Below are 57,671 nucleotides of genomic sequence, written 5' to 3'. Positions count from 1 at the left end.
AAGATGTAGTAGATGTAGATTATTTTATTCCCGGTTGTCCACCTCAATCATTTCAAGTAACAGCTGTGATTCTTGCAGTTATTGATATATTAAAAACTGGAAAGGAATTACCTCCTAAAGGGACGGTGCTTGGTACTGATAATAAAACCTGTTGCGATGAATGTCCACGTACAAGAAAAGAAAAGAAGATTAAAGAATTTTATAGACCTCATGAAATAATACCAGATGAAAATGAATGTCTGCTCGATCAGGGAATATTATGTATGGGACCAGCAACGCGAAGTGGTTGTGGTGCTTTATGTGTTAAAGCAAATGTTCCCTGTAGAGGATGTTATGGTCCTCCACCAAATGTGAGAGATCAAGGTGCTAAAATGATATCTGCTCTAAGTTCTGTTATCGATGCAACTTCAACTGATGAAATAAGAAAAATATTTGAAAAACTGGTTGATCCCATTGGTACATTGTATAGATTTTCATTAGCTGGCTCAACTCTGAAAAGAAAACATTTTGATTACAATCATTAATTAGAGAGACAAATATGAAACATATAAAAATTGATCCGATTACACGACTCGAAGGTCACGGAAGAATTGATATTTTTCTTAATGATGATGGTGAAGTTGAAAATTGTTATTTCATAGTTCCCGAGTTAAGAGGATTCGAAAAATTTGTTCAGGGTAGACCAGTTGAAGAAATGCCAAGAATTACAACGAGGATTTGTGGTGTATGTCCCGAAGCTCATCATATGGCATCTGCTAAAGCATGCGATGCAGTTTATAAAGTTGAAATTCCATCAGCTGCTAAGAAATTAAGAGAGCTACTTTATTCTGTATTCTTTTGTGCAGATCATACTGTTCATTTCTATGCTTTAGGAGGACCAGATTTTGTAGTTGGTCCAGAGGCTGAAAAATCCGAAAGAAATATTTTAGGTGTTATTAATAAAGTTGGAATTGAAGCAGGAAAAAAAGTAATTAAACTTCGTTCTATTGCACAAAATATTATTCAAACACTGGGAGGCAAAAAAATTCATCAGGTTACTGCTATTCCAGGTGGCATAACTCGAGGTCTGAGCGAAGAAGAACGAGAAATGTTTGCTAAAGATTTAGAATACTTTATTGAGTTTGCAAAATTTACTTTTAAGGTCTTCGATGATTATGTCTTAAAAAATTCAAAATATATTGATCTGATTCTATCTGATAATTATACTCAAAAAACTTACTACATGGGTTTGGTTGATGAAAATAATAAAGTCAATTTTTATGATGGAAAAGTTCGAGTTGTTGATCCTGATGGTAATGAATTTTGTAAATATGAACCCAATGAATATCTAAATCATGTTGCAGAGCATATAGAAAGTTGGAGTTATCTTAAATTTCCATATCTCAAAAAAATAGGCTGGAAAGGATTTGTAGATGGTAAAGAAAGTGGAGTTTACATTGCAACTCCACTATCAAGATTAAATGTTTCTGATGGAATGGCAACTCCATTAGCACAGGAAGAGTATGAAAAATTTTATGAAACATTTACGGGAGATCATACAGGTAAAATCCCAGTTCATCATACACTGGCTACACACTGGGCAAGGATTATTGAACTTATGTATGCTGCCGAAAGAGCAAATCAATTAATTAATGATCCAGAAATTACATCTAAAGAAATCAGAAAAATACCTACTGAAATTCCATCCGAAGGAATTGGTATTGTTGAAGCACCACGTGGTACATTAACACATCATTATATTACTGATGAAAGAGGAATTATTCAGAAAGCAAATTTAATTGTAGGAACAACCAATAATCACGCTGCAATTTCAATGTCGATAAAAAGAGCAGCAAAAGGATTAATTAAAAAAGGAACAGAAATTACCGATTCTGTTTTAAATATGATTGAAATGGCATTCCGTGCATACGATCCATGTTTTGGTTGTGCAACTCATTCATTACCAGGTCAAATGCCACTTGAACTTTGTATTTATGATTCAAATGGAAATTTAATTAATTATAAAAGAAGATATTAGTAACTATTAAAATACAATTACTTTATCTGAATCTTCTGTCCATTTTGCTAATTCTGACATGTTACTTATCTGACATCCATCAATTAAATTAAGATTTCTTATTCCACGAGCATCTGCACATGTTCCACAAATTTTTACTTCACCACCTTTTGTTATTATTGACTTAAGCATTCTTTCAATATTATAATAACCATTTGGAGTTGTTTGACTTGGTAACGCACAGGTTACAGCATCAGCCATTAAAAATATTCTTATTACTGTGTTTTCAAAGTCTTTTTGTAATTGCATAGCAAGGCGAAGTGCATTATAAGCTTTTTCTGTTCCGTAAGGTGCATCGTTTATAATAAATAAATATTTCATAATGAACCTCTATATAAGAAAGTATTTTTTAATGTACTCAAAAATAATGTATTAAAGGTAATTAAAATAATGGGTGATTAAGATTAATTGGAAATATAACTTCTTATTTGTGGTTGATTATCAGATAGAAGAATCAACTTCAAAAATAATTTCTAACTACAAAAATACTTTTATCAAATCATAATTATTCTTCTTAAATTAAAAATTCTCTGATGAATCAACCATGTCCATTAAATGTATTAATAATTGTTTTTCAATTTTAGAAGAATCATAATTGGTAATTATAGAGATTCAACATTAATTGATTTAATGTTGATGATGCCTGTGCCAGAGAATTTAATTCCTGCACTACCTGGCTGAGGAACACTTCCATGTCCGTGTATATACAATTTATTATTTATATAGCCTCTGAAATGAGTTCCTTCACTTACAACTTTTATTTCAAGCAATCCATCAATTTGTTTACTTTGCAAGCTTTTTTTCTCAAAGATTTTTGTTTCTCCATTAGTTTTTCTTGCAAGATAAATTTCATCCTTTTTTAAGCCGAGTAAGTCGTAATTATTTTTATCTACAAAATTATGAATCAATTCCAGTTCACCATTAAAATTATCGAGATTAATTTTTACTGTAGTTTGAACACTCTTGATTTTATTATCATAAATAAATCCAGCTATAATTGGATTTTCTTCGCCAAGATGAAACATTAATATAGATTCGGAGGATTCGTACATTGGATTGAGTTCTTGTAGAGAACCTTCGATCCACTTAAATTTTTGAGATAGAACTTTAATAACATTTTCATCTGCGATTAATCTCCATGAGCCATCTTTTCTTACAGAGAAAGTTGAATCAGAAACAAATTTACTTTCTGCAGTTTGTAATGTTTTTTCCGATTTTAAAATATTACCGGTTCCCAATCCATATCCATAAACTAACTTTGCACCATGATCACCAGTATTGTATAAAAAGTAGATGCCAATAAATCCACTAAGTACAACAGGAATTATAATAATTTTTGCAAATGGTATATATTTAAATCCAAATGCAAAGATTAAACGAACTATTGTATAAATGATGAAAAACCATAAAGTAATTTCTGCCCAATCAGCATGTTCATTCACAGCAGAAAAAGCATTAGACGGAATATTTATACTATCCGATGCTCCATTGCCAGTAATAAAAGCAATCACTGCTGCTATTGTTCCTAAAAAGTATAATAATAATGCAGACTTTTTAATCCATTCGAATTTTGTTAATACCAAACCTGTAAAGTCAAATAACACTGCAAAGATCAAAAGGACAAGTGGAAAGTGAACTATCATTGGATGAATATTTGGTGCCCAATCTGGTAATAATTGCATAATAATTCCTTTCATTTTTTATTAAAGGTTCCATTCCAGACCACTAGAAAAAGAAAAATTAGAAGTTATTTTACTTAATCCTGCGGCTCCAATCAAAGAAAGGGTGAGGCTGGAATTAATTTTGTAATTAAATCCAAGTGATAATAATTGAGGGGCAGGATAACCATCAATTATTTTTGTATATGCCTGATAATAAAGCAAAAGAGAATAATTACCTTCATCAAAAAACTTTCCTAAACCTAGTCCAATACTTAGCGGATTATTATATTTAATATTAGGTGGATCTCCAATTTCAATATAACCAAGGTCTAGAAAACCAATGTAGCTATCCAGCATTTTTCTAATTGTTGCTGAAATTCCCAAATCAAATTTTCCTGTACCTAAACCAAGGCTGTAACTTGCAGTAGGAATTTTAAAAAATGAATTTAAACTCAGCGAAAACAGTGAAGCATTATCTTCAAAAATATTATATGAACCATAGAGAGAAATATCTCCAAGACCAAAATGGTTGAATGAGGACATTGAATGATTGTTCATAAAGTTACTATTATTTTCATTACCAGTCATCATGTTATAATGATTATCTTCATCATTATTTCCATTTGGAAGCATCATGCCTCCTACCTGACCAACACCACCTGCATTCTGAGCAACAACAGGTACAGAAACATTGAAGCTCCAGTTATTTTTTTGATAACTGGCTTCGCCGTAAAAATAAAATATTTTACTTGAATTGTTGTAAGAATAATTTCCTCCTGAAAATTGAAGGCTGGCTTTTAAAGACCAGCCTTCCTGGGCGTAGTTCTTGAGGCTTGAAGAGGTGAGTGTTATAACAATATAGAGGGCAAAGGGCAATAGTTTATTTTTATGTCTCATGACTTTATCTACTTTGTTCTTTTGATTGCATCTTTTCCATCTTATTAAGCATGTCTTCGTATTCATTAATCATGTTTTTCATAGTTTTCATCATATCTTCCATGTGTGTTTTTATTTCATCATTCTTCATCATTTCAGAATCATGAATAACTTTGTTCATGTCTTCAATTATGTTTTTCATACTGCCAGACATTTCACTCATATTTTGCATTAAAGTTGTCATGGATTTTGCATGCATATTCAATGAATGCATATCATTCTGATTTTGATTAATGCTTGACTTCATAACAAGAAGCATTTTGTTGCTCTTTTCAGCAAGCTGATTCATTTGATTCATCATTGTTTGCATGTTTTCCATCATTGTATTCATGTTGTGCTGCATTTGAATTTGTTGATTGCCACTCATGTTTCCATGTTGATGCTGGGCATAAAATGAGCTTGTATATGCTATAAGATATAATGTTATTACAAAGCACATTTGCATTACTTTGTTAGTGATATTTAAATTATGTTTTTTCATTCTATAACTCCCTGATTGTTTAGATTAATCTGTTTATAAATTCCATCTCAATCCTCCTGAAAACGAATTTCCAGAATAACTTTTACTTACTTCTAAAGTGTCAATAAGATAAATGATTACATCTCTATAAATTTTGTAGTTAACACCAATAGAAATGAGGGTGGGTGGTTTGTAATCTTCAACGATTGCTGAATAACTGTGATAAAATACCCAAGATGTTAGTAACTTTTCATAAAAATATTTCCCTATTCCAAAACCATAACTCAACGGATTTCGATGATTGTTATGTAAAGGATTAGATATAACGATATACCCCAGATTAGCAAATCCAAAAAAAACTTTATTTAATTTCCTGAGAGTTACCGAGAAACCATAATTATATTCACCTTTCTTTTTAGAATATGGTATCATAGGAAGTTTAACATAAGTGTTTATATTAAATGCTGGCGGGAAAAAAATGTCGTTAATAATATTGCCAGTATATGTTTCTTTAATAAAAGGGAATATAAGGGAATCAGCACGCTGTGGTGTAATTTCATAAGTCTTTAATGGAGCCAATAAACTAATAGCCCAATTTCCCAGGCCACTATAATAATAGATAATTTTATTTTTATTGAAATTATTTTTGTCAAAAGTATAACTACCACCTACAAGTTGTAGATTAATTGCAATGGACCATCCATTTTGTGCATTTATCACATCAAGCATTAACACAGGAAAAATTATCATTACCATCCTTATCAAAAATTTCGAATTCATATTAATGTTATTAATTTATTTTTATCAAACACTAACAGGGTGAGTAACCTCAGAAAGTGAGATATAATTTTCTTTAATTATTTTACCATCTGATAGTTCAATAACTCTTGTTGCATATTTTGTATATTCTTTATTATGTGTTACCATTACAACAGTTTTACCTTCTGAGACAAGAGAAAGAAAAATATTGATGATCTCTTTACTTGTCTTAGAATCAAGATTACCGGTTGGCTCATCTGCAAGAATAATCAAAGGATCATTTACCAGTGCTCTTGCTATTGCAACTCGCTGTTGTTCACCGCCACTAAGTTCATTTATCAATCTTTTCGATTTATCTTTAATATGAACTTTTTCAAGTATTGAATAAACAATTTCTTTTTTCTGCTTTTTTCTCAGATCACTTATTGCAAGTGGTAGCATTACATTTTCTTCAACTGTTAAATACGGAATAAGTTGAAATGTTTGAAAGACAAAGCCCAGATATTCCTTTCTAAAATCTGCCAGACTATTCTGGTTAAGAGAATAAATATCCAGACCATCTACAATCACTTTTCCCGATGTCGGTTTGCATAAACCTCCCATAATTGTAAGTAGTGTAGTTTTACCAGAGCCAGATTCTCCCATAATGGTAATTAATTCATTGTTCGATATAGTAAATGAAACATTATTAACTGCTGTAATTTTTACTCCACCAGTTTCGTACACTTTTGATATTTGATTTATTTCAACTAAACTCATTTGTCGTCCTTAAATTTTAGATGTACCTGAATGCAACAGTTGGGTCGAGTTTTGCTGCTTTAAGTGCTGGATAAATACAGGCTAATAGACTTACAATAAGTGAGAGCAAAACTGTTTCCCAAAGTAATATTGGTCTAATAATTAATTCATTGGCAGCAAACATACTTAAATGTGGTAGTAGAAATTTTGCTGAATTTGTACCAATGAAATATCCTGCCAATCCAGATATTAGACTTATTATAAAAATCTCAAATAGAATTATTTTTAAGATATGTATTTGTCTAAAGCCAACCGATTTAAATATTCCGATTTCCTTTGTTCTTTCGTTTACAGAAGCATTTACATTTATAAAAACAATTAAGAAACTAATAACAAGAATTATCATCGATATCCCAATTGAAAAATGTTCAAAACTATGAACAGCTGACATTCTTGCTTCTATGGTTTGCTTAATTGGTGTAACTTTTGCTGCAGGGATTGCTTTAGAAGTCTGAGCTACAATTTCTTCAATTGGACAGTCGTAACACAAAGCAGAAATTTCAATGAGTGAAATAGTTCCGGGTTTATTAAATAATTTTTGTGCAGAAGAAAGATTCATAAAGATAAAATCATCATCTTGCGAACCGGTGTTATCAAGAATTCCACTTACTACAAAAATCTCATTTTTAATTTTTATGGTATCGTTAATATTAATTTGTCTATGTGTTGAAACATTATTTCCTATTAATATTTGATTTTTAGATTCGGGTATATTTCCTTTTATATGCCACCATTTTTTCAATCGAAGTTCGTTCTCGAATATAATACCTGCGATAATAGTTTTCTTACCATTTACATCTGCTATTTCCAGCAACTTTGGTGAAATGGTTGAAATATTTTTGCTGTTTTTAATCGAGCGGATGCGGGCTATATCTGTTTCTTTTAATTGCGAATTATTATATGATATATCTCCAATCATCATTCCGCCATAATTGATTAGCAATTGTTCACTTTTAGGTGTAACAATAATATTAGCTCCAAATTCATCCAATTTCTGCGAAACACTTGCATTAATACTTTCACTTAATGTTATCAACATTATAACTAATGCTATTGAGAGAACGAGTCCAAACAAAAGAAATGCTGTTCTTGATTTTCTTCTTCTTAAGCTTTGAATCGATATAGTATATAGTTTCATTTTTTATACTCGTCTTTTCCAGTTCAAGACAAGAGATTCATCAATTTGAATTTCATTACCCACAACCTTACTTGGTATTGGATCTGGTGGATATTTACCACACGCTCCGCTTATAGCTTCAAGGTTGTTCAGATTCCATGTAGTTCCACACGAATTGCAGATGAGATTGCTACCTCGAATATGGAAATCTTTTGAGTCGCATGGCTCGCACATACTGATTGCGGTAATTATTTTTCCTTCTTCAGATAAATATGCAAGAATTGGTATAGATGTATTTTGGATGAAATAATCAAATTTCACCATCTTCTTTTCTTTAACTTCATCAAGAGGAAGGATAATTTTGCCACCTTTTGAAAAAGCAATCGAATAACTTGCATCATAACGCGATAAAGGATATGAAACAGAACTTACAACTTGCTGTTGTTCTTTTATAATTTTATACTCTTTAGTTGGCTGTGATAAGTAGTAAATAATTACAAATAATATTACAGCAGTCCCTGCAGCCCACCAATAAATATTTTTATTTTTAGCAGAAGTATTCTTTAATACACGTTCTTTCTTATTATTGGTGACTCTGTTAGTTTTATGTGATTGCTCATATAACTTTGAACCGCATTCGGGACAAAAATTTCCTTCCTCTTGAATTTTTATACCGCAATGTGGACAGAAATTTATTTTTGACATTTTTACCCCATCATTAATTTATTTGATAATACCTTTTGAATTTGAAAAAGAATTTGAAGCATCACTTTGCCATATTTTAGAAGCATCTACTTTATAATCTTTAGCATATTCCGATTTCAGATAACCGTATCTATTTGCTAAAGCAACTACAATATTTTTCTGTTGCCCATTCTTTTCAACATAATCTCGAATAAACTGTCGCTCTTCAACTGCACGTGGACATGTACATTTTTCAAGAGATTCTTCATTACATGAACCACACGAGCAAACAAACTTTGATGCAATTTCATAAACAATTGCTTCGACAGCAGGATTTGTACTTTTAATTTCTGTGGTAGGGACTATAGTATTTGTATTTTCCCGGTTGTTGATTAATGTAACTGTGATATAAGAAACAATTATAACAACTGCAGTAATCAAAAAAGGTCTTAGTTCAATCTTTTTTGCTTGTGGATAATTTTTGTTTTGAGCAGTAGATAGGTTATTACTTCTCTTTTTATTCTTCTTTCTATTATCATGATATTGCCTTTGTAAATTTAGTTTAGTAACATTTGAACTCACAGTTGATCTAAGACGCTCTCCACACAAAATACAATAATTATTTTCTGGTTTGTTTTTTGCACCACATGATTCACAAATAATTTCCTGTGGGTTATTTTCATGAATTAATTCATTCCCGCAATTCGTACAAAATTTATTTGCATCATTATTCTCAGCTCCGCATCGATTACATTTCATAAATTACCTCATATTTATGTTATCTATGCTGCCAGCTTTTTCAGGACATATCTTCTCTAAACATTGTATTCATAATTAGAAAACAATTCTTCTTAAAAAGATAGCAGCATTTATTAATTAAAGGCGGTGACCCAAATAATTTTTCTGGAATCACCGCCAGATTTATTACTTAACCTTAAATCCATGTTCGAGCAAATTTTCTTTTGCTTTTTCAAGAGTAACCTCTTTTAATTTCATACCGCATACCGGGCATTCGCCAGGTTTATCAGAGATAACATTAAAATCCATTTGATCCTGAAAAACTTTACCATCCTTGTTTTCATCAATAGCTTCTAAGTCAATTTCTCCTTCTCTTATAAGAGGTGATTTCTTTTTGTCCATCATTTCTTTTTTGTTCTTCATCTTTTGATGAGTTGAATCTTTCATCATCTTCATATCGTGCATTTTATGTTGCTTAGATGAATCTCTCATTATATCATGTTTCATCATTTTGTGGTCTTCTTTAGTTGAATCTTTTTTTTCTTGAGCCAGTACCACACTAGTTAGAAACATTACAACCAAGAACATATTTGTGAAAATTTTTATTGCTTTCATCTTTAACTCCTTTTTTAGTTTGGTTTTATTTTTTTAGAACATTCCCTTTTAAAGTTAATCTTATAACACTATTATCAGGATCGTTTGTATAAACAGATATAATTTTATTTTGCTTACCCAATCTCCCTTTTGAATCAAATGTAACTTTAATTTCGGTTGAGATGGAAGGAGCAAGTTCTTTTTTTCCAATAACTGCTGCAGTACATCCGCAGGATACTTTGATATCGTGGATTTTAAGTGTATCGTTGCCTTCGTTTGTAATAACAAATATTTTTTCGACTACAGAATCCTGCACAATATTACCGAAATCGTAACTCATAGGTTTAAAAACTGCTTTAGGTTGTGCATAAATATTACCCAATAAAACTGGAATTGCTAATAAGAATAATAGTTTAGATTTCATTTTATTCTCCAGAATTTAATGGCAAGATTTATTTTTATTTATCATGCTTTTTATCTTCAGTACAACTAAAAACAATGCTATTAAAAAGATTCCCAACATTACAATTTTCATTTTCATTCCTTATTTAAGATTCTAATGCAATTCCTTTTTTCTTGGCTTCTCTCTTCATTTCCCATGATCTCCACAGGTAATAAATCACCGGATAAACAGCCAATTCCATTAATACAGAAGTAACAACACCACCAAGCATAGGAGCTGCGATACGTTTCATTACATCTGCCCCTGTTCCATGACTCCACATAATTGGAATAAGTCCTGCAATTATAACTGAAGCAGTCATAATTTTTGGTCTAACACGTTTTACAGCACCATGATGAATGGCTTCTTTTAATCCTTTTAATCCCGTAAGTAATCCTTTTTCTTTCCATTCTTTCAATGCAATGTCAAGATAAAGTAACATTACTACTCCAGTTTCTGCGTCTAAACCTGCAAGAGCTATTATACCAACCCAGACGGCAATACTTAAATTGTAACCCAGTAAATAAAGCAACCAGAATGTTCCAACCAGTGAGAAAGGAACAGCAAGGAAAACAATTGCTACTTTTGTGAGTGAGCGTGTATTTAGATAGATAATTACGAAAATGATAAATAAAGTCATAGGTATAACAATCATCAATTTCTGTTGAGCTCTTAACATATATTCATATTCACCGCTCCAGGTAATATTATAACCAGCAGGCAGTTTAATTTTTTCTGACACAATCTTCTGAGCATTTTGTACATAAGTACCAATATCAATATCTTTTATATCAACATAGACCCAGGCATTTGGACGTGTATCTTCGCTTCTAATTACCATCGGTGCTTTACGAGTTATAAAAGTTGCAAGATGTCCAAACGGAACCTGTTCACCTGTTGGAGTTGGTATAAGAACTCTTTTTAATGCTTCGATATTATCTCTTAATTCTCTACTGTAACGAAGATTTACTGTATACCTTTCTAAACCTTCAATAGTATTTGTTATAGCCATTCCACCCATTGCAGTTTGAATTACTTTTTGAACATCATCAATAGTTAATCCATATCGTGCAGCTTCTTTTCTATTGATTTCAATATCAAGATAATTTCCACCCACAGCTCTCTCAGCAAAAGCACTCAAGGTTCCGGGCACAGTGCGCATAACAGCTTCTACTTCTCTTCCAATTTCTTGCAAGGTATCTAAATTGGGTCCTGAGATTTTAATTCCAACTGGAGTTTTTATTCCAGTACTTAGCATGTCAACTCTTGTCTTAATTGGCATTGTCCATGCATTTGTAACCCCAGGAAATTGAATTGCGCGATCCATTTCATCAATCAGTTTTTTAGGAGTCATTCCAGGTCGCCATTCACTTTCGGGTTTTAACATTATTGTAGTTTCAACCATATCCAAACCAGCAGGATCGGTTGCAGTTTCGGCTCTTCCAATTTTTCCAAATACGTGATGTACTTCTGGAAATTGTTTAATTATTTTATCTGTTTGTTGAAGTAATTCTCTCGCTTTGGTTATTGACATACCTGGCATAGTAGTAGGCATATAAAGTAAGTCGCCTTCGTAGAGTGGAGGCATAAATTCAGAACCAATTTTTTTAAATGGAATTATTGTTAATGCAAGTATTATTATAACTGCAGCTATAACGAATTTGTTATATTTTATAACAAAATCTACAACCGGGTGATAAATTTTAATTAAAAATCTGTTGATGGGATTTTTTTCTTCTGGCATTATTTTTCCACGTATCCAGTAACCCATTAATATTGGAACAATGGTTATAGATAAAATTGCGGCAGCTGCCATTGAATAAGTTTTTGTAAATGCAAGTGGTTTAAATAATCTTCCTTCTTGAGCTTCGAGTGTAAATACCGGGATGAATGATACAGTAATTACGAGTAATGAATAAAATAATGAAGGACCAACTTCTTTTGATGCATCAATTATTAACTGCCATCTATTTCTTCTTTGTTCTGGTGGTTTTAAGGCTTCGTGTTCAATGTGTTTGTGAGCATTTTCAATCATAATTATTGCTGCATCCACCATAGCACCAATGGCTATTGCAATTCCACCCAGTGACATTATGTTTGCATTTATTCCCTGCCAGCGCATTATTATAAACGACATTAAAATAGCTGTAGGTAGTGTAAAGATTGCTACAAAAGCACTTCTTGCATGCAATAAAAATATTATGCATACAAGTGCAACGATTAATATTTCTTCTATTAATTTTTCTTTTAAAGTATCAATAGCTCTTTCAATTAATCCAGAACGATCATATACAGGTTCTATTTTAACATCAGGTGGAAGTCCTGCTTTTAACTCCTCAATCTTTTTCTTCACATTTTCAATTACTTTGAGTGCATTATCTCCATATCTCATAACAATTATACCACCGACTACCTCACCTTCGCCGTTTGATTCTGCCAGACCTCTTCTCATTAAAGGTCCAAGTGTTATATCAGCAACATCTTTTAAATAAACTGGAGTGTTTGTTTTTTTGTCAACCATTAATGGAATATTTTCTAAATCTTCAATTGATTTTATGTAACCGAGACCTCGTACCATAAATTCCATTTCGCCCATTTCAATTACTTCGCCACCAACGTCATTGTTCGATTTCATTATTGCCATTTCTATCATATCAATTGGAATGTTATATGCCAGTAACTTTGCAGGGTCAACAGTCACCTGATATTGTTTAACATAACCACCAATGCTTGCAACTTCGGCTACACCTTCAACAGAAGTTAATGCATATTTAAGATACCAATCTTGAATTGAACGTAATTCTTGAAGAGATCTAGTCTTTGATGTAAGCTTATATTCATAAACCCATCCAACACCAGTTGCATCAGGACCTAATGTTGGAACAACATTTTTAGGAAGTCTTTTCTGTGCATAATTTAAATACTCAAGTACTCTGCTTCTTGCCCAGTAAATATCTGTACCATCTTCAAAAATTATATATACCAATGAAAAGCCAAAGAATGAATAACCTCTTACTACTTTAGAACCAGGGACAGAAACCATTGCAGTTGTTAAAGGATATGTTACCTGATCTTCTACTATTCTTGGTGATTGACCTGGATATTCTGTATAAATTATTACCTGAACATCACTCAAATCTGGTATTGCGTCAATTGGTGTATTCAATAAAGAATATATACCATATCCAATCAAAAATATTGTTGAAAGGATTACAAGGAATTTATTTCTTATCGAAAACTCTATAATTTTTTCTAACATTTTTACTCTCCAGAACTATTAATATTTGCTCATTTTACTTTAAATCCATGTTTTATCAAATTTGCTTTTGCTTCTTCCAGAGTAGACTCTTTTAATGTCATTCCACAAATTGGGCATTTGCCTGGTTTATCAGAAATTACATTCCAATCCATTTGATCCTGAAAAACTTTTCCATCTTTATTCTTATCAATTGATTTAAGGTCAATTACACCTTTTCTGATTATGGATGAAGTTTCACTTTTTTCTTTCTTACTCTTCGTTTGTTCATGATTCATTTTGTTATGATCCATTCCTTCATGATTCATTTTACTATGATCCATTTCTTCTGCTTTTGATTTCTTAGATTCATTCATAGGTTTGCTCATATCCATTCCTGCATGTCCACTCATCTGCTGAATTGCTGCTTTGAGATTACTTTCTGAATCAATTAAGAACTGAGAAGAAACTACAATATTTTCGCCTTCACGTATGCCTTCAAGCACCTGAACCAAGCCTTCGGATTCTACTCCTAATTTAACTTCTCTTGGTTCAAAGTAACCACCGCCTAATGAAATAACAGCAATATTTCTTTCTCCAGATCTAATAATTGCTTGCGAAGGAACAACAATGGCATTAATTGAAACAGGCGAAACAAATTTCACAGTGGCAAACATTCCTGGTTTAAAATCATAGTTAGATGTATTTCTTACTTCTGTTCTTACCTTTACAGTTTTGGTTTCATCATTCAAGAATGGATATATGTACGTAACTTTGCCCTGATATTTTTTGCCAGGTAAATATGATAATTCAAGTTCAACATTTTGACCTAATTTAATCCAGGGTAAATCCATTTGATAAATATCGGCTATTGCCCATACGACTGATAAATCTGCAATTTTATACAAATCCATTCCAGCCATCACCTGTTGACCTTGATAAACCATTTTTTCTACAACAATGCCATTAACAGGTGAGTAAATTGTTAGAGTTTTTTTAGGTGAATTATATTTTTCAATTTCATTTATATCTTTTTCTGAAATGTCCCAGTAAAGTAATCTTCTTTTTGCACTGTTGACTAATTCCTGTGCACCTTCTATTACTTCTTTAGAGCCTTGTGCAGAAACTTTCTTTAAATAGCGAATTGCTTGAAGATATTCTTCTTGTGTACTTACAAGTTCTGGACTGTAAATTTCAAAAAGTGGTTGACCTTTAGAGACATATTTGCCAGTATAATCAACATAAAGTTTTTCTATCCAGCCCATTATTTTTGTTGTTACAGCAGTAACTCTTCTTTCATCATAATCTATTTTAGCTGTGGTTCTAATAATTTTTTGAAGTTTTTGTTTTTTAACAGTTTCAACACGTACGCCAATATTCTGTACAACAACAGGATCTATCTTAATTCCCTTGACATCGCTTTCACCTTCGTAAACTGGAACTAATTCCATTCCGCAATCTGGTGCAATACCAGGTTTATCCGATGTATACCAGGGATGCATTGGATCTTTGTAATAAGCAATTTTTCTTTCTCCACTTTTAGTCTCTTCATCTGCATAGACAGGAACGTAGTCCATTCCATCTGGTGCTTTCTTAGGAGTAGGTGAAGTTTGAGTCGGATCCATTGGATTTCTGTAGTAAAGTATTTTTCTTTCACTTTTCTTTTCAGTAGTTGTTCTGGAATTAAAAATAAACCATCCAATACCTAATCCTATAATGAGAAAAATAATTGCTGTTATAATATTCTTTTTCATCAAGGTTTCTCCCTTATTTACTATTCTAAACTTTCTTTAATTTTATTTAGTGGTAAACCAACAGCCTGTTCAAGCTGTGATACCGCCTGCATTAGATTCATTTCACTCATATATAAATCTAATTTTGCCATAAAAAGCATTCTATAAGCATCTATTAACATTAAAAATTCTGTTTTCCCAGTTTTATATGCTGCTAATGTAGATTGAAGTGTTTGTTCAGCCTGTGGTACAACTGTGTTTTTATTTAATTCATATAAATTTCTGTTTGTTTCTAATTTTACAACTGCATTTTGTACTTCGTATGAAATCATGTTTTTCATTGAATTATATTGTTCTTCTGCTGTTTTAATATTCAACTCATTTTCTTCAACTTTACCACCATATTTATCTTTCGACCAGAATGCTATGGGAATATTTACACCAACCATTGCAGACCAGAAATCATTTTTTGTATCTATCATATTTTTATACATTACTCTTGCCATTATATCTGGATAGAATTCAAGTTTGGATGCTTTTAATTCGCTTTTATACATTTCGATGTTATAATTCATTTCCTGTAATTCGGGTCTGGTTGATAATGCAAGTGAAAGTAATTGCTGGTAATTATATTCAGGAATTTCTTCATATATTTTTTCTATTTTATTAAATGGTTGATAAGGGGGACGATTTAAAATTGTGTTAAGCATTGTTTCAACATCTCTTTTTTCTTTGTAAAGATTTATTTCATCATTTATTAAAGATGAAAGCTCAGTTTGTGCTCGTATAATATCTGGCTGTTTTCCCATTCCAACTTCATATTGTTTTTTTGCTATCTCGATAAATTGTTTTAATAGTTCTTGATTTTCTTTATTTATTTCAATTTTTCGTTGAACAAAATAAAGTTCATAAAATGTACTTTTTAAATCTCTAATAATTTTGTTCTTTAATGCATTAAATTGTTCTTCTCTCATCTTTGCATTATTTGCAGCTGATAATCCCATCGCTTTTAATTTTCCAGGAAATGGAATCATTTGCTGAATGTAATAATCCATTTCCATATTATTTTTTAGTGGATTGGGGAATGAAGTAGTTGGAATCTGGAAAAATTCTATTCCAATTTGTGGAGCTTCCCAGGAAGTTACCTGTTTGATTTTTTTCTCTTCACTTAAATACTTAAATCTTGCCGCTTTTAATTGTGGATTATTTAATAATGCTTCTGATATAAGCGAATCGAGATATGTATTTGTGGTTTGAGCATGAAGAGAATGAAAAGCTATTAAAATTAGAATTGTTATTACAGCATTTTTCATAAATCTACCTTTATTTCAACTTTGATTTTTTTGTTATTCGTATTAGTATAAAAATTATACCAGTTACGATAAGTAAATAAATTATAAGACAAGCACTATATAATAATTCGTTTCTCATGATAGGAGTATTTGCAAGTAATATGCCATGAGAAATTACTATTTTTTAATTGAAAAAGAACTCTTGTTGAAGAATATTTTTAAGATTTTTTAAGATATTTTTAAAAATCTTAAAACCTTGTGTACAGTATTGGAATTCAGAAAAATGAGTTTTTGAATTAAATTATTTTTCTCTGGAAAGATTGTAGTGTTCAATTTTAGCATAAAGTGTAGGAAGAGAAATACCAAGTATTTTTGCTGCTTCTGGTTTATTCCAGTTTGTATGTTCAAGTACCAATTTAATATGTTTTTTTTCAACTTCCTGAAGAGATAGTAAATGTTCTTCTTTTTTATTAACAGGATATTTTAATAAAATATTTTCTGGATGGAGTACATTATCTGTTGAAAGAACTACTGCCTGTGTTAATACGTTTTCAAGTTCACGAACATTACCAATCCAATCATAATCGATTAACATTTTCATTACTTCGTCTGGAACTTTTGTTACATTTTTGTGAAGTTCTTTGTTAATTCTATTTAAGAAGTAATTAACAAGCAAAGGGATGTCTTCTTTTCTTTCTCTTAATGGTGGTAGTTTTATTGTAACAACGTTTAATCTAAAAAATAAATCTTCTCTAAATTTACCTTCATTAATAAGCAGTTCGATATTTTTGTTAGTAGCAGTAATAATTCGTGCCTTCATTGGAATGCTATATTCTCCACCTACTCGTTCAAATTCTCTTTCTTGAAGAACACGGAGAAGTTTGGCTTGTAAGTCGGGCGACATTTCAGAAATTTCATCAAGAAAAATAGTTCCTTCGCCAGCAAGTTCGAATTTGCCTTTTTTTAGTCTATCGGCTCCAGTAAAAGCTCCTTTTTCGTGACCAAAGAGTTCGCTTTCAAGTAATGTTTCTGAAATAGCAGAACAATTTACTGCAACGAAAGGATGATTTTTTGTTATTCCACTGTAATGAATTGTTTTTGCAACAAGTTCTTTTCCAGTTCCACTTTCACCTACGATGAATACTGTAACACGATTATTAGAAACGTGTCCAATTTTTTTATAAACTTCTTTCATTAATGGTGATTTTCCAATAATCTTTTTTTCAATTTGATACTCTTCTGCTTCTTCGGTTACAAAAGATTCTATCCTTTCGCTCAAAGATTTTGATTCGAGAGCACGTTGTACAACAATTTTTAGTTTTTCTACATCGAGTGGTTTTTCAAAATAATCATAAGCTCCATTCTGTATCGATTCAATTGTTGTTTGAATATCATCGTGTGCTGTAATTAAAATTACTTTTGAGTTTATATCAACTTCTTTTATTTTCTTTAAAAGTTCTAAACCTGAAAGTCCAGGCATTCTGATATCTGAAATGATGAGATCGGGCGAATATTTTTTGAGCATTTCAAAACCAGCATTACCATTCTCAGCAGTAATGACGGAATAGTTAAGTCTCTTTAAAAAGTTTGTTAAAGTCTGACGTATAGATTCATCATCATCTATTACTAATATTTTTTCTTTCATAATTAATCCTGTGAATCGTTTAGTGGTAAATTAATCTCAAATATGGTTTCCCCTTTTCTTGATGAAATTAATTTTAATGAACCTTTGTGCTGTTCAATTATTCTTTGCGATACAGATAAGCCAAGTCCAGTGCCAGAACTTTTTGTAGTGAAAAATGGATCAAAAATTTTTTCTGGTTCACTTATTCCAGTTCCGTCATCTTTAAAATAGATAGAAACTGATGATTCATTTTGCATTGAGCTTATTTCAATTTTTCCGTGTGTTTCAATTGCATCAATAGAGTTTTGGATTAAATTTAATAAAACTTGCTTGAATTTATCTGGATCTACTCTCAAGTATATATCATCAGTTTTATTGGTAAAAGTAATTTGTTTATTGGAAACATTGGCTCTGGCAAGTTGAAATACTTCGTCTATAAAATGATGAAGTTTAATTTTTGAAAGCATTAGATCCGATGTTCGTGAAAATTGCAATACTTCTTTTACAAGATTGGTTAATCTGTTCGTTTCTTTTTTAATTATCTCAAAAGACTCTTTATCGTATTGATTTAATTGTAAAGATTGTGCGAGCATATCAACATTCATTTTTATGGATGTGAGTGGAGTTTTAATTTCGTGTGCAAGAATAGCAGACATTTTTCCGAGTACAGAAAGCTTTTCAGCTCTCGAAATTTCTGCTTCCATTTTCTTTTTTTCTGTTATATCTATTTCAACAAATAAATAACCTTTTGAGTTATTATTAGATAGAATTTTTGTAATGGAAAGCAATAAATCAATTTTATTTCCTTCTTTATTTGTTACTTTCAATTCACCTGAATAAAAGCCTTTATTATTTACTTCGTTTATAATTCGATCAAATAGTTCCTGATTATTATGAAATTGAAGCTCATTAATTTTCTGGCTATGATTTATATTTTTTTGTGTTCCAGTTAAATCAAAAAATTTTGCATTTGCTTCTATTAGCTGAAAATTGTTATCAACGATTGCAATTGCAGCAGGAGATTTTTCGAAAGCATTCAAAAGTACTAAGATTCTTTCTTCCCGCTGGATTAATTCATTTCGATGTTTATTTAGTGTATTTGCCATTTTGTTGAAAGCATTTGCTAATTCTCCAATTTCATCTGCAGAGTTTATTTCAACCTTTACATCATAATTACCACTTTCAATCTGTAATACTTTTTCTTTTAACAATGAGATTGGATGTGTTATTATTCTTGAAACAATAAACGATAAAATTAAACTTACTGCCAGACCTATAAAAATGCTGTTCACAAAAAAATTTATGAGACTATGATAAGTATCAATCCTGAAAAATACTCTGCTTAAGGGAATTAATATTAATAAAATTATAATTGGGATAAGAACAAGAGCTGCAAACAATATTTTTTTGTTTAAACTAAGAGCATTAACTTTTTGTGCAGTTGCCGGGAGTAAATTGTATTTGCCAATTGCAATTGATGTAAAAAATATAAAACCAATTAAAAATGCAAGAGGACTTATTTCTACGAGATAGTAAAAGCCAAGAATCCAGGGAAGTAAAATACCAAAGACAAAAGTAGTAGTATTTGTTATTATTAATCCAAACAAATAAAGAAGTAATTGTTTTTTAATTTCTGTATCGTTGTATTTTTTATATTTTATTATAAGCAAAATGATATTTATGATGATGAGTAATAAGTACCAGATTACATAGAAAATATAAAGAGATGTAAAATGTGCAGTAAAATGTTCTTTGTGTGCATAAGATACATAAATTAAATTCTCGCTCCATAAGAGAATTATTATGATAATAGAAGGAATGATAATCGACAAACCACTGATTATACCAATTTTTTGTGGATAAGGAAAACTGAAGGTTAAGAAAGTTATTAATAAAAGTATCATTAAAAGAAAAGAATGACATGATTTATCAAATAAAGTTACATCATGAGAAGGCATCAAAACAAAATGAACTGTATGAGAAATTAAATAACCTATTACCAGTGTTAAAGTAACAATAAATAATTTGGAAGTAATATTATGTGTTGATCGTGAATATATAATAAAAATAAGACCGAGTGCAGAAACAGCCGTTGCAGCAATAAATATATAATTCCAGAAGTTTATCATTGTAAAATTCATAACAATAAATATTTTTAATTATCTTTTACAAACTTATTTCATTGATTTATGATAAAATTACGATTATTTATAATCACAATCATTATAATAATCTTTACTGGATGTTCGTCTGTACCACGATTTACATCAAACAATTACAAAAACGAAGAACTAAAAAATTCCGAAGATTTTTCAGCTTATGAAAATTATTCATCTCTCGAGACTGTTTATGGGATAGCATCTTTTTATGCAGATAAATATCATGGTAGAATTACTTATGGTGGAGAAATTTATGATATGAACAAAATTTCTGCAGCACATCCTGTTTATCCAATGAATACTATTGTTCGTGTTACAAATCTTTCAAATAATAAAAAAGTGATTTTAAGAATAAATGATAGAATGCCTAAATATGATGATAGAATTATCGATCTTTCACTTGCAGCTGCAAAAGCATTGGATTTTGTAGAGGCTGGTTTAGCAAAGGTAAAAATTGAGGTACTTGAATGGGGAAAAGGCAAAAAGTAAAAATTTATTTGAACCCTTTTTGATATTATTTCATCATATAGTTTGAAAATTTAATTAAGAGGTAAAAATGTACATAGATGAACAATTGAAAGCTGAACTTAAAAAAGTGCTTTCGGTATTAACTAAAAATGTAAAGCTTGTATACTTTACTCAAGAACTTGAATGCCAGTATTGCAGAGAAACAAAAGCAATTCTTTCTGAACTTGTAGAAATTTCAGATAAACTTTCGCTCGATGTAAAAAATTTTGTAATTGATAAAGAAGAAGCAGCTAAATATGGTGTTGATAAAATTCCAGCTACAGTTTTACTCGATGAAAATGATAAAGACTATGGAATTAAATTTTATGGAATTCCAAGCGGTTATGAATTTGCTTCTCTTCTTGAAGATATAAAATTAATTGGAACTGGCAACACAGGATTTTCAAAAGATTTTGAAGAAGAAGTTAAAAAAATTAATGCCGATGTTCATATGCAGGTATTTGTAACTCCAACCTGTCCATATTGTCCACAGGCTGTAATAACTGCTCATAAATTTGCTTATTTGAATGATAAAATTAAAAGTGATATGATTGAAGCAACAGAATTTCCACATCTTTCATATAAGTATAATGTTCGTGGTGTTCCAAGAACTGTTATTAACGAAAACACATTTATCGAAGGAGCAGCTCCAGAATATATGGTTCTTGATAAAGTTAAAGAAGCATTAAATATTGTCAGTGTATAATGAATAAAAAAACAATTATAAAAAAATCTTTGCCAGTATTAATTGGTGCTCTGCTTGGTTATGCTTATTATTATTTTATTGGATGTTATAATGGTGCATGCCCAATAAGTGGAAATCCATATATATCAACTTTATATGGAGCATTAATTGGATTAATCTGGATATTACCAAACAAAAAGAAAGACAATGAACAATCAAAAAATAACTAAAGAAATTTATATCGAAGATTTAGTAGAACTTTTTCCAGCATCTGTAACTTATTTAATGGAAAAAGGTATAAGATGCCTGCAATGTGGCGAACCAATATGGGGAACTCTGGAAACCGCTGCAAAAGAAAAAGGATTTTCTGATGAGGAGATAAATATCTTTGTTGAAGAATTGAATAATATGTTCTTATCTTTGCTGGAAAAGAAATAGTAATATATAATGAATTTTTAACTGAGCGTTGCTTAAATTTATATAATTAGAATAAAACAGGGTGAAAAATGAAACAGCAAAAAATAAACGCACCAAAAGGTTTAACTAAAAAACAACGTAGCTGGATTTACACTGGATTTTTTATTGGTTTGATACTTGTACTGTTTGTTGTAAATAATAGTGGTAACGAACCCGAGAGAGGACCGTATCCACCAAACTATGTTCCTGCTGCTCAAAGAAATAGTGTACTGGCTCCCGATTTTGCTTTACCAACTACCGATGGCAAAGTTTTAAGATTATCCGATTACAGAGGTAAAGTTGTAATAATAGATTTCTGGGCTACCTGGTGTCCACCATGTAGAAAAGGAATTCCTGATTTAATTGATATAAAGAAAAAGTATGGCTCAAAAGGAGTTGAAATAATCGGAGTTTCTGTAGATACTGATACAAAACCAGAAGTTATTCCGTTTATTAAAGAGAAAGGTATTAATTACCCTGTTGTTTATGGGAATCAAAATGTTTATATGCAATATGGTGGAATTAGAGCAATACCAACGACTTTTGTAATTGATAAAGAAGGAAAAATTGTTGCAAGCTACGAAGGTTTAGTTCCAAAAGTTACGTATGAAAATCACATAAAGAAAATTTTAGGTTTATAATTAATTATCAGCCTGAGTTTGTTACTCAGGCTTTTTATTTTCTAATGATGATGTTCAAGATCTTGATGTAGATTGTCTCTAACCTCAAGGTATTCTCCATACTTTAGAAGTAAATCCCACGAATAAATTCCATAATTATGGCCATCTTTCCATGTAATTTGAATTGCATAATTACCAACAAGTTCAATTTTTTCGATTTCGTATTTTCCGGGTCTATCTGGTTCTCGAGATGGAGGTGGATAATGTTTCCATAAAATTGTTTCTCCTTTATTACCGGCATCTGGTGATTCATCACGTAAAAATTTTAATGGATATTTATAGATCTTACCGTTATTCCATTCTATTTCAAGATAATCTTGTTGATGTAATTTTATTTTTACTGGTGTTATCATTTTATTCCAGCACTTTTAATTATTAACTCAAAATCTTTTTAATAAGTTTAATTTTTGGGAAATTGTTATTTGATAATTTGAGTGAAGATAAAATTTTTGTTTTTGCATCTTCTATATTTTCTTTTCTATCTGTAAATATTTCTGCAATTAATTCTCCTTTTTTGATTTTACTTCCAATTTTGGGATAAAAAATAATTCCAGCTTTTGGATCGATTTTATCTTCTTTAGTAATTCTCCCTGCACCAAGTTCAGAAGAAATAATTCCTAATTGATAAGTATCTATACTTTGTACATAACCAGATTTTTCAGAATAAATTTTCTCATGATATTTTGCTTTCGGATATTTTTCAGGATGTTTTAAATAAAATACATCTCCACCTTGAAGTTTAACAATTTCTAAAAATTTATTAAATGCTTTGCCACTCGAAATCATTTCCAGAGCTATCTCTTTTCCTTCGTTTAATGAAGAAGCTCTGTTTCCTAAATAAATCATAGCACCAGAAAGATTTAAGCTAAGTTCGAGTAAATCATCTATTTTTTCACCCTGCAAAATTTTTATTGATTCATAAACTTCAAGCCAGTTTCCTATATAATTTCCTAAAGGTTGATTCATATCAGTTACAAATGCAATTACTTTTTTATTAAATGATTTTGCAGTTTCTATAAGCGAATTGGCTAATCTTAAAGCATCATTATATTTTTTCATAAAAGCTCCAGAGCCAGTTTTGACATCGAGAACTAAACCATCAATACCTTCTGCTAATTTTTTACTCATTATACTTGCTGTAATTAATGGAATGGATTCAACTGTAGCAGTAACATCTCGCAGAGCATAAATTAATTTATCTGCTGGAGCTATATCTCTGGTTTGGCCAATCATTACTGCATTACATTTTTTAATTATGTTTTTATATTGATTTATGTTGAGGTTGGTTTTAAAACCCGGTATCGATTCAAGTTTATCAAGAGTACCACCTGTGTGTCCAAGTCCCCTTCCACTGATCATCGGTACGTTTATTCCTGCAGCAGCTACAATAGGTGTAATTATTAATGATGTTTTGTCGCCAACTCCACCTGTAGAATGTTTATCAATTTTTTTTCCATTAATAGAAGATAAATCAATAACTTTGCCACTGTTTAACATCGAAAGTGTAAGATATGAAGTTTCTTTTTTATTCAATCCTTTCAGAAAAGCAGCCATTAAAAAAGCAGAGAATTGATAATCTGGGATTTTTCCTTTTGTAAAGTTTGTTACAAGATATTCAATTTCTTCTTTCGATAATTGCTTGCCATCTCTTTTTTTTCGTATAAGTTCAACTGTGTTCATTATAATTTCTATTTATATTTTAGTGAAAATAAAGTATATACAAAATTACATTTTCAAATAACCGTTTACAATTAATTTTAGAGTTAAACATGTTACTTACCAGCAGTAACCATGAATATTATTAAAACAAAAAATTAATTGAAAAGCATCTGAATTTTCTATTAACTTTCATTTACAAATAAAATCATTATAGAGGTAAATATGTTTGATAACAATTATAAGTTTACAGTATTGGATCGGTTTCTTAAATATGTAAAAATAGAAACAACATCTGATGAAGATTCCAAAACATTTCCAAGTGATCCCAAACAATTAGAATTATCGAGATTACTTGTAGAAGAACTAAAACAAATTGGTATGCAGGAAGTTGAAATGGATGAATATGGATATGTAACTGCTACACTTCCATCAAATACAGAAAAAGATGTTCCGGTAATTGGATTTATTGCTCATGTAGATACTTCTCCAGCAGTAAGTGGAAAAAATGTTAATCCAGTTATTCATAAAAACTATCAGGGTGGAAATATTGTATTGCCTGGAGATAATACAAAAGTTATAGATGTAGAAAGTAATCCTGTTCTTAAAGAAATGATAGGATATGATATAGTTACAAGTGATGGTACAACTCTCTTAGGAGCTGATGATAAAGCAGGTATTGCAGAGATTATTGATGCTATGAATTATCTTATAACTCATCCTGAGATAAAACATGGTAAAATACGTGTATGTTTTACACCGGATGAAGAAGTTGGAAGAGGCACAGAAAAATTTGATGTAAAAAAATTTGGTGCTAAGTATGCTTATACAATTGATGGAGGTACGCGAGGAGAAGTTGAAACGGAAACTTTTAGTGCTGATGCTGTTGTAATAAAATTTAATGGAAAAAATGTTCATCCAGGATATGCTAAAGGAAAGATGATTAATTCGATTAAAGTTGCAGCAAAGTTTCTGGAATTACTTCCTAAAGATACACTTTCTCCCGAGACAACAGAAAAAAGAGAAGGTTATGTACATCCAACTTCGATTAATGGGAATGAAACACAAACAACAATAAAATTTATAATAAGAGATTTTGATGCACAAAAATTGAAAGAGTATGAGGAATTACTCAAAAATTTATGCAATAAAGCTATAGAGTATTTTCCAAATTCTTCATTTAATTTCGAAGTTATTGAGCAATATAGAAATATGAAATATATTCTTGATCAACATCCACATGTTGAAGCTTATGCTGTCGAAGCTCTCGAGCGACTTGGAATAAAACCAATTAAATCATCAATTCGAGGCGGAACAGATGGTTCGCGATTATGTTACATGGGTCTTCCAACTCCAAATTTATTTGCAGGTGGCCATAATTTTCATGCATATACAGAATTTGTTGCTGTTCAGGATATGGAAGCTGCTGTTAAAATGATAGTTACACTTGCTCAAATCTGGGAAGAAAAATCGTAATTATAAATAATATTTTTATAAAATTGTTATGGCACAGAAATTAAAACAAGCTACAGACATTGCTCTTGGAATTAATATTTTTCTTTTTATAATCAAAGCTATTGTTGGAGTAATATCAAATTCTATTGCAGTTATTTCTGAAGCACTTAATTCTTTTACAGATATTCTTGTTTCAATCGGTATAAAAATAGCTGTAAAAATATCACGAGATAAACCTGATCAAAAACATCAATTTGGTCATAATGCTGCTCAACCTATTGCAGCGTTTATACTTTCTGTTTTTGCTTTTGTTGTTGGAATTAATATTGTTGAAGAATCTATAAAGAGATTAATAGAACCTCAGAATATACATGCTATTCCAGAAATCTATGTAGTTTTAAGTATAACAATTATTACGAAAATTATTCTTAGCCGATATCAGGTTAAAATTGGCAAGCAATATAATAGTCCAGCAATAAAAGCTGCATCAGTAGATAGCATTAATGATGTACTTGCATCTTCAATTGCATTGATTGGTGTGTTTGGGGCAAGTTATAAATTAAATTATTTTGATAGCATAGCTGGAATAATGGTAGCGTTGTTTATATTCAAATCTGGTTACGAAGTTGGGCGAGAAAATTTAGATTATTTAATGGGTCGTTCCGCAACTAAAGAATTCGATGATAAAATAAAAGAAATGACATTGAATATCGAAGGAGTTAAAGGAATTAATGACTTACGTTCACATTATGTTGGTAATAAATTTCATATTGAAATTCATATTGAAGTGGATAAAAATATTCCTACAGAAGTTTCTCATAACATTGGCAATCGTGTTCGTTATGCTTTAGAAGAAATAGAGGAAGTACAAAAAGTTTTTGTGCATGTTGATCCGGTATAATATTTTAAGAAATAATCTTACTTAATTAATGCATTGTGAATTGACTTTTTGAATTATAACTTTGTAAAAAAAGAAATATAAATTGAAAGATTTAAAAAAATTTACATTACTTCATTTACTTAATAATAGCGTAGAAGAGTTTGCTGATAGAAATTTAGTTTCGTTTATAGATTCACAGCCGATAACGTACCGTGATTTTAAAAGAAAAGTTGATTCTGTCTCTTCATTTCTTAAAAGCGAAGGTATAATAGCTGGCGATAAAGTTGCAATCTTAAGCGAAAACCAGCCAAATTGGGCAATTGCTTATTTTGCTATTACAACGATGGGAGCTATTGCAGTTCCTATTATGACAGAATTTAGCGTTGCCGAAGTTCATCATGTCTTACGTCATTCAGAAAGTAAAGCAATTTTTGTTTCTGCTAAACAATTTAGTAAAATAGAAGATTTCTCTAATAATAATTTGTATCTCCAGATATTGCTGGATGATTTCTCAATAATTCCTTTGAAAACCAAAAATGATTTTCTTAAAGAAATAATATCATCTGGCAAAAAAGAGTTTTCAAAAATTAAAGAAGCAGCATTAAAATTTGCTGGTATAATTCCAGAAGAAGTTGAAGAAGAGACTCCTGCATTAATTTTATATACCTCGGGAACTACTGGGCATTCTAAAGGTGTTGTGTTAACTCATAAAAATGTTGTTTCAAATGCACTCGATACATTAAAAATTGTAGATGTTAAACCTGAAGATAGACTTTTATCAATTTTACCTTTATTTCATACTATTGAATCAACACTTGGATTGGTGACCCCATTACTTGCTGGTGCTTCTATAACATATCTAAATAAACCTCCAACAGCTGGTGTACTTCTGCCGGCTTTATTAAAAGTAAAACCTACCATTATTCTTGCTGTTCCATTGATAATAGAAAAAATTTACAAACTAAAAGTTTTACCCGAGATAAATAAAAAACTACTATTACGTAGTGCTTATAAAATTCCCTTCTTAAGAAAAAAGATTAATAAAATTGCAGGCAGAAAACTTCTGAAAACTTTTGGTGGAGAATTAAAAATGTTATGTCTTGGTGGAGCACCACTTTCTGCAGAAGTTGAACAGTTTTTAAGAGAATCAGAATTCCCTTATGCAGTTGGTTATGGTTTAACAGAAACTTCTCCACTTGTTACAGGTAGTAAACCTGAAGAAGCAAAATTTCGTTCGGCTGGAAAGCCTCTCCCTTCTGTAAAGATAAAAATAGATAATCCAGATGAAATAACAGGAGAAGGGGAAATATTGATTAAAGGCCCAAATGTAATGAAAGGATATTACAAAGATCCAGAAAAAACAAAAGCTGTATTTACAGAAGATGGCTGGTTTAAGAGTGGAGATTTAGGCTTTATTGATAATGATGGTTATCTATTTATTAAAGGACGTTCTAAAAATGTAATCATTGGATCAAATGGAAAAAATATTTATCCAGAAGAAATTGAATCTATAATCAATGAATCGAAATATGTTCTTGAATCGTTAGTTCACGAAAACAATGGAAAACTTGTAGCTCGCGTTTACTTAAATTATGATGAAATTGATAATGAATTTAAAATACATAAACTAAATGAATCTTCGGCAAGGAACATAGTGGATAAAATATTATCAGAACTGTTGAAGGATGTTAATTCTAAAGTAAATACTTTTTCTCGACTGGCAAATATTATCGAACAGAGAGAACCATTCGAAAAAACACCAACTCAGAAAATCAAAAGATATCTTTATACTTAGTACTGGTTTATTTTATAATTAAAAATTTGTAATAAGATAAAAATATTGAAACAAAACTATTATCTTAGTGTATGATAATTCAAATTTTAGAATGGGATTTAAATGAAAAAAACACTCACTACTATATTATTACTTATTCTATTTGAGATTAGTTATTCTCAAAATGTATTAGAAGTACTTAAAAAAGACCATACTTTAGATTCGTCAAAAGTAATTTTACCTGATGAAACTTATAAAAGAATTGATCAGGTTATTGTTCAAATTCTTTCTAATTACCATTATAAAAAATTAAAACCGAATGATTCTTTATCTTCTATTATTTTCGATGAGTATATTAAGAATCTTGATAATGCAAAAATGTATTTCTTGAAGTCTGATATAGAATCTTTTGAAAAATATAGATATCAATTTGATGATTTTCTCGTCACAGGTGAATTAACAATACCATTTGAAATATTTAATACTTATAAAAAAAGATTGTCAGAAAGAATAAAATATGTAAATAAATGCTTGCAAAAAGAATTTGATTTTTCAATTGATGAATCATTTTCGCCAGACCGTGAAAAAGCTGAATGGGCAAAAACTCCTGAAGAACTCGATGAGCTCTGGAGATTGAGATTGAAAAACGATGCACTGAATTTAATTTTATCCGGTAAAGACTGGAAAGGAGCTTCCGAAGTTTTGTTAAAACGATATCAAAATTATCATAAAATTATTCTTCAGTACGAAGCCGAAGATGTTTTTTCTTTGTTTATGAATTCTGTAACTCAAGTTTATGATCCTCATTCTGATTACCTATCCCCCTCTGCATCTGAGAATTTTAATATCAGTATGAAACTTTCTCTTGAAGGTATAGGTGCTACATTAAGACAGGATAATGATTATACTGTTGTTGCCGGTATTGTACCTGGTGGCCCAGCGGCAAAAAGTGGTTTGCTTCAAGAGGAAGATAAAATTGTTGGAGTCGCTCAAGGCGACGATGGAGAAATGGTAGATGTTATAGGCTGGAGACTGGATGATGTTATTCAATTAATTAGAGGTAAAAAAGGAACTGTTGTTCGTCTTTTAATTCTAAAAGCAAGTGATGGACCAAATGCTATACCAAAAGAAATTAAACTTGTACGCGACGAAGTTAAACTCGAAGAACAAGCAGCTAAAAGTGAAATTATGAATATTCAACACGAAGGATATAATTTTAAGATTGGCGTTATTAAACTTCCTTCTTTTTATACCGACTTCGAAGCACAACAAAAAGGAAAAACCGATTATAAGAGCACAACCAGAGATGTAAAAGAAATTCTTAAAAAGTTTAAAGAAGAAAAAGTTGATGGTGTTATAATCGATTTAAGAAATAATGGTGGTGGTTCACTTCAAGAAGCTATTCAATTAACTGGTTTATTTATTAAAGATGGTCCTGTTGTACAAGTAAAAAATATGATGAATATTATAGAAGTAGATAGAGACCCTGATCCTGGAATTTATTATGAAGGACCTCTTGCAGTTCTTGTAAATAGATTTAGTGCTTCGGCATCTGAAATTTTTTCAGGTGCAATTCAAGATTATGGACGTGGTATTATTATTGGTGAAAATACTTATGGAAAAGGAACTGTTCAAAATCTTCTTGATCTAAATAGACATATTCCAATAGCTGGAAAAAAACTTGGTCAACTTAAACTTACTATAGCTAAGTTTTATAGAATAACTGGTAGTAGCACACAGCATAAAGGTGTACAACCTGATATTATTTTCCCATCTCCATATAGTGCAGATGAATTTGGTGAAAGTTCTCAACCAAGTGCTTTACCATGGGATCAAATTCAACCTGCTCAATATGAAAAGTATGGTGATATTTCAAAATTCATCCCTTTGTTAATTCAAAAACATCAAGAACGAACAAAGAAAGATCCTGAATATCAATTACTGCTTGATGATATAGAAGAAATAAAAGAAAATAGAGAGAAAAAAGTTTTTTCTTTAAATGAAAAGATTAGACGAGAAGAAAAAAATAAAGCTGAAGAAAGAAAGAAAAAGAAAGATGAAGAACGTGCAAGAATAAATAAGCTGGATATAAAAGATAAAAAAGAAGTTGATGCCCAAACTTCTAAAGCAAGCGATTATGAATTAAAAGAAAGTACAAGAATTCTGGCAGACCTAATTATTGCAAAAGTAGGTTAAGTATGTGCTGAGTAATCTTTGTTTTATTTTGCTATGAATTTGTAGTATAGAATGCAATATAAAAGAAAAGAAATTAATAAAGATTCTAAATTAGATAGTCATTCAAAATCACAGAGCGACTATTCAAGAAAACCACCTTTCTATTTTTATCTCATCTTATTTTTAATTCCTGTTTTATTTGTCATCATTCTTGAATTAAGTCTACGCATTTTTAATTATGGATATGATTTAAGTATGTGGGTAGAAGTATCCAGTGGTAAATTAATGTTAAATCCTGATGTTGCCAGAAGATATTTTACTAATGTAAAGAAACCACCATCTTCTATTGAAGATGCTTTTGATAAAATCAAAGATAAAAATGCCTTTCGTGTGTTTGTTTTAGGAGAAAGTAGTGCAGCAGGTTATCCATATATGCCAATGGGTTCATTTTCCAGATATATACGTAGACGACTTGAATTAAACTATCCTCACAAAAAAATTGAAGTTGTAAATTTAAGTCTAACAGCAACTAATAGTTATACAATTCGAGATTTTATACCAGAAATAATTAAACAAAAACCTGATTTGGTTTTAATTTATGCTGGGCATAATGAATATTATGGTGCATTAGGTGCTGGTTCTTTTGAATCAGCAACAGGTACGAGAGAAATGATTAATGCAATGTTATTTCTAAATAGATTTAAAACAACTCAATTAATAAAAAATATTCTGAAGTGGTTAACATCACTAATAACAAAGTCCGAAAATCCTTACTCATCTGGAACTTTGATGTCTAAGATGGCAAAAGAAAGACATATAGCATATAATTCAGAAATTTATAAAGCTGGCTTAATACAATTTGAAAAGAATATTTATGATGCAATTAAAATGCTTAAATCTTCGGGAGTACCAGTAATAATCTCTACTGTTGTGAGTAACTTAAAAGATCAACCACCATTTGTTTCGGTTAGTAATAATAATTATCCATCAGCACAATCTGTTTATGAAGAAGCATTAAGTTTATATTCAAAAGGAAATTTTAAAAAAGCAGATTCACTATTTAGATATGCAAAAGATTTAGATGGATTAAGATTTCGTGCTCCTGAAAAAATAAATTCAATAATCAGGAAAATCTCAAAAAATTATAATATCCCTCTTGTTGATGTAGATTCTTTTTTTGCATCGATTAGTCCAGGCAATATTGTTGGAAATAATTTAATGACAGACCATCTTCATCCAACTCTTAAGGGATATCAATTAATTGGAAGATTATTTTATGAAAAGATGTCGGAATTAAACTTTTTACCAAAAGACTCAAAACCAAAATATAAACATGAAATTCAGGATAGTATTACAATTTCGAATTTCATTTTTTCTAAATTAGATTCTACTATAGCCGATTACAGAATAAAAGTTTTAAAGAATGACTGGCCATTTATAGATCCAAATCAGAAAAAAAGTTTTGATGAAATATGTAAGCCAAAAAATTTTATAGATTCAGTAGCACTCAGCTATATCAAAAACAAAATAATATGGATGCAAGCACATGAAAAGGTAGCAAACATATGTATGAAAAATGGTAATCTTGATGGTTTTCTTAATCATGTAACAGCAATTATCTATCAATATCCATTTATAAAAGAAAATTTATATCAATTAGAAGCGCTGGCAATAAACTATCTTAAAAAACAAGATTATAAAAATGCAACTAAAATTTTAGAAGCAGAATATAAAATTAAGCCCAATGCTTTTTCATCAAAGTGGCTTGGACAAATAGAATTAAGTTCAGGTAATATTATTCCTGCAATAAAATTTCTGGAAGAATCCATTTCTTATGATAGTACAGATACACAGGTTATGTACAACTTAGCAGGTGCATATGCATTGAACAAAGAATATATTAAAGCATATAATACTGTAGAAAAATTAATCAAGTTGAATTCACAGTATCCAGGTGCAAGAGCTTTGTATAACGATCTTGTAAATATTATCAATAAATAATTTTTAATATACTACATGTGAGTATTCATTTTCTGAAGGAAATCTTTCATAAAGCATAATCAGTTTGGAAATTTTGTTTTTAATATCATCATTAATTTGATCCCACGTAAATCTCCATGTCCAGTTACCATCTGGTTTCCCTGGAAAATTCATTCTTGCATAGGAATCAAGATTTAATATATCCTGCATCGGGATAATGACAATATCTGCAACCGATGAATATGCAAGTCTAATTAATTGATAACACATATCATCACCATAGTAATTCATATAGAATTGTGCATGCTTAAATACATCCGAGTTCATTTCTTTTTCTTTTTTGAAGAAACCTGAAGTTGTATCATTATCGTGAGATCCAGTGTAAACGACGCAATGTTTTTCGTGATTGTGTGGTAAAAATCTTTTTTCTCCAGTTTTTCCAAAAGCAAATTGTAAAATTTTCATTCCTGGAAAATTAAATTTCATTCTAAGTTCATTTACTTCTTTGGTTATAACTCCAAGATCTTCGGCAAGTATAGGAATATCTCCTAATTTTTTAATTATAGTATTAAATAACTTTTCACCTGGAGCTTTAACCCATTCACCTGTTTCGGCTGTTGGTGCTGTTCCAGGTATTTTATAATAAGCTTCGAATCCTCTGAAGTGATCGATTCTAATTATATCAACAAGTTCCAGCATTTTAGAAAATCTTTTAATCCACCAATCAAATTTGTTTTTTTCCATTATATCCCATTTGTAAAGTGGATTTCCCCAGAGCTGTCCAGTTTTACTGAAATAATCCGGTGGAACACCAGCAACAAATTCTAAATTTCCTTCCTCATCAACTGTAAATAAATGTCTATTTGCCCATAAGTCAGCACTATCATAAGCAATATAAATTGGTACATCACCAATTATTTTAATCCCTTTACTATTTGCATAATCTTTAATTTCTTTCCATTGTTTGAAGAATATATATTGAACAAATTCATGGAATAAAATTTCATCGTATAATTTTTCTTTCCATTTTTTTATTGCATCTTTTTTTCTGAATGCAATTTCTTTATCCCACTTTGACCATACAATTCCATTATGATAATTTTTTAATGCCATAAAAAATGCAAAATCTTCTAACCAGTAATTATTATCTTCTCTGAATTTCTGAAAATCATGTGAGCTTGTTCTATCTTTGAAATTTTCATAAGCTTTTCTTAGAAGTGTGTTTTTATAATTTATTATTTGTCCATAATCAACATACGAAGGATTTGTTTCTGGTAAATTATTTAGATCATCATCATGAAGTAAATTTTCTTCTTTAAGTTTATCGGGACTTATTAATAATGGATTTCCAGCGAAAGCAGAAAAACATTGATAAGGTGAATTACCATAACCTGTTGGACCAAGTGGAAGTATTTGCCATAATGATTGTTTAATTTCTACCAGAAAATCTATAAACTTAAAAGCATCGTAACCAAAATCACCAATTCCATATTTTGATGGAAGCGAAGTTGGATGTAAAAGAATTCCAGCAGAACGACTATAGTTCATAATTTCCTCTTAATTAATTTTTATTTGCAAATATAATATTAATTGAATTAGCATTAATTAATTTGTTCACAAAAAAAATTTGCTGTAGTTTTTCGTTTGATAAAAAGGAGATTTTATGTTAACTAATTACAAAAATCTATTTCAAAAAACTCTTATTCTCATCTTACTGATTCAATTACTTTTTGTTAATGTTTTTTCTCAGGATAAAATATCAAAAGACAAGAAATTATTCTCTGCACCTGAGTGGACAAAAAATGTAGTGATTTATGAAGTAAACGTAAGGCAATATACTCCCGAAGGAACATTCAAAGCATTTGAAAAACACCTGCCAAGATTAAAGCAAATGGGAATTGATGTTCTGTGGTTTATGCCAATTCATCCAATTGGTGAACAAAATAGAAAAGGTACACTGGGAAGTTATTATTCGATTAAAGATTACAAAGCAATAAATCCTGAATTTGGGACTGAAAAAGATTTTAAAGATCTAATTAAAAAAATTCATGAATTGGGAATGTATGTTATGCTGGATTGGGTAGGTAATCATACTTCGTGGGATAATGTGTGGACAAAAACAAATCCAGAATTTTTTAGTAAAAATGAAAAAGGTGAATTTTATCCACCAGTAGCTGATTGGAGTGATGTAATTGATCTTAATTATGACAATCAGGAACTGCGTAAAGCAATGATTGATGCGATGAAATACTGGGTTAAAGAATTTGATGTTGATGGTTTTAGATGCGACTTTGCTGTGGGAGTTCCATTAGATTTCTGGATTGAAGCACGAAAAGAACTTGAAAAAATTAAACCATTGTTTATGCTTGCAGAAGCAAGTGAACCTTATTTGCACGAAGCATTTGATGCAACTTACAACTGGCAACTTAAAGACGTAATGAATAATATTCCTAAAGGTAAAATGAATGCTAAAGATTTAGCTAATCATATTCTTAATGAAATTAAAAATTATCCAGTTGATGGATATAGATTAAATTTTACAACAAATCATGATGAAAATTCCTGGAGTGGAACAGAGTTCGAAAGACTTGGTAATGCTGTTGATGCTTTTAATGTTTTTATATTTACTACAAAAGGAATTCCATTAATTTATAGTGGACAGGAAACTGGCTTGAATAAACGACTTCGCTTTTTCGATAAAGATACAATCTTCTGGAATGATTTGAAGTACGAAGAATTCTTCTCTTCTTTAATAAAATTAAAAAAAGAAAATAAAGCTTTGTGGAATGGGAAATATGGTGGAGATATTAAATTGTTAAAAAATAATAATGATGAAAGTATAATTTCGTTTTTAAGATATACTGAGAATAACAAAGTAATTTCTATTTTTAATTTTTCACCAGAAAATAAATCTGTGAATATTGATTGTGAAGATATTAAGGGAACATATAAAAATTATTTTACGGGAGAGTCAATTAATCTAACTGAAGATTACACATTTAATTTGAAACCATGGGATTATATAATTTTAGTTAAAAAAAGCAGGTAGAGAAAATGGAGAAACCACGTTTATCTTTCTGGCAGATCTGGAATATGAGTTTTGGATTTCTGGGAATTCAATTCGGATTTGCACTTCAAAATGCTAATGTAAGTAGAATATTTGAAACACTTGGAGCTAAAATAGATGACATACCAATCTTATGGATTGCTGCTCCTGTTACGGGTTTAATTGTTCAACCTATAATTGGTCATATGAGTGATAATACATGGAATCGACTCGGAAGAAGAAAACCATATTTTTTAACAGGAGCAATACTTGCTTCGATTGCTTTAATGATTATGCCTAACTCTCCAGCTTTATGGGTAGCAGCTGGAATGTTATGGATAATGGATGCATCAATAAATATTTCGATGGAACCATTTAGAGCTTTTGTTGGTGATATGCTTCCTTCTTCGCAAAGAACACTTGGTTTTTCAATGCAAAGTTTTTTTATTGGAACAGGTGCAGTTATTGCATCGGCACTCCCTTATCTAATGACAAATTATTTTGGTATTATGAATACTGCTCCTGCTGGACAAATTCCTGATAGTGTTAAATTCTCTTTTTATATAGGTGGAATTGTTTTTTTTCTTGCTGTATTGTGGACTGTTCTTAAATCCAGGGAATATCCCCCAGAAGAACTGGAAAAATTTTCATCTTCTGTTAGTAATATTAATGAAAATGAACCCGCAGATAAAATTATTGAGTATAGTAAATTTTTTAAGAATGGAATTCTATGGAGTTCTGTTGGATTATTACTTTTTCTGATTTTCAAATTCTGGATATATATGGATTATGGTCTGGCAGTTTTCTTTTTAGGAATTTTTGCTTTTGGTTTATTGCAATTGCTTGTGAGTCTTTTTGTAAAATTGAAAAAATCGAATGGACTTGTTGTAATTATTAATGATTTATATAAAATGCCAAGAACGATGATACAATTAGCTTTTGTACAATTTTATTCTTGGTTTGCATTGTTTGCAATGTGGATTTATACAACTCCTGCTGTTACTCATCATATTTATGGAGCAACTGATACAAGTTCAACAATTTATAACGAAGGAGCTAATTGGGTAGGTGTTCTTATGTCTGTTTATAATGGCTTTGCTGCTGTAATGGCTTTTGTATTAATAGCACTGGCAAAAAAGACAAGCAGAAAAATTGTTCACTCAGTAAGTTTAATTTGTGGGGGACTTGGATTATTATCTTTTTTTATAATTAAAGATCCTAAAATTCTATTGTTGTCTGAACTCGGGATTGGTCTTGCATGGGCATCAATATTAGCCATGCCATATGCAATTTTGACTGGTTCACTTCCTCCTAAAAAAATGGGCGTGTATATGGGAATTTTTAATTTCTTTATTGTAATTCCTCAAATTACAGCAGCAGCTATACTTGGTTTTTTTGTGAGAACTTTATTTAAAGGCGAAGCTATTTATGCTCTGGTTCTCGGAGGATTTTCGATGATTATAGCTGCAATACTTGTGATGTTTGTTAATGATGTTGATGCAGATAAATAATTTTAATGTGTTTTAAAATTTATCCCCTCTTTTTTAGAGGGGATTTAATCTAAAAGATAGCATATATAAATGGTGCTAATGCAGAACCCTGTGTAAGTATTATCAGTCCACCAAGTATCACAAGAAAAATTACTATTGGCAAAAGCCACCATTTTTTTCTTTCTTTCAAAAACATCCATAGTTCTTTTAATATTGATAATTTACTCATATATAGCCTCATTAATATTGTTTTTCTGAATTCTCTTTTATGTATTCTCCTGCTTCTCTTCGATTCCAGTAACTTTCTTTTTCTTTATCAAATTTTAAGTTGAGTAAATCTTTACCACTAATTTTAATTACGAAGCCAATTGGTGTTATTATTAAATAAAAGAATAATGTTAAGATAATATTTGTAGTAATCAAACCTAAAATTAAAGCAATAATCATCCATATTTTATAGATGGGCTTTAAAATTTTTTGTGAATAGATAGTGCTTATAAAAAATAGAATGCAGATTATTAAGAAGTAGTAATAAGATTCTGTTTTATTTAAATAAAGTATTATTCCAAGCAATAAAAAAATTATACTGAAGGTAAAACCAAATTTCTTTAATGCTTTTTTGCTATAATCAATTTTTTTTATTTCTTCAATTAACATAATTAATCCAGTTCAAATTGTTTTTTCCAATCGATATCATCACTGAGAGGTTTTTGTTCTTTTTTATTGAGTAGATAATTACTCATAATTAAATAATCCATATCGGTTCTCATAAAACAAATATAAGCTTCTTCTGGTTTGCAAACTATTGGTTCGCCTCTTACATTAAATGATGTATTCACAATTACACTGTAGCCAGTAAGTTTTTCAAATTCTTTCAAAAGATTATAATAAAGTGGATGGTCATCTTTATTAACTGTTTGAATTCTTGCTGAATAATCGATGTGAGTTACAGCAGGAATATCTGATCGAACAACATTTAATTTATCGATACCAAAAAGTTTTTTCTGTTCTTCTGTCATTATTTTTCTTCTTTCTTCTTTAACATTTGCAACAAGAAGCATGTAGGGACTTGGTCTATCTAATTCAAAATATTCACTTACTTTTTCTTCTATTACAGAAGGAGCGAAAGGTCTAAAACTTTCTCTAAATTTTATTTTTAAATTCATCTTTTTTTGCATATCTGGAAGTCTTGCATCTCCTAAAATTGAACGAGCCCCTAAAGCTCTTGGACCAAATTCCATTCTCCCCTGAAACCAGCCGATTACATTTCCTTGTGCTAATAAATTTGCAGCGATTTCGGGGATTTCATCATCATTTAATTTTTTGTAAGGAATTTTATTTTTATTTAGAAATTCTTCGATGTATCCATTTTCAAATTGTGGACCTAAGTATGAACCTTTTTGTTTATCTTTATTATCAACAACTCTTGTATTATCAAGATATTGATACCATGTAAACAATGCAGCGCCAAGTGCGCCTCCAGCATCACCTGCAGCAGGTTGAATCCAGATATCATCAAAAATTTTTTCTTTTAGAATCTTCCCATTCGCCACACAATTAAGTGCAACACCTCCAGCAAGACATAAATATTTCATGCTGGTTTCTTTTTTAATATGACGGGCAATTCTTAAAATAATTTCTTCTGTAACCACCTGTATTGATGCAGCTAAATCCATTTCCCTTTGTGTTAGTTTTGATTCTGGCTTGCGTGGTTTACCACCAAAGAGTTTATGAAATTTGTCATTTGTCATTGTCAATCCAGTACAGTAATCAAAATAATCCATGTTTAATTTAAATGAACCATCTTCTTTCAAATCAATAAGATGATCAAAAATTAATTTTACATATTTAGGTTCTCCATATGGTGCCAGTCCCATTACTTTATATTCGCCAGAATTAACTTTGAATCCAGTATAATATGTAAATGCTGAATAAAGTAAACCAAGTGAATGAGGAAATTTTATATCTGCTAATATTTTAATTTTATTGTTAATCCCAATACCATAACTTGTAGTTGTCCATTCGCCAACGCCATCGAGAGTTAGAATTGCTGCTTCTTTGAATGGAGATGGAAAAAATGCAGAGGCAGCATGTGATTCGTGATGCTCTGGAAAAATTATTTTTCCATCATAACCGAGTTCTTTTTTTATTAATTCTTTTATCCAGAGTTTTTCTTTTATCCAGAGTGGCATTGCTTTCAGAAAAGATTTCAAACCTTTAGGGGCAAATTTTAAATATGTTTCTAGAAGCCTTTCAAATTTCAGGAATGGTTTATCATAAAATGCAACGTAAGATAATTCATTAACTTTAATTCCTGCATAAGAAATACAAAAATTAATTGCATTAATTGGAAAACGATGATCATGTTTTTTACGAGTAAATCTTTCTTCCTGTGCAGCTGCAATAATTTCTCCATCTTTTATAATACAGGCTGCACTATCGTGATAATATGCAGAAATTCCAAGTATATACATTTGTTAATCTCAACCAATTTGCTTCTATAAAATAATGATTTTAATTATGTAAAAGGATAGGAATCGTATTTGTAAAAAAATTTTATTATTCTCAAGTAATAAAGTGTCACGATGCCGATTATTAATATACTCAGACCATTTTGAAAAAATTACTCTTTTTTCACTCCGAAATAGACGAAGCGTTTCTTTCAAAACAAATTTGAAATATTTCGCTTTGTTTAATATAGCAATAATCAATTATTTAAAATTCTCAGTTGTAATTGTTACTGGTTTTATGAAAGGAAGAAGAGGAGTGTTTTTAATAGATATAAAGATTTTGAGCGGAGAGGGAGGGATTCGAACCCCCGGTCCGCGTTACACGGACAACGGTTTTCAAGACCGCCGCATTCAACCACTCTGCCACCTCTCCAGATTAAAAGAACTGTTTATGGAAGAGTTTTCAAGATCGCCAAATTTTCACCAAAGGCGGACAGGCAACAACTTTACCGCCTTTATTTATGAAAAACTTTAAAAGTGCGGTTACAAGAATACAAAAAATTTTTCAATTCTTCATTTGGTATGTTTTAAAAATAATTTATGCTGAATAAAATTGTATGGAATAATTTATACATTGAAATTCTTTTACTAAATTTTAGTAGTTTAATAAAATTTTTAAATGACTAACAAAAAAATAGCTCTGAATCTTATAAATCAACTTAAATCTCAACTCGAGAAATACTATTTAACTTCAGATATTATAGAAAAAAATTACAATTTCGAATTCTCATTAAATATCAACAGAAACATTTATAAAGTACTGGTCTACTTTGGTAAAAAAGGTGTCAAAACAATTTTGCAGGGTAATACTGAATTACCAGAATATATTACTTTAAGAAAATTAATTTTTGGTCAACTTGAACTTGATTATAATGATGAAAATTTGTCCGAACCAGATGAATATATTGGAACAGATGAAAGCGGCAAGGGAGATTATTTTGGTCCTTTAGTTGTTGCTGCTGTCTATGTAGATTTAGATACCCAGAAAAAATTAAAACAGATTGGAGTAAGAGATAGTAAAGATTTATCAGAGAATCAGATTTCAGATTTATCAAAGGAGATTTTAAAAATTGTAAAAGAAAACTATAGTATTGTAACAATATCGCCTCAAAAATATAATCAATTGTATGATAAATTTAAGAATCTTAATCACCTTTTAAATTGGGCTCACTCAAAAGCAATTGAAAACCTTCTAAAAAAAACTAAGTGTGATACAGTTATAACAGATAAGTTCAGTAAAAGAGAACTCAATATTTCTTTTAATAAAAATCATTCATCTATTAAATTTATACAGGAAACAAAAGCAGAAAAGTTTGTTGGTGTAGCTGCTGCTTCAATATTAGCACGAAATAAATTCAATGAATGGTTTATTAAAAATTCTAATGATGAAATTGAGTTAATAAAAGGGACTTCCAAAAAAGTTGAAAAAGCTGCAGCCGAATTAGTAAAAAAATACGGGAAAGAATCATTAAATAAATTTGTGAAACTTCATTTTAAAACAACAAATAACATTTTAAATAAATAGAATAAAAAAATGACAGCTAAAAAAGTAAAAAGAATAGGAATACTAACAGGCGGCGGTGATTGTCCAGGATTAAATGCAGTAATTAGGGGCGTCACCAAACCAGCATTAGACAATGGCTTAACAGTTTTAGGTATATTAGATGGATTTGAAGGACTGGTTGAAGGGAAAGCAATTGAATTATATAACAAAGATGTATCGGGTATTTTAGCAACTGGTGGTACCATACTTGGTTCTTCAAATAAAGGAGATCCATTTCACTGGCCAGAAGAAGTTGATGGTAAGATTAAGATTATCGATCGATCTAAAGATGCTTTAAAAAATTATGAAGCGTGGAATCTCGATGCAGTAATTGCAATCGGTGGCGATGGAACAATGCACATCTCAAAAAAATTAATTGATATGGGAATGAATATAGTTGGTGTGCCTAAAACAATTGATAATGATTTAGAAGCTACCGATTTAACATTTGGTCATGACTCAGCAGTCTATGTTGTTACTGAAGCACTGGATCGATTACACACAACTGCATCATCGCATCATAGAGTAATGGTGATTGAAGTTATGGGAAGATATGCAGGCTGGATAGCCTTAAATGGTGGACTTGCAGGTGGGGCAGATGTAATTTTGATCCCAGAAATTCCATTTGAATGGGAAAGAGTTTATGATAAAGTTTTAATGAGAAATATGATGGGAAAAAAATTTAGTATTGTATGTGTTGCCGAAGGTGCAAGACCAAAAGGTGAAGATATAATTACTAAAGGAAAAGATTTAAAACGGACAGATCCCATTCAACTTGGAGGAATTGGTGAATATGTTGCAAAAAAAATTAGTGAGAATACAGGTTTAGAAACTCGTTATACAGTTCTTGGTCATTTACAAAGAGGAGGAAGTCCAACTCCATTTGATCGAATTCTTTCTACAAAATTTGGAACATTTGCGATTCAATTAGCAATAAAAAAACAATTTGGGAAAATGGTTGCACTTAAAGGGAATGAGATAAAAAGTGTATGGATAGAAGATGCAATTTCGAGACAGAAATTAGTTAAGCCAAATGACCAGGCTGTTTTAGCAGCAAGTGCAGTTGGAGTAAGTTTTGGAACCGAAAAATTATAGTGTTTCTTGTTTGGATAGTATATAATTACTATTTTTGTGTGCAATTAATTAGAAATTAGTTCTTAGTAAAAAGGGGTCGTAGTTCAGTTGGTTAGAACGCCTGCCTGTCACGCAGGAGGTCGCGAGTTCGAGTCTCGTCGGCCCCGCGATAAAAGCTCGGAATTGTCTGAGCTTTTTTGTTTTTGTATTGAAAATAATTTTTTAGAATCACGCAGGAGGTCGTCCCGAATGAAATTCGGGAAGTCTCGTCGGCCCCGCAAAATTGTAAAGCCTGAAAAAAATCAGGCTTTTTTATTTATGAAAATACGCAACTTAAATTACTCCCCTATAATTTCTGCATTCTTGTAATTTGTTTTAAATAAATTTTTCAATATTACTTATATAACGTTTCATACAATTTATTTAAAATGATTTTTTAATCCAATAATATTAAATTAAAATGTTAACATTATTTTTATAAAGATGTAGGGATTAATTCTTTTACAAAGTAAAATAGAAAATATATTTTTTTAATCAATAAATAATCTATACTTCAATTAAAAAGAAATTGAGAAATGACTAAAGAACAAAAATTTTATCAAGTATTACAAGATGTATTTATTGGTGCAAAAGTTGAAGGCACTGGTGGATTTGTTAACTTGATGAAGATAAAATCAAATTATTACAAAAAGATTGAAGAATTTTTAAAAGCCGATGTAGAAAAAGCATTAGAAAAATATCCTTCATTTCGAGACGAACTTTTTGATAAACTCTACTCATTTTTCAGTCGCTATTTTACAGAATCGGGAAGTATCTATTTTAATTCAACACCTTTTCACAATAATGCTTATGAAAAAGTTTATACAAATGAAAAAGATGTTGTTCTTTTCTGGAAAACACAGATGCTTTATTATGTAAAAACTGATAGGATTTTTAGAAGTTTAGAAATTGAAGTAGATAATTATAAATTTTTCTTTGATGTAAGTAATCTTGAACATAAGAAAGCTAATGAGAAAAGAAATTTGATTTATGAATTAAAAGAAATTAAAGAAGATAAAACCATACATTTAAATGTCTATTATTCAGAGAGAGGACGAGTTACAAAAACAGATGATATAATTAAAAACTTAAAAAAGAATGGAATCAATATCCAAGAAGATTTATTGGAACGAGCTTTTCGAATTTTTGAAAGACAAAGCGAAGTTGATTTTTTCATAAACAAAAATGCAAAGGCATTTTTACAGGAGCAGTTTAAACTTTGGAGTTATCAATATTTCTGGGATGGAGCAAAAGAATGGACAGTAGACAGAGTAAATGAATTACAGATCTTAAAAGATATTGCCTTCAAGATTATAGATTTTATCTCACAATTTGAAGATGAACTTGTAAAAATATGGAATAAACCTAAGTTTGTGAAAAATTCAAATTATGTTATCACACTGGACAAACTATTCCCCTCTCATAGAGGGGATGAAGGGGTGTTTTATTCCCCTTCTGTGAAGGGGTGGCAGACAAAGTCTGACGGGGTAGTTAAATGGTATGAATTACCATACAATCCCAACTTAAAAGAAAGAGCTCGTGAATTAAGAAAAGCTGGAAACTTATCGGAAGTATTGCTCTGGCAAAGAGTTAAGGGCAAGCAATTTCTTGGATTAGATTTTGACCGTCAAAAAATAATTGGTAATTATATTGTAGATTTTTTTGTAAAAGATATTGGAGTTGTTATTGAAATAGATGGTGGGAGTCATAATGATAAAATTGAATATGATAGAGAAAGAGATGAATATCTGCAAAGTTTAGGATTAAAAGTTATTCATATACTTGATGAAGATGTAAAGACTAATTTAGATGGTGTGATGGAATATTTGAGAGAGGAGTTAACACCCCTAACCCCTCTGCAAGAGGGGAATGAAACACCCCTAACCCCTCTAAAAGAGGGGAATGATACACAACTAACCCCTATGCGAGAGGGGAAGATACAAGAGGGGAATTTGGTGCAGAGGATTTTGAAGCATCCTAATATTCATCTACAAATAAAAGAATGGCAAGAACTTGGAATTGTAGATGAAAATTTTAAAGTAGATGATATTTTTGAAACTGATTTAATAGGCAAACATTTATCTAAAAAATATGAACATTTACCGATTGATACAAAGTACTTCAAAGATCTAGAACTTGAGATTTTATCTTTGTTTGACGATTTAGATAAATCATTAGATGGTTGGCTGATAAAAAGCGAAAACTATCAGGCACTGAATACAATTTTGCCAAAGTTCAAAGAAAAAGTTCAGACAATTTATATTGATCCGCCGTTTAATCTGGATTCATCCGATCAATTCATGTATCGCACAAACTACAAAGATGCAAGCTGGGCAACATTGCTTGAAAACCGTTTGCGAATTGCCAAAGAATGGCTAAATGAGAAAGGAAGCATTTTTGTAAGATGCGATTACAATGGGAATTGGATTGTAAGGTGTTTAATGGATGAGATTTTTGAAAGAGATAATTTTAGGAATGAGATTGAAATTAATAGAACAAAGAAAATTTTTACAGGGGTCAAAGGATATAACGTAGCTATAGATAGTTTGTTTTTCTATACAAAAGGGGACAAATTCAAATTTTACCCTCAATATAAGCAACGGGGAGAAGAACAGAAATGGTTAAATATGCATTCACCTGGAGAAAGGCGACCCCCTGAAAGAGTTATCTTAGGTAGATTGCTTTATCCTCCAAAAGGAAGACATTGGACATTTATACAAGAAACTATTGATAGGATGATTCAGGAAGGGAGAATAAGAATAAAAGAAGATTCGGAATATGTGGATTTAAAAGGAAATATAGTCAAAGGAATGCCACAATATTTAACTGGTGAAGAAGAACTGTTAGATTCTAACTGGACAGATATACCAGGCTATTCCCAAACTCAAGGTTTCCCCACTGAAAATTCCGAAATACTTCTAAAGCGTGTTATAAAATCTACATCAAACGAATCCGATTTAGTTATGGACTTCTTCCTCGGTTCAGGCACAACCACAGCCGTAGCTCACAAACTTGGCAGAAAATGGATAGGTATTGAGATGGGAGAGCATTTTTATAGTGTAGTTTTACCAAGAATGAAAAAGGTTTTGGCTTATGATAAGTCTGGAATTTCTAAAGAATTAAAAACACCCCGTCAGACTTCGTCTGACACCCCTCTAAAAGAGGGGAATGAAACACCCATAGCCCCTCTAAAAGAGGGGAATTATTATAATGGTGGTGGATTTTTTAAATACTATGAACTTGAGCAATACGAAGAAGCACTTGCAAATGTAGTTTATGAAGATTATGATATTTTTATTATTCAAAATAAAAATCCTTATGTTCAATATGTTTTTTTAAAAGATGAAAAAATGCTTAAGGCATTAGAGATTGATTATGAAAATAATAAAGTGAAAGTAGATTTGTCTAAACTTTATGAAAATATAGATATAGCCGAAACTTTGTCTAACTTAACCGGAAAATGGATTAAGAAAATAAGCGATAGCGAAGTTGAATTTGAAGACGGAACAAAAATCAATACAAAAGATTTGGATTATAAACTTATTAAGCCATTGATTTGGTGGGAATAAATATGGAATTAAATTTACATTTTATTAATGTCGGAAAAGGTAATTGCACAATAATTGATTTTCCTAGTGGTCGATTAAGTGTGATTGATATAGATGATTCAAGAGCGATTTCTAATTTACAGCGGATTTTAATGAGTAAGGAAAATAAAGCTTATTTAACAAATCCTATTGATTATATCAATCAACATTTTTCAAATAAAGAAATTTTTAGATTTATCCTTACTCACCCAGATATGGATCATATGTCAGGTATAAAATCTCTTTTTACAAAAAAATATGTTAGAAATTTTTGGGATGTACCTAATAATAAACCCGATCCAGAAAACTGGGATCAGTCTCCCTACGATAAAAATGATTGGGATTTCTACCAGAATTTGAGAGCTGGGAAAATATCAAATAAAACCATTGTAAGACCATTAAGAGACCAGACAGCTGAATGCTGCTGGGTTCAAGATGGTATCAAAATACTTTCTCCTAACAAAGAGCTAATTGATGAGGCGGAAAAAAATGAAGAATACGATCATTTAAGCTATGTGCTTCAAATTACCTACAACGAAATAAAAGTAATGTTAACAGGAGATGCTACAAAAAATGCATTAGATGATATAGTAAGAAATTATAATAGAAATGACTTAAAATCTTCTATACTTTTAGCTCCTGGACATGGGAGCAAGAATCATGTTTCGAAAGATTTTCTGGATGCAGTAGATCCGAAGTTAATAATTGTATCGGTTGCAGAAGGAATAGACTACGACTATGACACATATAAGAACTATGGAACTGTTTTATCAACCAAATATTACGGAAATGTAAGGTTAAAAATAAAAGATAATGGGAAAATTTTTTTTCGCACGCAATTTCAGAATTACAGCGACAATTGGTATGACCTTTAGTCGAGAAAATATTAATACAAATCATTATGAAGAATATAACAAGAATACACATTTTTGATGTTGAACATGGTGAATGCAATGCCATAGAAACTCCAACTGGCCATTTAATACTAATTGGGGCTGGGCATAATTCTTCTACAAACTGGCGTCCATCAAATTGGTTACTACAACGTAACCAATGGCCGCATTGTATTGTTTTAAGTAACCTCGACGAAGACCATCTTTCTGACCTACCAAACTTTGAACCCAATCTTCGTCCATTAAGTATCATGTATAACTATTTTATTAATCCTGATTGGTTAGAACGCAATAAGATTGAGGAAAGTGGTATGGTACCTAATGGGTTAAAGGTGGCTCTCTTTTGGATTCGCAATGTTTTTACTGGTGGTTCGTTATACTATAACTACGGTTTGGAAATAACTTATTTTCATCATTCTCCGACAAAGTTTCAAGACACAAATAATTTAAGTGTCGTAACATTTATTGCCTATAACGGCGTAGGAGTTATGTTCCCAAGCGATATTGAAGCTAAAGGTTGGAGAGAATTTTTGAGAGACCCGAATTTTGTAAAATGCTTGCAACGCACCAATATTTTAATTGCTTCACATCATGGACGCGAAAGTGGCTATTGCCGTGATGTGTTTAATTACTGTAAACCTCATATTGTAATTATATCTGACAAGCCTATGATGCATGAAACGCAAAATCACAACCTTTATGCACAGCATTGTAGTGGCTTAAACTTCGGTGGTAACATTAGAAAAGTTTTGACAACCCGCAATGACGGTAAAATTACAATTGATATTCCAATAATAGGGAACTATACCGTGTCTATTAACCAAAGTTATTAACTATGGAGCAAAAAATTTTTTCAAAATTCAATATATACGACCAAATCGGTTACCTAATGGTGGGTGCAGTTGTCTTACTGCTTTTTGTGTTCAACGCCACATACTTTTTTCAAGCGAATTTGCCGCCATTCAGCTTAGACACATTTTTAATTTGGTTTATTGTTGCTTACTTTTCTGGACATCTCACACAGGGAATTGTAAATCTTATAAATAGTATAAAGTTTCTACGATTTTTAGTACCAGAAGACAAAGGAAAATTTGATGAAAAACAAAAGGAAGTACTTGAAAAAGCAAAAGATTATTTTGGACTACAAAAACAAGATGAAAACAGACTTTGGAATTTATGCTATATGTTTGCCAGTGCAAAAGATATAACAGGACAGGTGCAGGCGTTTAATTCTTATTATAGCTTGTATCGTGGTTGGCTTGTTGCATTTATTTTTGAGTCATTATTTTTGTTATATTTTTTGATTTCAGCTTATAACCAAAAAACTTTGCTGTTGTTCCTATCAAGTATTTTTTTTGCTTTTATTTTTTACGTAAGATCAAAACGATTTTGGAATTACATGAGTAATAAAGTTCTTGAGACTTTTATTATAGTAAAAAACTAAATATGTAATAAAAGAAAGTATTTTATGTGTCTAAACTTTTTTACAAAACATCATAGATGATATTTCTTTTGAAAACCTTCCGGCAAAGTGGCAAGGATTTTCTGAAAAAGTTGAATTTTTTTGGTGAAAATTTTACGCGGTTTTTTAAAGATAAAGCACTGATACTAAAAATATGGATTATAAATTAATAGAACCCTTAATTTAGTGGGATTGAAACTATGAAACTCTATCTCCAAAACATCATTGATAAATTTCAATTTGAAAACCTGCCAATTGAATGGCAACAGTTTGATTTCTCCTATTTCTCTGAAAAGAAAAAACTTTTTGATTATCAACAGTGTGCATTTAAAAATGCATTAAAAGCTTTATACAAATACTATATAGATTACAAAGCAAACAAGTCAGATTTCTTTACACTTTACCAAAATAATGGATTTATTGAAAATCTTGATTACAAAATTAATGGCAATAAAAAATTAAAAATATTTGAAGATTTCGATAAGGACTACGAAATAGAAAATAACACCATTGCCTTTCATCATTTCATAAATCGAATGAGCTTCTGGATGGCAACAGGAAGTGGTAAAACACTTGTTATTGTAAAGCTACTGGAACTACTGGGAAATCTTATTAAAAGTAATCAAATACCTCATAATGATATACTCTTTCTTACATACAGAGAAGATCTAATTGAACAATTTAAAAATCATATTGATGAGTTTAATGGAGCATCGAATAGTATAAGTATTAACTTGTATAGTATTAAGGATTATGACAAATTAAAAAGGGAAGCTAAATTAAAATATATCAACGAAATAGATGTATTTTTTTATCGTAGTGACTTAATTTCAAATGAACACAAAGATAAAATTATAGATTTCAGAAATTACGATAATGATGGCAAGTGGTATCTCCTTTTAGACGAAGCACATAAAGGTGATAAAGAAGATAGCAAACGACAATTGTATTATTCAATTCTTTCTCGTAATGGTTATATGTTTAACTTTTCTGCAACATTTACTGATCCAATAGATTTTGCTACCTGTGTTTTTAACTTTAACCTGGAAAAATTTATTCAGCAAGGATATGGCAAGCATATTTACATATCTCAAACAAATGTAACAGCATTAGCTCAAGTAAATGATTTTACAGAACAACAAAAACAAATCACTGTACTTAAAATACTTCTCTTGCATACACTTATTAGAAAAACAAAATCTATTATTAGAGACTATTATCACAATCCACTTATTTTAACACTTGTAAATTCAGTAAACACAGAAGATTCCGATCTTGAGTTGTTTTTCAAGGAGCTCGTCAAGATTGCAAACAATTCTATTGGCAACGATTTATTTGAACAAGCAAAATTAGAATTAAACGATGAACTTAAAGGTCAATGTGAATTTGATAATGAAGAATTAAAAATCGACAACTCTACAATAGAAAGTCTTACCTTGCAGGATATTCTTGAAAATGTATTTAATGCAAACACTAATGGAAATATTGAGGTATTAAAAATTCCGGGCAACAAACAGGAATTAATATTTAAACTTACTACAAGTGAAAAACCTTTTGCATTAATCAAAATAGGTGACATCTCTGAATGGTTAAGAAATAAGTTATCTCACTACGAAATTATAGAACGATTTGATAATGAAAGTGTATTTAAAAAAATTAACAATGATGACTCTGATATTACTATTTTAATGGGCTCTCGAGCTTTTTATGAAGGTTGGGATAGTAATAGACCAAATATAATTTTGTATATCAATATTGGTAAAGGAACAGATGCAAAAAAATTTGTACTTCAATCTATTGGTAGAGGTGTTAGAATTGAACCATTGCCCAACAAAAGAAAAAGATTCCAATTTCTTTATAACAATAATGATATTGATAAAGCTATTTATGATGTGCTCAAACCTAATGTAAATATTTTAGAAACACTTTTTGTTTATGGTACAAAAACAGAAAATCTTAAAGAAGTAATAGAAACACTGAAAGAAGAAAAACAAGAAGAACTTATTGGAGATTTGTTTGAAATCAACCAAGAAGTAAAAGATAAATTACTTTTAATCCCGGTTTACAAAGAAAGTGATAAAATATTAGTCGATGAAGACTACGATATAAAATATGAAATAAACAATATAGATCTTAATTTAATAAAGGATTACTATAATTACATTGGGGATAAAATTGCTCTTTTTAAATACGATTGCCAACCAAAGGTATTAAAGAAAATAAGTGAAAGTTTTTTGTATGTAGATAAATATTATAAGATTGATTCTAATGTTGAAGTTTTAGAAAAACCTGACGTTTTAATGAAAGGTGTTATTAATCATTTTTCTTTACGATTAAAAGAGTTTGAAAAGTTCAAACAGTTGGGAAATGAGATAATACATTTCAAACAAATAAAGATTTCAGATATACAAAGAGAAAAAATTGAGCAAAAGATAAAACAGGTTTTAAATTACAAAGAAAAAGATAAAAGACTATCAGAGGTTGCTAAAAAAATACAAAATGAGCCACAAAAGGTACTGGAATACACTAAGGAGATAGAAAACATTACACATAATTATATTAAAGAAAGCGAAGTAGAATACAGAAATGAAAAAATAAAATTCAAATACCTCCCGAATCATTATTATTTACCTGTGGTGCTCTCGGAAAATGAGAAGTTAAATTACATTGTGCACATCATTAAGACAAAAAGTGAAGTTGATTTTATCAGTGACTTAGAGAAATATCTTGAAAAAGAAGATAATTTTTTTAAGCAGTTTGATTGGTGGTTTTTTTCAAAGATAGACGAAACATTAGATGATGTTTATATTCCTTATTATCAACCTAAAACTAAAAAAATAGAAAAGTTTAAACCTGATTTTATTTTCTGGATGAAAAAAAATAATAATTATAACATTATGTTTGTAGATCCTAAAAGTCCAGAGTTTACAAATTATGAGCATAAAATTGATGGATATAAGAGACTATTTGAAAACAAGGAGTTTAATTACAATGGATTAAGTGTATCCATAAACCTTTTGTTTTATACTGATGACTTAACTAAAGTATCGACTGGCTATCGGAATTACTGGTTTGATAATTTTATTAACTTAAGTAATAAAACAAATCTTCACGATACAGCTTGAGTAGAGTAATAAAAAAATTGATATAGAAAATCTTAAGTGACTTATTCTTAGCTGAAATGGAATTAAAGTATATAGTAGAATAAATTTCTCATCTAATGAATTATAAGTCCATTCTTATTCTGTTTTAATTCTTCTGGAATTACATTTAGGATTTCTTCTTTTAGTGCTATAAGCAAATGAGTTTTTATAAATGTATCTGTATAAATAAATCCTACTTCTCTTTTAGGTACTGGATTGTTGAATTCTCTAACAAGATTCAATTTTTTCTTATCTTTAATATATTGTAAAGCAAGATAAGGTAATAAAGTCATTCCGAATTTTTGTTCTACAAGTTTAATTAGTGTATCAAGATTACCACTTTCAAAAACAACTTTATTACTTTTTTCAATCCAATCATAATTATTACTTTTACAAACAGAAAGAGTTTGATCTCTTAAGCAATGTCCTTCTTTAAGAAGTAAAAAATCATTTACATTCAGATCATCTTGATTTAGTTTCTTTTTCTTAATCAATTTATGATCTGGTGGAAGAAAAGCAACAAATGGTTCATAATACAAAGTTTCTGTTAATAAATTCCCATTATTTGAACGTAATGCAATTATTCCTAAATCTAAATTACCTTTTTCTAAACCAGATATAACTTCATCTGTTGTAACCTCGTCGATTATTAATTCAACTTCAGGATATTTTTTTATGAAGTTGCTTAGAAACATTGGAAGTAAATAAGAAGAGATAGTAGGTATTATAGCAATGCGTAATGTTCCAGCAAATTCACCTCTTTCAATCTGAAGAATAACATTGAGTCGTTCTTTTTCTTTTAAGATTTGTTTTGCCTGTTGAATTATTTTTTTACCAATTTCAGTTGGTGCAATTGGTTGTTTATCTCTTTTAAAAATTGTTACACCAAGTTCTTCTTCCAATTTTTGAATTTGCATACTCAAAGTAGGTTGAGTTACAAAACACTTTTGTGCTGCTTCAGAAAAGCTTCCGTATTTCTCCACAGCAATTAAATATTCGAGTTGAGTTAATGTCATATAGCTTATAAGAATTATTTATACTAATATAAAAATTATTGATTTGATTTATAAGATAATTTAATGGATATTACCATTGATATTATTAAGAATAAATTCAAGTTGATTATCAAAACTATTTATCAATAACTATTGAAATTATCTGTAATAATGATTTATCAAATATTAAAAGAGTTTTTAATTACAATTAAATTAAAGGTGGTAGTATGAACAATGAAAGTAAATGTCCATTTCCTCATCATGGAATTGCAGGGACAGGCACAACCAATAAAGATTGGTGGCCAAATCGATTAAATCTGAAAATACTTCGTCAACATTCTCCTTTATCCAATCCTATGGATAAAGAGTATAATTATAAAGAAGCATTTAATAGTCTTGATTACTATGCACTCAAAAAAGACCTGGAAGAGTTAATGACACAATCTCAAGATTGGTGGCCTGCAGATTTTGGTCACTATGGACCTCTTTTTATTCGTATGGCATGGCATAGTGCAGGTACATATAGAATGGCTGATGGTAGAGGTGGTGCAAATGGTGGTTTTCAAAGATTCGCTCCATTAAATAGCTGGCCAGATAATGCTAATCTCGATAAAGCACGTCGTCTACTCTGGCCAATTAAAATGAAATATGGTAATAAAATTTCATGGGCAGATTTGATGATTCTTGCTGGTAATGTTGCAATGGAATCAATGGGATTTAAAACATTTGGGTTTGGTGGTGGAAGAGAAGATGCTTTTGAACCTGATGAAAGCATAAACTGGGGTTTTGAAACAAAGTGGCTTGGTGATGATAAACGTTATGTTGGTGAACGTGAATTAATTAATCCTCTCGCTGCAGTTCAAATGGGTTTAATTTATGTTAATCCCGAAGGTCCTAATGGTGTTCCTGATCCTATAGCAGCTGCTAAAGATATTAGAGAAATTTTTGCAAGAATGGGAATGAATGATGAAGAAACAGTTGCATTAATTGCAGGTGGTCATACATTTGGTAAAGCTCATGGTCAGGGCGATCCAAAATTAATGGGTCCAGAACCTGAAGGAGCAGATATTGAACAACAAGGATTAGGCTGGAAATATAATTATAAAACTGGTAAGGGTCCTGATACATTAACTGGTGGTCCTGAATTGACATGGACTACAACACCAACAAAATGGGGACACGATTTCTTCAAACATCTTTTTGAGTACGATTGGGAATTAACTAAAAGTCCAGCCGGTGCTTATCAATGGGTTGCAAAGAATGCTGAACCAATTATTCCCGATGCACATGATCCAAACAAAAAACATTTACCAGGTATGTTAACTACAGATCTTGCATTAAGATTTGATCCGGAATATGAAAAAATTTCAAGACGTTTTTATGAAAATCCTGATGAGTTTGCCGATGCATTTGCAAGAGCATGGTTTAAACTTACTCATAGAGATATGGGACCAAAGTCAAGATATCTTGGTCCAGAAGTGCCCGAAGAAGATTTAATCTGGCAGGACCCAATTCCTGAAGTTGATCATAAATTAGTTGATGAAAAAGATATTGAAGAACTGAAGAAAAAAATATTATCAACAAATTTATCAATTTCTGAACTGGTTGTTACAGCATGGGCATCTGCTTCTACTTATCGTAATTCTGATAAAAGAGGTGGTGCAAATGGTGCACGAATAAGATTAGAACCTCAAAGAAGTTGGGAAGTAAATAATCCACAACAGTTAGAAAAAGTATTAAAAACATTAGAAAAAATTCAAAAAGAGTTTAATTCAAAGCAAAAAGATGGGAAAAGAATTTCCCTGGCTGATTTAATTGTTCTTGCTGGTTGTGCTGCAGTTGAGCAAGCAGCTAAAAATGCAGGCTTTGATATTAAAGTACCATTTACACCAGGTAGAATGGATGCAACTCAAGAACAAACAGATATAAATTCATTTTCATATCTAGAACCAATCGCAGATGGATTTCGTAATTATGCAAAAGAACAAGTAGCTCATTGTGCTGAACATATATTAATTGATAAAGCTCAATTATTATCTTTAAATGTTCCGGAAATGACAGTTCTAATTGGAGGAATGCGTGCATTAAAAGCTAATTATGATGGTTCAGATTATGGAGTATTTACTGAAAGACCTGAAGTCTTAACAAATGATTACTTTGTAAATCTTTTAGATATGAGTACAGAGTGGAAAGCAGTTGATGAGAAGAAAACAAAATTCGAGGGTTATGATAGAAAGACAGGTAAATTAAAATGGAGAGCTACAAGAGTAGATTTAATATTTGGTCATGATTCTGAACTGAGAGCAGTAGCGGAAGTTTATGCTTGCAACGATAACAAAGAAAAATTTGTAAGAGATTTTATTGCTGCATGGAACAAAGTAATGATGCTGGATAGATTCGATTTGCAATAAAAAATTATTTACTCACTTAATATATTTAAAAATAACATTCAAAAAAGCCGTGGTTTAATACTGCGGCTTTTTTAATTAAAAACAATCAAATGGACTTTTGATTTTCTTAACCGAGACAGGATTAATGTGAGTATAAATCTGTGTAGTAGATAAATGTTTATGACCAAGTAATTCCTGAATTAATCTTATATCAATTCCACTATCAAGAAGATGTGATGCAAAGCTATGACGCAAGGTATGAACAGTAATTTTTTTCTTTATCTTTAGTTTCTTTACGGCATTTTTAAAAATTTGTTGAATACTTCTAACAGAATATTTTCCGCCATTCTGACCTTCAAATAAATAAACTCTCGGTTTATATTCTTTGAAATATTCTCTTAAAAGTTCTAAAAGTTTTTCTGATAACATCACAGTTCTATCAATTTTACCTACTGGATTTACGATTTTAATTATCATGGCACTTGAGTTAATATCCTCTACTTTAAGATTAACCACTTCCGAAATTCTTAATCCACATGAATAAATAGTTGAAATTATCGCACGATGTTTCAAGTTCACAATTGAATTTATAATATTCTTAACTTCTTCAGTTGTTAAAATGTTTGGTAAGTTTCTATGTTTTTTAATTTTAATGAAGAAATTAAAATCAATTTCTTTTTTAAGAACATCAAGAAAAAGAAATCGAATTGAAGCGAGGGCTTGTTTCATAGAGGAGTAAGAAAATTTTTTAGATTCTTTAATATAGTTGAAATAATCAAGCAGGAATTTTGAGTCAATATGGGAAACCTTGGTGTTTTTAACATAGTCAAGAAATAAATTAAGGTGATTAAGATAAGTTTTTTCAGTAGCAGGAGAGTATTTTTTAAGATGAAGAATCTTAATATATGAATCAACTAAATCTGCTTTTTTCATTATTAACCGACTTAATATCTTAAATATTTTAGATATCACGCAACCAAAATTGCATTTTAAAAGGATATACGCAATATTATATACAGAATTATTTTGGTTGCCATGCACTCACAAAATAATTCCAACAATGTCTCATCATCATAAGGAGCAAGTTCTATGAAGTTCACGACAATCGTCCTACTCGCTTCGTTCGTTGTAATTTCAGAGTCGACCTTATATGCTCAAACGGGAACCCCGCCAACAACAGAAATCTTGAAGCGAGTTCTCTCACTCGAGGGGAAGTGGGAAGGAAAGGCAACTATGCAGATAGGCGGAAAAACGTACAATTTTCAATATTTCATGCACTACCGGAAAATGGCCGATGGCAACGGGCTCTACATGGATGAAAATGCCACCATACCCGATGTCGGAAGGCTCATCGGGGGAAACATTATTGGCTTTGATCCCTACGAGCAGAAACTCCACTGGTTTTCTGTCGATAACTTCGGAACAACCCACGACCATATCGGGGAACTCATCGACAAGGATCATCTCCGGCTCATTCACGAGAGCCAGCGAGAAGGAAAAACCTACAGAGAAGAGATCGATTTTGTATGGAAAAGTCCAAAGCAACTTCATGCCAAACTCATTGGAATCCTGAATGGACAGATCGAAGAAATTCTCGAAGGAACGCTTATTCGAAAGAGTTGGAAGTGATCACAAACTCTGGTTCTCGCACGGCAGCTAACAGTCCGCACTACGACATTCGCTCTTTTGATGAGCAAGGTATGAAAGCTATATAAGAAATAAAAGTGCTCATTCGGTGGCGCACCCATTTCGCTTCTTTCCATTCGTGCGCCACTGTGTAGGATGACCAGACGTTAACAACAATTTTAAAACAACAAAAAACAGGATAATATGAAAGTAAAATCAATCTTCGTAAATTTTCCAATCAAAGACTTAAAAAAGACAAGAGAGTTTTGGACAAAGCATGGATTTTCATTCAACGAAAAATTTTCAGATGACAGAGCTTTGTGTTTAGTTCTGAATGAGGGACTAATCTATTCAATGCTTATCCCACACGAAATGTTTAGCACTTTCACGAACAGACCTATTGCTGACGGTTCAACAATGCAAGTTTTAACAGCAATTCAAGTTGACAGCCGTGAAGAAGTGGACAGAATAGTAAAACTTGCACTTGAAAAAAGTGCAACACGATACTGAGAAAAAGCAGACCACGGCTGGTTGTATTACGATTGTTTCGCAGACCTTGACGGACACCAATGGGAAATTATGTTTATTGATTCCAGCCAAATAACAACATAGATTATGAAATAAGAAAAATAAAAACTCAGTATGCTCAATTTTAAGATTAGCCACTTCCAAAATTCTTAATCCACATGAATAAATAGTTGAAATTATCGCACGATGTTTCAAGTTCACAATAGAATTTATAATATTCTTAACTTCTTCAGTTGTTAAAATGTTTGGTAAGTTTCTATGTTTTTTAATTTTAATGAAGAAATTAAAATCAATTTCTTTTTTAAGAACATCAAGAAAGAGAAACCGAAATGAAGCAGGTGCTTGTTTCATAAAAGAGTAAGAAAAATTTTTTGATTGCTTAAGGTAGTTGAAATAGTTGAACAATACACTTTGGTTAATATTTTCTATTTTATTGAAGCTTATGAAATCAAGGAAAAGATTGAGATGATGTAGATGAGACTTTTCTGTTTTAACAGAATAATTTTTGAGGTGTAGAAGTTTAGAGTACTTATTTATTAGTTCAATTCTTTTATGCACAATAACTAATATTTTAGGGTTATCACGCAATTAAATTTGCTTTTTAAAAAGGATATATGCAATATTTTTATAAATAATTTTGTAATTCGTTTTGCTTTAGTATCCACAAAAAACTTTAAACCTATTTCAAAAAATTAACTTTAAAAAACAAAAATAAAGGTTGTAAACAATGAAAAATATATTTATAAATCGCCCTGTAATTACATTTTTGTTTATAACATTTGCATTAAGCTCAATATTTTATTTTCTGA

General features: G+C 30.6%; 50 protein-coding genes and 2 tRNA genes (2 of these 52 only partly in view). 26 read left to right on the top strand and 26 right to left on the bottom strand.

The annotated features are described in order from the left end of the window. Nucleotides 1-524, top strand: partial view of an NADH-quinone oxidoreductase subunit B family protein gene (locus tag VJY38_RS05175; RefSeq protein WP_353679603.1) — the 3' portion only. Its footprint begins 460 nt before the window's first position; only the last 524 of its 984 coding nucleotides appear in the window; its start codon lies beyond the left edge, outside the window; the stop codon is at nucleotides 522-524. A 14-nt stretch (nucleotides 525-538) separates the two neighbouring features. Further along, on the top strand, nucleotides 539-2,017 hold the full coding sequence (locus VJY38_RS05170) for a Ni/Fe hydrogenase subunit alpha (RefSeq protein WP_353679602.1): 1,479 nt from the start codon (nucleotides 539-541) through the stop codon (nucleotides 2,015-2,017). A 6-nt stretch (nucleotides 2,018-2,023) separates the two neighbouring features. On the opposite strand, the gene VJY38_RS05165 is transcribed toward VJY38_RS05170, so the two are convergent. The 16 genes from VJY38_RS05165 to VJY38_RS05090 all read right to left on the bottom strand — a co-directional run bounded on the left by VJY38_RS05165 (nucleotide 2,024) and on the right by VJY38_RS05090 (nucleotide 20,258). After that, nucleotides 2,024-2,377 carry a DsrE/DsrF/TusD sulfur relay family protein gene (locus VJY38_RS05165; protein ID WP_353679601.1) on the bottom strand — a complete coding sequence of 118 codons (354 nt, stop codon included), beginning with the start codon at nucleotides 2,375-2,377 and terminating at the stop codon, nucleotides 2,024-2,026. Between the two features lie 281 nt (nucleotides 2,378-2,658). After that, nucleotides 2,659-3,738 carry a DUF2231 domain-containing protein gene (locus VJY38_RS05160; protein WP_353679600.1) on the bottom strand — a complete coding sequence of 360 codons (1,080 nt, stop codon included), beginning with the start codon at nucleotides 3,736-3,738 and terminating at the stop codon, nucleotides 2,659-2,661. 21 nt (nucleotides 3,739-3,759) lie between these two features. Beyond that, nucleotides 3,760-4,614: a transporter gene (locus VJY38_RS05155; RefSeq protein WP_353679599.1), complete on the bottom strand. Its 855-nt coding sequence runs from the start codon at nucleotides 4,612-4,614 to the stop codon at nucleotides 3,760-3,762. A 4-nt stretch (nucleotides 4,615-4,618) separates the two neighbouring features. Next, nucleotides 4,619-5,134, bottom strand: coding sequence for a methyl-accepting chemotaxis protein (locus tag VJY38_RS05150; RefSeq protein ID WP_353679598.1), 516 nt, complete (start codon nucleotides 5,132-5,134; stop codon nucleotides 4,619-4,621). Between the two features lie 33 nt (nucleotides 5,135-5,167). Next, nucleotides 5,168-5,863 carry a hypothetical protein gene (locus VJY38_RS05145; protein WP_353679597.1) on the bottom strand — a complete coding sequence of 232 codons (696 nt, stop codon included), beginning with the start codon at nucleotides 5,861-5,863 and terminating at the stop codon, nucleotides 5,168-5,170. Nucleotides 5,864-5,917: 54 nt separating this feature from the next. Continuing rightward, nucleotides 5,918-6,631 carry an ABC transporter ATP-binding protein gene (locus VJY38_RS05140; protein ID WP_353679596.1) on the bottom strand — a complete coding sequence of 238 codons (714 nt, stop codon included), beginning with the start codon at nucleotides 6,629-6,631 and terminating at the stop codon, nucleotides 5,918-5,920. 16 nt (nucleotides 6,632-6,647) lie between these two features. After that, the gene (locus tag VJY38_RS05135) at nucleotides 6,648-7,808 is read right to left on the bottom strand and encodes an ABC transporter permease (protein ID WP_353679595.1); all 1,161 of its coding nucleotides are present in this window, start codon (nucleotides 7,806-7,808) and stop codon (nucleotides 6,648-6,650) included. A gap of 3 nt (nucleotides 7,809-7,811) precedes the next feature. Continuing rightward, nucleotides 7,812-8,492: a DUF2318 domain-containing protein gene (locus VJY38_RS05130; RefSeq protein ID WP_353679594.1), complete on the bottom strand. Its 681-nt coding sequence runs from the start codon at nucleotides 8,490-8,492 to the stop codon at nucleotides 7,812-7,814. Between the two features lie 18 nt (nucleotides 8,493-8,510). Further along, nucleotides 8,511-9,230 (bottom strand): zinc-ribbon domain-containing protein, encoded by a 720-nt coding sequence (locus VJY38_RS05125; protein WP_353679593.1) that lies wholly within the window; start codon nucleotides 9,228-9,230, stop codon nucleotides 8,511-8,513. Between the two features lie 165 nt (nucleotides 9,231-9,395). Continuing rightward, nucleotides 9,396-9,824, bottom strand: coding sequence for a heavy metal-binding domain-containing protein (locus VJY38_RS05120; RefSeq protein ID WP_353679592.1), 429 nt, complete (start codon nucleotides 9,822-9,824; stop codon nucleotides 9,396-9,398). A gap of 25 nt (nucleotides 9,825-9,849) precedes the next feature. Next, nucleotides 9,850-10,227, bottom strand: coding sequence for a DUF1573 domain-containing protein (locus VJY38_RS05115; RefSeq protein WP_353679591.1), 378 nt, complete (start codon nucleotides 10,225-10,227; stop codon nucleotides 9,850-9,852). Between the two features lie 124 nt (nucleotides 10,228-10,351). After that, the gene (locus tag VJY38_RS05110) at nucleotides 10,352-13,504 is read right to left on the bottom strand and encodes an efflux RND transporter permease subunit (RefSeq protein WP_353679590.1); all 3,153 of its coding nucleotides are present in this window, start codon (nucleotides 13,502-13,504) and stop codon (nucleotides 10,352-10,354) included. 29 nt (nucleotides 13,505-13,533) lie between these two features. Next, entirely contained in the window at nucleotides 13,534-15,234 is a 1,701-nt protein-coding gene (locus VJY38_RS05105; RefSeq protein WP_353679589.1) for an efflux RND transporter periplasmic adaptor subunit, read from the bottom strand. Between the two features lie 20 nt (nucleotides 15,235-15,254). Then, the gene (locus VJY38_RS05100) at nucleotides 15,255-16,526 is read right to left on the bottom strand and encodes a TolC family protein (protein ID WP_353679588.1); all 1,272 of its coding nucleotides are present in this window, start codon (nucleotides 16,524-16,526) and stop codon (nucleotides 15,255-15,257) included. 280 nt (nucleotides 16,527-16,806) lie between these two features. Further along, the gene (locus tag VJY38_RS05095) at nucleotides 16,807-18,150 is read right to left on the bottom strand and encodes a sigma-54-dependent transcriptional regulator (protein ID WP_353679587.1); all 1,344 of its coding nucleotides are present in this window, start codon (nucleotides 18,148-18,150) and stop codon (nucleotides 16,807-16,809) included. Nucleotides 18,151-18,152: 2 nt separating this feature from the next. Then, nucleotides 18,153-20,258: a sensor histidine kinase gene (locus tag VJY38_RS05090; RefSeq protein WP_353679586.1), complete on the bottom strand. Its 2,106-nt coding sequence runs from the start codon at nucleotides 20,256-20,258 to the stop codon at nucleotides 18,153-18,155. Between the two features lie 60 nt (nucleotides 20,259-20,318). On the opposite strand from VJY38_RS05090, the gene VJY38_RS05085 reads away from it, so the two are divergent. The 5 genes from VJY38_RS05085 to VJY38_RS05065 all read left to right on the top strand — a co-directional run bounded on the left by VJY38_RS05085 (nucleotide 20,319) and on the right by VJY38_RS05065 (nucleotide 22,577). Beyond that, the gene (locus VJY38_RS05085; RefSeq protein ID WP_353679585.1) at nucleotides 20,319-20,777 is read left to right on the top strand and encodes a septal ring lytic transglycosylase RlpA family protein; all 459 of its coding nucleotides are present in this window, start codon (nucleotides 20,319-20,321) and stop codon (nucleotides 20,775-20,777) included. Nucleotides 20,778-20,844: 67 nt separating this feature from the next. Then, nucleotides 20,845-21,501 carry a protein disulfide oxidoreductase gene (gene pdo, locus VJY38_RS05080; RefSeq protein WP_353679584.1) on the top strand — a complete coding sequence of 219 codons (657 nt, stop codon included), beginning with the start codon at nucleotides 20,845-20,847 and terminating at the stop codon, nucleotides 21,499-21,501. Further along, entirely contained in the window at nucleotides 21,501-21,710 is a 210-nt protein-coding gene (locus VJY38_RS05075) for a DUF6132 family protein (RefSeq protein ID WP_353679583.1), read from the top strand. Before pdo ends, VJY38_RS05075 begins: the two co-directional genes overlap by 1 nt. Next, on the top strand, nucleotides 21,688-21,918 hold the full coding sequence (locus tag VJY38_RS05070) for a DUF1858 domain-containing protein (RefSeq protein WP_353679582.1): 231 nt from the start codon (nucleotides 21,688-21,690) through the stop codon (nucleotides 21,916-21,918). The genes VJY38_RS05075 and VJY38_RS05070 overlap by 23 nt, the downstream gene beginning before the upstream one ends. 68 nt (nucleotides 21,919-21,986) lie before the next feature. Further along, nucleotides 21,987-22,577: a peroxiredoxin family protein gene (locus VJY38_RS05065; RefSeq protein WP_353679581.1), complete on the top strand. Its 591-nt coding sequence runs from the start codon at nucleotides 21,987-21,989 to the stop codon at nucleotides 22,575-22,577. Nucleotides 22,578-22,618: 41 nt separating this feature from the next. On the opposite strand, the gene VJY38_RS05060 is transcribed toward VJY38_RS05065, so the two are convergent. Beyond that, entirely contained in the window at nucleotides 22,619-22,969 is a 351-nt protein-coding gene (locus VJY38_RS05060) for a gamma-butyrobetaine hydroxylase family protein (RefSeq protein WP_353679580.1), read from the bottom strand. Nucleotides 22,970-22,991: 22 nt separating this feature from the next. Next, nucleotides 22,992-24,296, bottom strand: a complete 1,305-nt coding sequence (locus VJY38_RS05055; protein WP_353679579.1) for a thymidine phosphorylase — start codon at nucleotides 24,294-24,296, stop codon at nucleotides 22,992-22,994. Between the two features lie 201 nt (nucleotides 24,297-24,497). Between VJY38_RS05055 and pepT the strand changes: the two genes are divergently transcribed. The 5 genes from pepT to VJY38_RS05030 all read left to right on the top strand — a co-directional run bounded on the left by pepT (nucleotide 24,498) and on the right by VJY38_RS05030 (nucleotide 32,557). Beyond that, nucleotides 24,498-25,748 (top strand): peptidase T, encoded by a 1,251-nt coding sequence (pepT, locus tag VJY38_RS05050; RefSeq protein ID WP_353679578.1) that lies wholly within the window; start codon nucleotides 24,498-24,500, stop codon nucleotides 25,746-25,748. A gap of 28 nt (nucleotides 25,749-25,776) precedes the next feature. After that, nucleotides 25,777-26,628 carry a cation diffusion facilitator family transporter gene (locus VJY38_RS05045; protein WP_353679577.1) on the top strand — a complete coding sequence of 284 codons (852 nt, stop codon included), beginning with the start codon at nucleotides 25,777-25,779 and terminating at the stop codon, nucleotides 26,626-26,628. A gap of 82 nt (nucleotides 26,629-26,710) precedes the next feature. Continuing rightward, complete coding sequence (locus VJY38_RS05040) at nucleotides 26,711-28,402, top strand: AMP-binding protein (RefSeq protein ID WP_353679576.1); 1,692 nt, start codon at nucleotides 26,711-26,713, stop codon at nucleotides 28,400-28,402. A gap of 102 nt (nucleotides 28,403-28,504) precedes the next feature. Then, nucleotides 28,505-30,577 (top strand): carboxy terminal-processing peptidase, encoded by a 2,073-nt coding sequence (locus VJY38_RS05035; protein ID WP_353679575.1) that lies wholly within the window; start codon nucleotides 28,505-28,507, stop codon nucleotides 30,575-30,577. 51 nt (nucleotides 30,578-30,628) lie between these two features. Then, on the top strand, nucleotides 30,629-32,557 hold the full coding sequence (locus VJY38_RS05030; protein ID WP_353679574.1) for an SGNH/GDSL hydrolase family protein: 1,929 nt from the start codon (nucleotides 30,629-30,631) through the stop codon (nucleotides 32,555-32,557). A 3-nt stretch (nucleotides 32,558-32,560) separates the two neighbouring features. Here VJY38_RS05030 and malQ read toward each other — a convergent pair whose 3' ends face one another. After that, complete coding sequence (gene malQ, locus VJY38_RS05025; RefSeq protein WP_353679573.1) at nucleotides 32,561-34,084, bottom strand: 4-alpha-glucanotransferase; 1,524 nt, start codon at nucleotides 34,082-34,084, stop codon at nucleotides 32,561-32,563. Between the two features lie 115 nt (nucleotides 34,085-34,199). Between malQ and VJY38_RS05020 the strand changes: the two genes are divergently transcribed. Next, nucleotides 34,200-35,585, top strand: coding sequence for an alpha-amylase family glycosyl hydrolase (locus VJY38_RS05020; protein WP_353679572.1), 1,386 nt, complete (start codon nucleotides 34,200-34,202; stop codon nucleotides 35,583-35,585). A 5-nt stretch (nucleotides 35,586-35,590) separates the two neighbouring features. Continuing rightward, complete coding sequence (locus tag VJY38_RS05015) at nucleotides 35,591-37,093, top strand: MFS transporter (RefSeq protein ID WP_353679571.1); 1,503 nt, start codon at nucleotides 35,591-35,593, stop codon at nucleotides 37,091-37,093. Nucleotides 37,094-37,142: 49 nt separating this feature from the next. Here the strand turns inward: VJY38_RS05015 and VJY38_RS05010 are convergent, their stop codons facing one another. The 4 genes from VJY38_RS05010 to VJY38_RS04995 all read right to left on the bottom strand — a co-directional run bounded on the left by VJY38_RS05010 (nucleotide 37,143) and on the right by VJY38_RS04995 (nucleotide 39,955). Next, nucleotides 37,143-37,301 carry a DUF5989 family protein gene (locus tag VJY38_RS05010; RefSeq protein WP_353679570.1) on the bottom strand — a complete coding sequence of 53 codons (159 nt, stop codon included), beginning with the start codon at nucleotides 37,299-37,301 and terminating at the stop codon, nucleotides 37,143-37,145. An 11-nt stretch (nucleotides 37,302-37,312) separates the two neighbouring features. Then, entirely contained in the window at nucleotides 37,313-37,729 is a 417-nt protein-coding gene (locus tag VJY38_RS05005; protein ID WP_353679569.1) for an SxtJ family membrane protein, read from the bottom strand. 2 nt (nucleotides 37,730-37,731) lie between these two features. After that, nucleotides 37,732-39,546 (bottom strand): carbamoyltransferase family protein, encoded by a 1,815-nt coding sequence (locus VJY38_RS05000; RefSeq protein WP_353679568.1) that lies wholly within the window; start codon nucleotides 39,544-39,546, stop codon nucleotides 37,732-37,734. Between the two features lie 321 nt (nucleotides 39,547-39,867). Then, nucleotides 39,868-39,955, bottom strand: a tRNA-Ser gene (locus VJY38_RS04995). 246 nt (nucleotides 39,956-40,201) lie between these two features. Here VJY38_RS04995 and rnhC point away from each other — a divergent pair. The 8 genes from rnhC (at nucleotide 40,202) to VJY38_RS04955 (ending at nucleotide 51,305) form a co-directional block, all read left to right on the top strand. Beyond that, nucleotides 40,202-41,107: a ribonuclease HIII gene (gene rnhC / locus VJY38_RS04990; RefSeq protein ID WP_353679567.1), complete on the top strand. Its 906-nt coding sequence runs from the start codon at nucleotides 40,202-40,204 to the stop codon at nucleotides 41,105-41,107. Nucleotides 41,108-41,116: 9 nt separating this feature from the next. Then, nucleotides 41,117-42,220 (top strand): 6-phosphofructokinase, encoded by a 1,104-nt coding sequence (locus tag VJY38_RS04985; protein WP_353679566.1) that lies wholly within the window; start codon nucleotides 41,117-41,119, stop codon nucleotides 42,218-42,220. Between the two features lie 72 nt (nucleotides 42,221-42,292). Next, nucleotides 42,293-42,366: transfer RNA gene (locus VJY38_RS04980), tRNA-Asp, on the top strand. A gap of 408 nt (nucleotides 42,367-42,774) precedes the next feature. After that, on the top strand, nucleotides 42,775-45,807 hold the full coding sequence (locus VJY38_RS04975) for a DNA methyltransferase (RefSeq protein WP_353679565.1): 3,033 nt from the start codon (nucleotides 42,775-42,777) through the stop codon (nucleotides 45,805-45,807). A gap of 131 nt (nucleotides 45,808-45,938) precedes the next feature. Then, nucleotides 45,939-46,700: a ComEC/Rec2 family competence protein gene (locus tag VJY38_RS04970; RefSeq protein WP_353679564.1), complete on the top strand. Its 762-nt coding sequence runs from the start codon at nucleotides 45,939-45,941 to the stop codon at nucleotides 46,698-46,700. A gap of 26 nt (nucleotides 46,701-46,726) precedes the next feature. Then, on the top strand, nucleotides 46,727-47,551 hold the full coding sequence (locus VJY38_RS04965) for a ComEC/Rec2 family competence protein (RefSeq protein WP_353679563.1): 825 nt from the start codon (nucleotides 46,727-46,729) through the stop codon (nucleotides 47,549-47,551). Nucleotides 47,552-47,553: 2 nt separating this feature from the next. Continuing rightward, nucleotides 47,554-48,162 carry a hypothetical protein gene (locus tag VJY38_RS04960; protein ID WP_353679562.1) on the top strand — a complete coding sequence of 203 codons (609 nt, stop codon included), beginning with the start codon at nucleotides 47,554-47,556 and terminating at the stop codon, nucleotides 48,160-48,162. A gap of 218 nt (nucleotides 48,163-48,380) precedes the next feature. Beyond that, the gene (locus tag VJY38_RS04955) at nucleotides 48,381-51,305 is read left to right on the top strand and encodes a DEAD/DEAH box helicase family protein (protein ID WP_353679561.1); all 2,925 of its coding nucleotides are present in this window, start codon (nucleotides 48,381-48,383) and stop codon (nucleotides 51,303-51,305) included. Between the two features lie 92 nt (nucleotides 51,306-51,397). Here VJY38_RS04955 and VJY38_RS04950 read toward each other — a convergent pair whose 3' ends face one another. Continuing rightward, nucleotides 51,398-52,339, bottom strand: a complete 942-nt coding sequence (locus VJY38_RS04950) for a hydrogen peroxide-inducible genes activator (protein WP_353679560.1) — start codon at nucleotides 52,337-52,339, stop codon at nucleotides 51,398-51,400. Between the two features lie 206 nt (nucleotides 52,340-52,545). Between VJY38_RS04950 and katG the strand changes: the two genes are divergently transcribed. After that, nucleotides 52,546-54,729 carry a catalase/peroxidase HPI gene (gene katG, locus VJY38_RS04945; RefSeq protein WP_353679559.1) on the top strand — a complete coding sequence of 728 codons (2,184 nt, stop codon included), beginning with the start codon at nucleotides 52,546-52,548 and terminating at the stop codon, nucleotides 54,727-54,729. Nucleotides 54,730-54,804: 75 nt separating this feature from the next. Here katG and xerA read toward each other — a convergent pair whose 3' ends face one another. Continuing rightward, the gene (xerA, locus tag VJY38_RS04940) at nucleotides 54,805-55,641 is read right to left on the bottom strand and encodes a site-specific tyrosine recombinase/integron integrase (protein ID WP_353679558.1); all 837 of its coding nucleotides are present in this window, start codon (nucleotides 55,639-55,641) and stop codon (nucleotides 54,805-54,807) included. A 156-nt stretch (nucleotides 55,642-55,797) separates the two neighbouring features. Between xerA and VJY38_RS04935 the strand changes: the two genes are divergently transcribed. Together VJY38_RS04935 and VJY38_RS04930 are read left to right on the top strand one after the other, a co-directional pair. Continuing rightward, on the top strand, nucleotides 55,798-56,337 hold the full coding sequence (locus VJY38_RS04935) for a hypothetical protein (protein ID WP_353679557.1): 540 nt from the start codon (nucleotides 55,798-55,800) through the stop codon (nucleotides 56,335-56,337). Between the two features lie 201 nt (nucleotides 56,338-56,538). Further along, nucleotides 56,539-56,844 carry a VOC family protein gene (locus VJY38_RS04930; protein WP_353679940.1) on the top strand — a complete coding sequence of 102 codons (306 nt, stop codon included), beginning with the start codon at nucleotides 56,539-56,541 and terminating at the stop codon, nucleotides 56,842-56,844. Here the strand turns inward: VJY38_RS04930 and VJY38_RS04925 are convergent. After that, nucleotides 56,761-57,420, bottom strand: a complete 660-nt coding sequence (locus VJY38_RS04925) for a tyrosine-type recombinase/integrase (protein ID WP_353679556.1) — start codon at nucleotides 57,418-57,420, stop codon at nucleotides 56,761-56,763. The genes VJY38_RS04930 and VJY38_RS04925 overlap by 84 nt on opposite strands. Nucleotides 57,421-57,589: 169 nt before the next feature. On the opposite strand from VJY38_RS04925, the gene VJY38_RS04920 reads away from it, so the two are divergent. After that, nucleotides 57,590-57,671: the start of a CPBP family intramembrane glutamic endopeptidase gene (locus VJY38_RS04920; RefSeq protein ID WP_353679555.1), read on the top strand. Its footprint extends 782 nt past the window's final position; 82 of the gene's 864 nt are visible here — the first part of the coding sequence; it begins with the start codon at nucleotides 57,590-57,592; its stop codon lies off the right edge, out of view.

It is taken from the genome of Rosettibacter firmus, from assembly GCF_036860695.1.
Taxonomy (GTDB): Bacteria; Bacteroidota; Ignavibacteria; order Ignavibacteriales; family Melioribacteraceae; genus Rosettibacter; species Rosettibacter firmus.
The sequence above is the reverse complement of the archived record's forward strand: the minus strand, read 5'-3'. Positions and strand labels throughout refer to the sequence as shown.

Coding starts and splice junctions, on each gene's coding strand:
- VJY38_RS05160 (WP_353679600.1), bottom strand. CDS start 3,738: ATGCAATTATTACCAGATTGGGCACCAAATATTCATCCAATGATAGTT.
- VJY38_RS05065 (WP_353679581.1), top strand. CDS start 21,987: ATGAAACAGCAAAAAATAAACGCACCAAAAGGTTTAACTAAAAAACAA.
- VJY38_RS05130 (WP_353679594.1), bottom strand. CDS start 8,492: ATGTCAAAAATAAATTTCTGTCCACATTGCGGTATAAAAATTCAAGAG.
- VJY38_RS05085 (WP_353679585.1), top strand. CDS start 20,319: ATGATAAAATTACGATTATTTATAATCACAATCATTATAATAATCTTT.
- VJY38_RS05140 (WP_353679596.1), bottom strand. CDS start 6,631: ATGAGTTTAGTTGAAATAAATCAAATATCAAAAGTGTACGAAACTGGT.
- VJY38_RS04955 (WP_353679561.1), top strand. CDS start 48,381: ATGAAACTCTATCTCCAAAACATCATTGATAAATTTCAATTTGAAAAC.
- VJY38_RS05005 (WP_353679569.1), bottom strand. CDS start 37,729: ATGTTAATTGAAGAAATAAAAAAAATTGATTATAGCAAAAAAGCATTA.
- VJY38_RS05090 (WP_353679586.1), bottom strand. CDS start 20,258: ATGATAAACTTCTGGAATTATATATTTATTGCTGCAACGGCTGTTTCT.
- VJY38_RS05145 (WP_353679597.1), bottom strand. CDS start 5,863: ATGATAATTTTTCCTGTGTTAATGCTTGATGTGATAAATGCACAAAAT.
- VJY38_RS05115 (WP_353679591.1), bottom strand. CDS start 10,227: ATGAAATCTAAACTATTATTCTTATTAGCAATTCCAGTTTTATTGGGT.
- VJY38_RS05110 (WP_353679590.1), bottom strand. CDS start 13,504: ATGTTAGAAAAAATTATAGAGTTTTCGATAAGAAATAAATTCCTTGTA.
- VJY38_RS04970 (WP_353679564.1), top strand. CDS start 45,939: ATGAGTAAGGAAAATAAAGCTTATTTAACAAATCCTATTGATTATATC.
- rnhC (WP_353679567.1), top strand. CDS start 40,202: ATGACTAACAAAAAAATAGCTCTGAATCTTATAAATCAACTTAAATCT.
- VJY38_RS05155 (WP_353679599.1), bottom strand. CDS start 4,614: ATGAGACATAAAAATAAACTATTGCCCTTTGCCCTCTATATTGTTATA.
- VJY38_RS05095 (WP_353679587.1), bottom strand. CDS start 18,150: ATGAAAGAAAAAATATTAGTAATAGATGATGATGAATCTATACGTCAG.
- VJY38_RS05035 (WP_353679575.1), top strand. CDS start 28,505: ATGAAAAAAACACTCACTACTATATTATTACTTATTCTATTTGAGATT.
- VJY38_RS05070 (WP_353679582.1), top strand. CDS start 21,688: ATGAACAATCAAAAAATAACTAAAGAAATTTATATCGAAGATTTAGTA.
- pdo (WP_353679584.1), top strand. CDS start 20,845: ATGTACATAGATGAACAATTGAAAGCTGAACTTAAAAAAGTGCTTTCG.
- VJY38_RS05030 (WP_353679574.1), top strand. CDS start 30,629: ATGCAATATAAAAGAAAAGAAATTAATAAAGATTCTAAATTAGATAGT.
- VJY38_RS04960 (WP_353679562.1), top strand. CDS start 47,554: ATGGAGCAAAAAATTTTTTCAAAATTCAATATATACGACCAAATCGGT.
- malQ (WP_353679573.1), bottom strand. CDS start 34,084: ATGAACTATAGTCGTTCTGCTGGAATTCTTTTACATCCAACTTCGCTT.
- VJY38_RS05125 (WP_353679593.1), bottom strand. CDS start 9,230: ATGAAATGTAATCGATGCGGAGCTGAGAATAATGATGCAAATAAATTT.
- VJY38_RS05170 (WP_353679602.1), top strand. CDS start 539: ATGAAACATATAAAAATTGATCCGATTACACGACTCGAAGGTCACGGA.
- VJY38_RS05055 (WP_353679579.1), bottom strand. CDS start 24,296: ATGAACACAGTTGAACTTATACGAAAAAAAAGAGATGGCAAGCAATTA.
- VJY38_RS05045 (WP_353679577.1), top strand. CDS start 25,777: ATGGCACAGAAATTAAAACAAGCTACAGACATTGCTCTTGGAATTAAT.
- VJY38_RS04975 (WP_353679565.1), top strand. CDS start 42,775: ATGACTAAAGAACAAAAATTTTATCAAGTATTACAAGATGTATTTATT.
- VJY38_RS05135 (WP_353679595.1), bottom strand. CDS start 7,808: ATGAAACTATATACTATATCGATTCAAAGCTTAAGAAGAAGAAAATCA.
- VJY38_RS04965 (WP_353679563.1), top strand. CDS start 46,727: ATGAAGAATATAACAAGAATACACATTTTTGATGTTGAACATGGTGAA.
- xerA (WP_353679558.1), bottom strand. CDS start 55,641: ATGAAAAAAGCAGATTTAGTTGATTCATATATTAAGATTCTTCATCTT.
- VJY38_RS04930 (WP_353679940.1), top strand. CDS start 56,539: ATGAAAGTAAAATCAATCTTCGTAAATTTTCCAATCAAAGACTTAAAA.
- pepT (WP_353679578.1), top strand. CDS start 24,498: ATGTTTGATAACAATTATAAGTTTACAGTATTGGATCGGTTTCTTAAA.
- VJY38_RS04950 (WP_353679560.1), bottom strand. CDS start 52,339: ATGACATTAACTCAACTCGAATATTTAATTGCTGTGGAGAAATACGGA.
- VJY38_RS04985 (WP_353679566.1), top strand. CDS start 41,117: ATGACAGCTAAAAAAGTAAAAAGAATAGGAATACTAACAGGCGGCGGT.
- VJY38_RS05105 (WP_353679589.1), bottom strand. CDS start 15,234: ATGAAAAAGAATATTATAACAGCAATTATTTTTCTCATTATAGGATTA.
- VJY38_RS05100 (WP_353679588.1), bottom strand. CDS start 16,526: ATGAAAAATGCTGTAATAACAATTCTAATTTTAATAGCTTTTCATTCT.
- VJY38_RS05150 (WP_353679598.1), bottom strand. CDS start 5,134: ATGAAAAAACATAATTTAAATATCACTAACAAAGTAATGCAAATGTGC.
- katG (WP_353679559.1), top strand. CDS start 52,546: ATGAACAATGAAAGTAAATGTCCATTTCCTCATCATGGAATTGCAGGG.
- VJY38_RS05165 (WP_353679601.1), bottom strand. CDS start 2,377: ATGAAATATTTATTTATTATAAACGATGCACCTTACGGAACAGAAAAA.
- VJY38_RS05020 (WP_353679572.1), top strand. CDS start 34,200: ATGTTAACTAATTACAAAAATCTATTTCAAAAAACTCTTATTCTCATC.
- VJY38_RS04935 (WP_353679557.1), top strand. CDS start 55,798: ATGAAGTTCACGACAATCGTCCTACTCGCTTCGTTCGTTGTAATTTCA.
- VJY38_RS05015 (WP_353679571.1), top strand. CDS start 35,591: ATGGAGAAACCACGTTTATCTTTCTGGCAGATCTGGAATATGAGTTTT.
- VJY38_RS05010 (WP_353679570.1), bottom strand. CDS start 37,301: ATGAGTAAATTATCAATATTAAAAGAACTATGGATGTTTTTGAAAGAA.
- VJY38_RS05060 (WP_353679580.1), bottom strand. CDS start 22,969: ATGATAACACCAGTAAAAATAAAATTACATCAACAAGATTATCTTGAA.
- VJY38_RS05120 (WP_353679592.1), bottom strand. CDS start 9,824: ATGAAAGCAATAAAAATTTTCACAAATATGTTCTTGGTTGTAATGTTT.
- VJY38_RS05000 (WP_353679568.1), bottom strand. CDS start 39,546: ATGTATATACTTGGAATTTCTGCATATTATCACGATAGTGCAGCCTGT.
- VJY38_RS05075 (WP_353679583.1), top strand. CDS start 21,501: ATGAATAAAAAAACAATTATAAAAAAATCTTTGCCAGTATTAATTGGT.